Genomic DNA, 57,003 nt, shown 5'->3' with positions numbered 1-57,003 from the left:
GGAGAGCACTTGCGGCATGGCCGCCGGCAGCCGTACCAGCCGGACGGTCTCGCCGGGCGTGAACCCATACACCCGGGCCGTGTCGCGAAGCTCCGTCCCGGCCGCCCCGGCCCCGGCCAAGGCGGCCACATAGGCCGGCCAGGCGCAGGCAAAGGCGGCGATGGCCAGGCACAGCCCGAAACCGATGCCCAGCAACAGAATGCCGACGGGAATGAGCGCCACCGACGGTATGGGGCGCAGGAATTCCGCCGTGACCCTGACCGCCCGGCCAAGGCCCGGAAACACGCCGCAGCAAAAGCCCAAGGCCGCCCCCAGGGCGCCGCCCACGGCGAATCCGGCCAGCACCCGGCCAAGGGTCGCCCCGCCCTGGCGCCACAATTCGCCCGAAACGGCCAGCCGCCACAACTCCCCGCCAACGGCCGAGGCCGGCGGCAACAGATCCGGCCCGATCCAGCCCGAGCGCGCCGCCGCTTCCCAGACAAGGAGGAGAAGCGCGAGCAGGAAGTAGCCGAGGAATGCCTCCGGCGGCCAAAAGGGGCTTTGCCCCTTCTGGACTTCCCCACCGGGGGGGATCATCCCCCCCGGACCCCCTGGATGGGGGGGGAGGGGGCAGGGCGATGGGGTGGACGGCGTCATTACTCTCTGCATTGCCTGCATGTCGGCGGATCGGTTGCTCGGTTTCCCCCCTTCAGGGGGTCCGGGGGGATTATCCCCCCGGGTCCAGGGCGGCGCCCTGGTCGGGAGGGCACGGGAGGGGCAAAGCTCCTCCTGTCCCTATCGGCGCAGCAACGCATGGATGGCTTTGCGGGCGTCGAGGAAGCGCCGGTCCTCGCGCGTGGCGACCTGGTCGCGGGGGCGGGGCAGGTCGATGGCGAGGGTGGCGGCCACCCGGGCCGGGGGCGCGGTCAGCACCACCACGGTGTCGGAGAGGTAGACGGCCTCGTCGATGTCGTGGGTGACGAACAGCACCGTTTTCCCCTGCTCGGCGGCCACACGGGCGAGCAAGTCCTCCAGGTCCTCGCGGGTCTGGGCGTCCACGGAGGCGAAGGGCTCGTCGAGGAGCAGCACGTCGGCGCCGTAGGCCAGGCCCCGGGCCAGGGCGGCGCGCTGCTGCATGCCGCCGGAGAGCTGCCAGGGGTAATGGTCGGCGAAGGCGGACAGGCCGACCTCGGCCAGGGCCTTGGCGGCCACGGCCTCCTTGTCCGTTTTGCTGCCGGGCTTGCGGCGCAAAACGAACCGGATGTTGCCGGCCACGGTCAGCCAGGGGAACAGCGAGGCAGCGGCGTTTTGGAAAATCAGCGCCATTTCCGGCGGCGGCCCGGTGACGGCCCGGCCGTTTAGGGCCACCCGGCCGGCGGTCGGGGCGAGCAGGCCGCTGGCGCACAGCAGCAGCGTGGACTTGCCGCAGCCCGACGGTCCCAGCAGCGAGACGAAACCGCCGCGCGGCACGGCAAAACTCACCTCGGCCAGGGCGCAGGCCGGGGCGTGGCCGTTGGCAGCGTAGGTTTTCGACAGGCCTTCGATGGTCAGCACGCGACGTCTCCGCCGGCTTCAGGTTGCATGCCCTTCCCCTACCACACCTTTTCGCCCAGGATAAAGCCTTTCGCCGCCCCCTTCCCCCCTTTGGGGAGGTCCAGGAGGGGATCATCCCCTCCTGGCCGCCGGAGGCATCTTCCCTGCCGTCTCCCGCACGTGTTATCGTTTAAGGGCTAGGCCCACTCCACGGGCAGGCGCACGGTCTTGCCGGCCTTGTTGGCAAAAAGCAGATAGCCGTTGTCGCGGCCGAAGAGGTAGAGGTCGCGGGTGACTTCCACGTCTTTCTTGCAATACGTGATAATCTCGTCCAGGCGCCCTTCCTTCCACCAGGCCAGGGCGTCGAGGCCCGTGGCCGATTTGGGCGTGCCGAGCGTGGCCTTGGCCAGGCCGTCCAGGGACAGGCGGTAGCCCAGGCGGGCGTGGACCTTTTCCAGGATGTCCAGGGTGGGCAGGGCGCGGTGGTCGAAGGGCGCGGCTCCGGCCAGGACCTTGTAGTCGAAGCGGTTGATGTTGAAGCCGACGACGAGGTCGAGGCGGACGAGCGCCTCGTACAGGGCCGGCAGCTCCTCCTGGCGGTAGACGACGTAGTCGTCCAGGCTGGAATCGTAGAGCACGGCCACGGACACGCCCATCTTGTGGGCGTTGCCCCAGCCGCCGACCTCGGCCGCCGCCCGGCGGGTCTCCACGTCCAGCACGCCGAAGCGGGCCGGCGGCGCGGGTTTGGCGGTCCCGAGGCCGGGAAGCAGGTCGCCTTGGGCTGGTTGCGGCGCGGCGCACTCGGGGCGGCAGTCGCCTTGCTCGGGAAATTTTGCGGACACGAGGGTCTCCAGGAGGAAGCGGGCGGCGACCTTGTCGATGGGCCGGTTGCCGGAGCCGCATTTGGGGGAGTGGACGCAGGACGGGCAGCCCGTTTCGCAGGGGCAGCCGGCCACGGCGGCCAGCGTTCGTTCCAGGGCTTCGGCGGCCCGGGAAAAGGCCAGGCGCGTAAGGCCAACGCCGCCCGGCGCGCCGTCGTAGACGAACACGCAAGCCCGGCCGACCTGCGGGTGCAGGGGCGTGGAGATGCCGCCCAGGTCGTTGCGGTCGGTCAGCACCAGCAGCGGCAGGATGCCGATCATGGCGTGCTCCATGGCGTGGATGGCGCCCATGAAGTGAAAAAGCCGCCGGTCGAGCTCGTTTTGCACGTCCTGGGGAATGACCCACCACAGCCCCTCGGTCTCGAAGACCATGGGCGGCAGGTCGAGCGGGACGATGGACAGGAGCTGGCCGCCCCGGTTGGCCCGGCGCTCGTAGCCGGTGACGGTCTCGGTGACCTTGAGGCGCCCCAGGAAGACCGGCACGCCGCGAACCGAGGATTCGCCGAGGACTTCGAGGATTTCCGTGGTCTTCTGGCCCCGGGCCCGGGTGTGGTAGTCGGCCTTGGCCGGGACGACCCGGGCGCGGCGCTCGGGGATGTCCAGGCTTTCGACCAGGTAGGACACGCCCCGGTGGATGTAGACCGCGCCGGGGTGGGTTTCGCGGCAGGCGCGCATCTCGTCGATCTGGCCGATGACGCCGCCGTCGGCCGTTTCGATGGAAAACTGGCCGCCCGAGCCGCGCAGGTTGACGTCGCGCTGCGGCCGCTTGCGGGCGGCGAAGACGCGCCGGCCGTCCTTGTCGCGCAAAAGCAGGCCTTTTTCTTCGAGCCTGGCGATCTCCCGGGCCATGACCGGGGAGACGAAAAGGGGCTCGGCGTCGGCAAGGGGCAGTTCGGCGGCGGCGCACTCCAGGTGCCTGGCGGCGATGGCCGGGTTGTCCGGGTTGATCACGGCCGATTCGGGCGGCCGGTCGAAGAAGTCGGCCGGATGGCGCATGAAGTACTGGTCCAGGGCGTCCTCGCCGGCGATGAGGATCACGGCCGATTCGCGAAGGGCCCGCCCGACCCGGCCGCCGCGCTGCCAGGCCGACATGACCGAGCCGGGATAGCCGCACAGAAGGCACAGGTCCAGGCCCCCGATGTCGATGCCCAGTTCCAGGGCCGAGGTGGAGACCACGGCGAGCAGTTTCCCCGAGGCCATGTCCGCCTCGATGGCCCGGCGCTCCTCGGGCAGAAAGCCGGAGCGGTAGGCCGAGACCCGCGAGGCGTACGGCCCGGCCCGTTCGGCGATCCAGAGGCTTATCAGCTCGGTCATCTTGCGGGACTGGGTGTAGACGATGGTGCGAAGCCCGCGCTTGAGGGCGGCGGCCAGGAGCATGACGGCCGTGGTCGAAGCCGACTGCTCGGGGTTGACGAACAGGAAATGGCGCGGGGCGGTGGGCGCGCCGGAGGCCGTGACCGTGGTCACCGGCAGGCCGGTCAGGCTCTGGGCCAGCTCGCCGGGGTTGCCGATGGTGGCCGAGCAGAAGATGAAGGCCGGGCGCGCCCCGTAGCGGCCGCACACCCGCGACAGCCGCCGGAAGACGTGGGCCATGTGCGAGCCCATCACCCCCCGGTAGGTGTGCATCTCGTCCACCACCACGTGGGACAGGCCGGCGAAGACCGTGCTCCAGGACTCGTGGCCGGGCAGCAGGGCCAGGTGGAGCATCTCGGGGTTGGTAATCAGGATGTGGGGCGGGTTTTCGCGGATCTTGCGCCGAAAGTGCGGGCTGGTGTCGCCGTCGTAGATGGCCGCCGTGGGCCGGCTCGAGGCCGGCAGGTTGGCCGTGAGCTCCTCGATGGCCTTTTTCTGGTCCTGGGCCAGGGCCTTGAGGGGATACAGGAAAATGGCCCGGGAGTCGGGGTTTCTGGCGATCTCCTCCAGCACCGGCAGCAGGTAGGTCAGGGTCTTGCCGCTGGCCGTGGGCGTGGCCACGGCCACGTGGCGGCCGGCGCGGCTTACGTCCGTGGCCGCGGCCTGGTGGGCGTAGAGCTTGTCGATGCCGCGCCCGGCCAGCAGCCCGGCCAGGTGGCGGGGAAAGGGCCGAGCCGGGTCGGCGTAAACGGCCGGGGCGGCCGGCAGCAGGCGGTGGTGGACGACTTGCGGCCCCAGGCGGGCCGAGGCCAGCAGGGCGGAGACGTACTCGGCCACGTCGCCGGGTTCGGGCGTGTCGTGGCCGGCCAGCTCGGGGGACGGCGGTGTCCCGGGGCGATTGTTTTCGGGGGCGGGCATGGTCGTGTATGGCGTGTGGTCGCCACCGTCATCGGTCAAAACGCCGGTTTGCGCAAGAAGGCCGATGCGCCGCGCTGCCGCCGTCGGGCCCTTGGGCGGTCCTGGTCTTCCTGGCGCCTGCTTGGTGGCGTTTCCCGCGCGGTTCGCAGGCGCGCCTGGGTAGGACCGTGAAGAGGGCCGGATCGATTTGACGCGAAAAATGCATTGTAAAATTGGTCGTTTCTCGTTAAGGCCTGATGTATTGCCTCCGCAGGCATCCGCTTCGCGACTGGTCGGCTTACGGATGCGCCCTTTTTGCCCCGGGCTCCCGCATGCGATGGAAACGGTTTCTCGGCCTTGAAACGTTACGTGGAACACTCCGGTTTTACAGCCTGCTCCTGGTGGCGTCTCCCGTCGTGCTCGGCATCTTTTTTTTTCTGCTGTTCGAACGCGAGCAAGTGCTCGGCGTTGCCCTGAACCATTTGACCGCGACGCTTCAGGCCGAACGCAAGGCGGCTTCCGCTTGGATGGAGTCGCGGCTTGGCGACGTTGTGTTCCTTGCCTCCCTTGATGCGGCCCGCGACGGGGATTTGGCGGCCCTGACGCGCATTTTCGAATCCTACAGGCGGACGCACCAATTCGTGACGACCGTGGTCTACGCCACGGCCGAGGGCTACACGGCCGCCGACCCCCTGCGCGGTGGCGGAATCTACGTCGGGGACAGGGACTATTTTTCCAAGGCCCGGGAGGGCCTGACCGACATTACCGCCGTGGAGGCCAGCCGGGGGTCCGGGGGGCCCATTTGCATCGTCTCGGCGCCGGTTGCGGACCGGCAAGGGCGGTTCGTCGGGGTTATCTTCATGCCCGTGGAGATGGACTCCCTGAGCCAACTCCTGGGCATGTCGGACGACCTGGAGGCGGGGGGGCGGGTGTTTCTGGCCACCGCCGAGGGCCGCGTCCTGTCCGGGGCGGGACCGGAGGCCGGGCAGGGGGCGGCGCGCATCTCCCCGGACGTGCTTCGGGAAAACGGGGAGGGCAGCGTGTATGCCGGGCCAAGGGGCCAGGAGATGATCGGCGCGACCGTTCCCTTGGGCGTGCGCGACTGGATGCTGGTGCGTCAGGCCCCCACGGCCGAGGTCCTGGCCGGATACCGGCGGCAGATGGTCTGGGTGGGGGCCGGCGCCCTGGCGACGATATTGGTGCTGACGCCTTTTTTGCTGCGGTTTTTGCGCCGGGTGGAGCGGCCGCTTTTGTTTCTGGCCCGGTATGCCCGGCAGTTGCGGGCCACGGATTACAAGATGGACTGCCCACCGCCCGTCCAGGGAACCATGCCCCGGGAACTGGCGGAGCTTTCCGAGGCGTTTTGCACCATGGCCGACGAGGTTCGAAGCCATGTGGCGGAAGCGCAGCGGCAAAGCGTGGAGGATGCGCTGACGGGCCTTTTCAACCGCAGGTTCCTGTTTTCCGGGGGCGCGAAACTGCTGGATGCCGCCGCCCGGGCTGGCCGGCCGTGCGCCTGCCTCATGCTCGACTTGGACTATTTCAAGAATATCAACGATACCCACGGTCATCGCGCCGGGGATCGGGTGCTGGCGCACCTGGGCCGGGTGCTTTCGGCCAGCGTGCGCAAGTCGGACCTGGTGGCGCGCTATGGCGGCGAGGAGTTCGCCGTGCTGCTCACCGGCGCCGACGCGGCCCAGGGGGCGGAGCTGGCCGAGCGCATCCGGGTCGCCCTGGTCCGCGAGCCCTGCCGCGTCGACGACGTGTTCTTGCCGGTGACGGCGAGCTTCGGCGTGGCCGAGGTCCGCCAACTGGTGGAATTCGGCGAAAATCCCCTGGAAGACCTGCTCGCCCGGGCGGACAAGGCGCTGTATGCCGCCAAGGCCGCCGGCCGCGACCGGGTGGTGGTGGATAAAGAGCCCGGCTCGAGGGCGACCCGGCCGGACGGCGGGTAGGAAAAGGGGAAGCGCATGGCGGCGGTACTTGGCCTGGACGTGGCCTGGACCCCGGGCGGATCGAGCGGCGCGGCCCTGGCGGCCCGGCTGGGCCACGGATGGCAATGCCTGGCCGTGGCGCCGGGCTACGGCCTTTTTTGCGACCTGGCCCACGGGCGGCTGGCCGCAGGCGACCAGTGGCCGGACCAGGCCGGGCGCGGGCCGGCCGGAAGCGGGGTGAGGCATGTCCGGCCACAGGGCGGCGAGGCCGACGTACCGGCCTTGCTGGCCGCCTGCCGGGCGCTGCTGGCCGGGGCCGGCCGTGCCGGCGAGGTGACCGTCGTGGCCGTGGACATGCCCCTTTCGCCCACGCCGCTTCCGGGGCGACGGGTTGCGGACAACGAGGCTTCGCGGGCCTTGGGCCGCTACGGCTGCGCCGTCCACAGCCCGACCGAAGGGCGGCCCGGCGCTCTCGGCGCGGCCCTCACCAACGGGTTTCTCGCTCAGGGCTTTCCGTTGGCCGTTGGCGGCGGCGATCATCCCAAGCCGGCGCTCCTCGAAGTCTATCCCCACGCGGAGCTTGTCGGCCTGCAACGCGAGGTCGGGGGCGTTGCCCGCAACGCCCTTTGGCGCTGCGCCTACAAGGCCTCGCGCTCCTTGCGCTATTGGCCGGATGTGCCCAAGGACGGGCGCATCGCGTTTTTGCTGCACAATTTCGAGGTGATCCGCGACATGCTCGGGCAGGTGCTGGGGCTGCCGGCCCTTCCCCTGCCGCCGGGGACGACCCTGGCCGGGCTCAAGCCCTACGAGGACTGTCTGGACGCCCTGGCCTGCTGCGCCACGGGCATCCGCTACCTGGAAGGCCGGGCCAGGGCGCTCGGCGACGCGGACGGCGCGATCTGGGTTCCCGACGGGATTTGAGGCCGGACCGGCCTAATGCCCGGTCAGCTTGTACTTCTTGAGCTTGTATTGCAGCAGGCTCTTGGAAATGCCGAGCATCTCCGCCGCCTTGACCTGGACGAGGTTGGTGCGGGCCAGCGCCCGGCGAATGAGCGCCGCCTCGATCTTCTCCAGGGTTTCGTTGAGGTTGATGGTGACCGGCAGCAGGTCCACGGCGGATTTGTACTGGCTCTCCTCGTCGCGGATTTCGCTGGGCAGGTCCTCCACCACCACCACGTCGCTGCTGGCCAGCACCACGCAACGCTCCACCACGTTTTGCAACTGGCGCACGTTGCCCGGCCATTCGTAGGCCGTGAGGTACTCCATGGCCTCGGGGGAAAAGCCCTTGAAGGCCTTGTTGTTTTCTCCGGAATAGCGCTCCAGGAAATGGGCGGCCAGGATCGGGATGTCCTCGCGGCGTTCGCGCAGCGGCGGCGTTTCGATGTGGACCACGTTGAGGCGGTAGTAGAGGTCCTCGCGAAACGTGCCGGCGGAGACGGCCTCGGTCAGGTTGCGGTTGGTGGCGGCCAGGATGCGGATGTCCACGTCGATGGGGTCGGCCCCGCCCACGCGCTCGAACTTGCGCTCCTGGAGCACGCGCAGGAGCTTCACCTGGATCTCGGGGGACAGCTCGCCGATTTCGTCGAGGAAGATGGTGCCGCCGTGGGCCATTTCGAAGCGGCCGCGCTTGCGGGCCACCGCGCCGGTAAAAGACCCCTTCTCGTGGCCGAACAGTTCCGATTCGAGCACCCCCGAGGCCAGGGCCATGCAGTTGACGGAGATAAAGGGCGCGTCCTTGCGCGGCGAGGCGTAGTGGATGGCCTTGGCCAGCAGTTCCTTGCCCGTGCCGGACTCGCCGGTAATGAGCACCGTGGACTTGGTGGGCGCGGCCTTGCCCACCATTTCCAGCACCCGCTGCATGGCCTTGCCCCGGCCGATGATGTTGTCCGAAGAGAAGCGGTCCTCCAGGGACTGGCGCAACAGCATGTTTTCGCGCTGGGCGGCGGCGAAGCGGGCGGCTTTTTCGACCGTCAGCAGCAGCTCGTCATTGGCGAACGGCTTGGCGATGTAGTCGAAGGCCCCGATGCGCATGGCCTCGACCGCGCCCTCGATGCTGCCGAAGGCGGTCATGATGATGACCGGGATGTAGGGGTAGTTGCGCTTGACGTGCTCGAGCACCTGCTGGCCCGTGACCTTGGGCATCTTCATGTCCGTGATGACCACGTCCACTTCGGACTCGTCGAGGAAGGCCAGGCCCGTTTCCGGGTCGTCCAGGGCGGTGATGGCGTAGCCGGCGTCCCCGAGCATGGCTTCGAGGATGAGCAGGTAGTTTTTTTCGTCGTCGAGTATGAGGATCTGGCTTGGCATGGCGTCGTCCGGGAAAGGGATTTAGAGGCTAGGCCGGCTGAAAGGTCATGACCACCCGGGCGCCGCCCTCGGGGACGTTCTCCAGGGCCAGGGTCGCGCCGTGGCTTTCCAGGATGTTGCGCACGATGGCCAGGCCCAGGCCCGTGCCGGCGTCTTTCGTGGTGAAAAAGGGGTCCAGCAGCCGGTCCTTGTTTTCCGGGCAAAAACCCGGGCCGGTGTCGGTGACGGTGAGGACCACCGCCTCCGGCCCGGCCGTGGCCGCCACGGCGATGGCCGGCGGCCGGGCCTTGGCCTTGTCCTCGGCCAGGGCGTCCAGGGCGTTGGAGACGATGTTGTACACGGCCCGGTAGAGCAGGTCCTTGTCGCCGCGCACCGCAAGCCCCGGGCCGTAGCCCCGGGTTATGGCCACGCCCTGGTCCTCGCATTTCTGCTCGAGGAACGTCAGGGCCTGGTCGCACACGAGGCTTAAGTCCACTTCGTCCTGGCGCGGGGCCTTGGGCCGGGCGTAGTCCAGAAAATCGCCCACGACCTTGGACAGGCGCTTGGATTCGTCGAAAATGGCCCCGAGCAGCCTGGCGTTGACGCCGTCGGTGTCCTTGTTGCGCTTTAAAAGCAGCTCGGCCGTGGAGCGGATGATGCCCAGGGGATTGCGGATCTCGTGGGCGATGCCGGCCACCATGCGGCCCATGCCGGCCAGCTTTTCCTGCTGCTGGAGCTCGCGTTCGAGCTGTTCGCGCTCGGCGATGCGCTGGGCGTTGATGCGCCCGGCGCGGCTTATGATCACGCGCAGGATCAAAAAGAGCACCAGCGAGGAACTGAGGGTGGTGGCGATGATGATGCGCTGGAAATCCACGACCTTCTGGTAGTCGTCGGTGATGTCCTGGGTGAATTCCAGCACGCCCATGATGAACCCTTGCGGGTTGCCCGGCACCAGCGAGCGTTCGGTGCGCAGGGGGTAGATGGTGCGCAGCGTCACTGCCCCGGGTTTGGGGCTGAAGTCGAAGATGCCGCCGAACATGCCCGTGCGGCTGACGACCTGGAAGCTCGAGGTGCCCTGCTCCAGGGCCTCCAGGATGGCCGTGCCGGCGTAGCCCGTCTGGCCCACCAGCTCCTTGTCCGTGGAAAACGACACCCGCTTGTCGAAGTCGTAGATGCGCACTTCGCTGACGTGGAAGCTGTGGATGGTGGAGAGCACCGTCTTTTCCAGCCGGTCGTACTGGGCCGGCTGGGACAGCTCCACCCGGCCGAAGCCGATGACCGTGGGCAGGGTGAAGCGCTGGTAGATCTGGTGGTTGAGGTTCTCGGCCAGAAGCAGGGCGAATTCCTTCTGCTTGGTCAGCACGTCCTGCCGGGCGTAGTTGGACAGGAAAATCGACAGGAACAGGTTGACCAGAAGGATCAGGGCCAGGGAACTCCAGGACAGGAACTTGACCAGCCCCAGGTATTGCGCTCCGTCCGAGCGGTCGGACCTTTTCACGCGTCGTTCCCCGGCCCTCGATCGGGCCTTACAGCCTGCCCAGGAAATCGCCGACGGCGGTGAGGGCCTTTTCCAGGGTGGCGTCGTCGGTGGCGTAGGAAAAGCGCAGGCAGCGGTCCTCGCCGAAGGCCACGCCCGGCACGGCGGCCACGCCGGCCTCGGTCAGAAGCGCCTCGGACAGGGCCGTGGAATTGGGCACGGCCTCGGTGTAGTAGCCCGACAGGCAGGGGAAGAGGTAGAAGGCGCCGTCGGGCGTGGGGCACACGGCCCGCTTCCAGGTGGCGATGATGGAAAGGGCCAGGTCGCGGCGGCGCTTGAAGGCCTGGCGCATGTCCTCCACGCAATCCAGCGGCCCGGTCAGGGCGGCGATGGCCGCTTTCTGGGCGATGGAGCAGATATTGGAGGTGGACTGGCTTTGCAGGGTGGACATGGCCCGGATGAGGCTCGGGTGGGCCAGGGCGTAGCCCACGCGCCAGCCGGTCATGGCGAAGCTCTTGGACAGGCCGCCGACCACGGCCACATGGTCGGGATGGAGCGTGAAGCAGCCGGCCATGGAGGCGGGCTTGGCCGGCTCGTAGACCAGGCGGTCGTAGATTTCGTCGGAGACGATGACGATGTCGCGGGAAACGGCCCAGTCCATGATGGCGTCCAGGGCGGCGGCGGTGTAGTGGGCGCCGGTGGGGTTGGAGGGCGAATTGAGGATGAGCGCCTTGGTGGCCGGGGTGGCCGCCCGCTCCAAATCCTCGACGCCGACCAGGAAGCCGGACTCCGGCGAGCTCGGCACGGGCACGGGCGTGGCCCCGGCCAGGCGCACCATGTCCGGGTAGCTCACCCAGTAGGGCGCCGGCACCAGGACTTCCTCGCCGGGGTTGAGCAGGGCCATGAACAGGGTGTAGAGGGCCTGCTTGCCGCCGTTGGTGGCGATGACCGCCTCCTTGGGCGCGGGCACGCCGTAGAGGTTTTTATAGTAGCCGGTCACGGCCTCGCGCAGGGTATGGATGCCCGGCACCGGGGTGTAGCGGGTGAAGTTGTCGTCGATGGCCTTTTTGGCGGCGTCCTTGATGTGTTGGGGCGTGTTGAAGTCGGGTTCGCCGGCCGAGAGGTCGAGGATGGCCTTGCCCTGGCGGCGCAGGTCGGCGGCCTTGGCGGCCATGCCGAGGGTAGCCGACGGGGCGACGAGACGCATACGAAGGGCGGTGCGCATGGCCCGGAATCCTTGCGTTGGGGTTTGACGGACGGCCGTGGGCACACGGCCGTCTAGTACGATAGCGCGGATTGCGCCAAAGGTAAATCATGGTTCACCGGTCGGCTGTTTCCGTCACGCTGCCCCTGGCCGGGCCGCTCGTCACGGCCCGTTTCCTGCGCCGCCGGCAACGCTTTCTCATCGACGTGGACGGCGAGGGCGGGCCGTTTACCGCCCACGCCAACAACACCGGCTCCATGCTCGGGCTCCTGCGCCCGGGGCGCCTGGTCGGGCTGTCCGTTTCCGACAACCCCGCCCGCAAGCTGGCCCACACCCTGGAGATGGTCCGGCTGCCGGACTACCGGGGCGATTTCTGGGTCGGGGTCAACACGCTCACCCCCAACCGGCTCTTTCGCCGGGCCTTTGGGGCCGGGGCCTTCGCCGACCTGGCCGGCTACGACGCCATCCGGCCCGAACCGGCCTTTGCCGGCGGCCGGCTGGATTTCGCCCTGTCCGGCCCGGCCGGGGCCTGCTTCGTCGAGTGCAAGAATGTCACCATGGTCGAGGACGGCGCGGCCGCCTTTCCCGACGCGGCCACGGTGCGCGGCTGCAAGCATCTGGTGGAGCTGACGCGGCTGGCCAGGGAGGGGGTTTCCCGGGCGGCGCTCTTTTTTTGCGTCCAGCGGCCGGACGGCGGCTGCTTCGCCCCGGCGGCGGTCGTCGATCCGGACTATGCCGCCCTTTTCGAAGCCGCCGTGGCCGCCGGGGTGCTGGTGCTGGCCTACCGGGCCGAAGCCTCGCCCCAGGGCATCACCCTTGGCGAACGCCTGCCCCTGGCCAAACGGTACTAGGCCGCCGCCCCGTCAGGAAGCCGGGCGTATTTGCCCGGAAAATTACTGCTTCGGGCGTGTGCCGCGCCACGCGGCCGGCGCGTTTCCGGGCGTGCGGCCCGAGGCCCCGGGCCTGCCCCAGGCCAGGATGCGCCGGGCGGCCGGCCCTTCCACCAGGTGCGACAGAGCCAACCCAGCCGCCGTGGTCGCGGCCAGCCCGGCCGCAACGGCCAGGGGCCACAGGCCGGGGAAAGCCTTGGCCAGGGCCGTCCAGGGCTCCAGGGTGAAGGGCTGGAGCAGGTAGATTGACAGGCTGGCTCCGGCGATGGCCTTGCACGTGCGCCGATTCGCGAAGGCCGGCGGCCGGGCGGCCAGGGCCAGGCAGGCGGCGGCCAGAAACGGCGCGTAAAGGGCGTTGTTGGCCGCAACCGACAGGAAAAACCAGGCCCCGGGAAAGGGCGCCGCCACAAGCCCGGCCAGCCCGGCCACGGCCGCCACGCCAAGCCAGGCCGGCCCCCGCGCCCCGGTGAGGAACAACCGGGCCGTGGCCATGCCGCAGACGAACTCGAACACCCGCAGATACGGGTTGGTGTAGGTCAGCCACTGGAAAAAAAGCCCGGCCAGGTCGGCCGTGGCCGCGGCGTAGCCCGGGTGGCGCCCCAGGACCCAGGCGAAAAGGGCCGGCCAGGACCGGGCGATCCAGGCGACGGCCGCCAGGGGCACGGCCACGGCGGCAAGCCCGGCCCACAGCGCGGCCCACCGGCTCGGCAAGGCGCCGATGGGCCGGCGCAACAGCGGAAAAACCAGGTAGAAGAACACTTCCGTGCTGACGGCCCAGCCGATGGGAAAAAGCGCCGGCACGTCCGGGGCGAAAAACCAGGTCTGGGTCAGGCTCAGGCAGGCGGCCAAGCTCCCCGGATGGGCGGAGACGATCGCGGGCTCGCGCACCAGGAGCACGGCCAGGCTGGCCAGGGCGAGCAGGCCGTAGACCGGGTAGACCCGGGCCAGCCGGGCCAGGGCGAACCGGCCCGGGCCAAAGGGCGGCCGGCCCGGCCCCGGGGCGTGGCTGTAGAAGAGCACGAAGCCCGACAGCACGAAGAAAGCGGACAGCCCCAGCTGCGTCAGTCGGGCGAGACTCGCGCAAAGCGCGGCGGGAAAGGTGGCCAGGGGGGCGATCCAGGACAGGGCGTGGCCGGTCAGTACGATCAGGGCGGCCAGGGCGCGAAATCCCCCCAGCCCGGTCAGAAAGGCCGGCTTGCCGCGCTGCGCTTCCATCGGGCACCCCCTATCAGGATGCGGCCCGGCTGAAAAGGCGCCGCGCGGCACAGATGACAAAGCGGCCATTCGTTCGTATCTTGACGGACGCGGCCGGGAGCGCCCGGCCACCATCCCCAACGCCCTTCCCCAGACGGAATCCATGACGAACACCCTTCGCCCCCAAGACCTGCGCGCCGCCTGCGACCCCGCTTCCCTGCCCTACGCCGACAGCCGGGACATTCCCGACGACCCCGGCGCCCTAGCCAGGACCCAGCCCCGGGCCCACGCCGCCCTGAGCCTGGCGTTGTCCATCGGCGGCCGCGAGCACCACGTGTACCTGGCCGGCGAGCCCTCCATGGGCCGCACCCATTTCGCCCGGCGCTTCCTCGACCCGGCCGCGGCCAAGGGCCAGGTCCCGCCGGACTGGCTCTACGTCCACAATTTCGACGACCCCGACCGGCCCCGGGCCGTGTCGCTGCCGGCCGGGCAGGGCAAGGGCTTCAAGGCCGCCCTGGCCAAGGCCGTGACCGACATGCGCGAGGAGATCCCGGCCCGGTTCGAGCGCGAGGCCTACCAGACCGAGAAGCAGTCGCTTTTGCGCGGCTACAACGCCGACCGGGAAACCGTGCTCGACGAGATGGAGGAAAAGGCCCGGGGCGAGGGCTACAGCCTGTTCGTCGACGACCAGGGCGGCTTCACCCTTTATCCGCTGCTCGAGGGCAAGGTCGTTTCCGACGAGGAGTTCGAGCGCCTGGACCCGGAACTCAAAAAATCCCTCAAGGCCAAGGGCGACCGGCTGCTGGAGGAGATGGGCACGGCCCTGCGGCGCCTGTCCAAGGAGGAGCGCGGCTACCGCGATCGGGAAAAGGACCTGGAGAGGGCCACGGCCGGCGAGGTCGTGGACGCCCACCTGGCCGCCCTGGCCGATTTCCGCGCCGGCAGCCCGGCCATCGACCGCTACCTTTCGGCCATGCGGGCCGACATCCTGGACAACCTCGACGCCTTCCTGCCCCAGCCGGCCCAGGCCGCGCCGCCCCCGGCCCCCCACGGCGAGGGCGCCTATCCCGAGGACACCTTCTACCGCTACGAAGCCAACCTGTTCGTGGACAACGGCCAGCTCACCGGCGCGCCCGTGGTCATCGAGGACCACCCGACCTACTTCAACCTCATGGGCTGCATCGAGCGCGAGTCCGAGATGGGCGCGCTGTATACCGACTTCACCCTCATCAAGGCCGGCTCGCTGCACCGGGCCAACGGCGGCTTCCTCATCATCCGCGTGGACGACATCTCGGCCAACCTGGGTGCCTGGGAAAGCCTGCTGCGGGCCTTGCGCTCGGGGTTCGGCCGCGTGGAGGACCCGGCCGAGGGCGGCGAGCACGTGCGCACCCGCACCATCGAGCCCGAGCCGCTGCCCCTGGACCTCAAGGTGGTGCTGGTCGGGCCGGACGAGGCCTACGAACTGCTGCTGTATAACGACGAGCGCTTCGGCAAGCTTTTCAAGCTCAAGGCCCACCTGCAGGAAACCATGCCGCGCACGGCCGAAAACGTGCTGGTCTACCTGACCCTGGTGGCCACGGTCATCCGCGAGGCCGCCCTGCCGCCCTTCGACCGGGCCGCCCTGGCAGGCCTGGTGGAGTACGCCTCGCTGCTGGCCGAGGACCAGGCCAGGCTGTCGCTCAAGCTCCCCCTGGCCCGGGAGCTCATGATCGAGGCCGCCGCCCTGGCCCGGGGAGAGGGCGCGGAAACGGTCGGCGCGGCCCACCTGGAGCAGGCCCGCCGGGCCCGCGATTTCCGGGTCAACCTCTACGAGGAGGAATACCTCGAGGAGTACGACCGGGAGATGATCAAGGTGCCCACCACCGGCCAGGCCGTGGGCCGGGCCAACGGGCTGTCCGTGCGCATGTTCGGCGACTACGCCTTCGGGCTGCCCCACCAGATCGCCTGCACGGTGGGCGTGGGCCACGGCGGCATCCTGGACCTCGAGCGCGAGGCAGAGCTTGGCGGGCCCATCCACACCAAGGGCATGATGATCCTCAAAAGCTATCTCCTCGGCCGGTTCGCCCAGGACAAGGCCCTGGTCATGACCGGGTCGCTGTGCTTCGAGCAGAGCTACGCCGAGGTGGAGGGCGATTCGGCCTCGGGCGCGGAGCTGGCCGCGCTGCTCTCGGCCCTGGCCGAGCGGCCCATCCGGCTGTGCTACGCCATGACCGGGGCCGTGTCCCAATCCGGGGCCATCCTGGCGGTGGGGGGCTTAAACGAGAAGATTCGCGGCTTTTTCACGGTCTGCCGCCGCCGGGGCCTGACCGGCGAGCAGGGGGTGCTGCTGCCCGCCGACAACGTGGTCAACCTCATGCTCGACGACGACATCGTGGCCGCCGTGGCCGAGGGGCGCTTCCACATCTTTCCGGTCACCACCATCGAGGAGGCCATGGAGATCCTCACCGGCATCCCGGCCGGGGCTCCCGGCCCGGACGGCTCCTTCCCGGCCGGGACGCTCTATTCCCTGGTCGACGAACGGCTGGCCCGCCTGGCCCGTTTCGCGCCGGGGCTGCCCGGCGGCCAGCCGGGAAGGGGCTAGGCCGTGGCCAGCAACTGGTTCGACGAAAAGCGCGCCGAGTTCATGCGCGACCTGCTGCGCGACTACTGCCTGGCCGTGCAGGTGCTGGAAAAGCTCTTTCGCGAATTCGACCGCACCGGCACCATGGCCTTCGAGGACTTGAAGGACCTGCTCGGCGAGGAGATGAACAAGGGCCTGCTGTGGCGCTTAAAGGACACGGCCCACCACCTCTTCCGCGAGGGCGGCGGCTCGAGCCTGGTCGGCCAGTTCCTGGACTGGTGCATCGGCTACATCTTCCACGAGTCCATGAAGCTCAAGGAAGACGCCTACCAGCAGCAGAACTACGCGCCGTGGTTTCGCTCCATGCAGGAGCGCGAGCTGCCCGAGCCCGACCTCATCATCAGCCGCGAGCTCTTTCAGCTCCTCATGCAGACCGCCGAGAGCATGCAGCGCGAGATCCGCCGCATCCGGTTCCTTTTCGGCGAGTGCCGCAAGCTGTTTCCGCTGTTTTTCGCCGACCAGCAGGAAAACCACTGGCTGGCCCGGTTCCTGTTCAAGCGCAACGACCTGGTGCGCGAGGTCTTCATCCAGGGCTACCGGGAGCTGATCCGGGGCATTTACGGCAACACGCCGGAGATGCTCTACATCATGGCCTCGCGCAGCCTGCGCGAGGGCGGCTGGATGAAGCAGGCCGCCGAGGCGGCCGAGGAAGCCTGCCGCATCTGCCCCCAAAGCGAACCCGCCCGCCGCGAAAAGGAAATCGTCGACACCTGGCGCGCCCATCTGCGGGCGTAAGGCCAAAGTAAAACATAACGTCAGTTATGTTTTATAATTAACGCATTTTTTCAGTACCCTTCTGCTCTTGCCAGGCGAGGGTGACGAGGCCTCCGGCGGCCGGGGGGCATGATGCCCCCGGACCCCCTCGACGGGAGGAGGGACGCGCCTTATTGCAGCAACAGGCTGCCCCAGGGCAGCCCCGTCGAAGGGGGGGCCATGGTCGCCGGCTGGATGAGCAGCGATTTGGCGTTGCCCAGATCGGGCTCCCCGTTGCGCAGCCCCAGCAGGTACTTCCCGCTTGCCGCGTCGCCCAGGGAGAGGCCGATGGTCTTGTCCCGGTACTGCGTGCGCGAGGTGTTCCGGTTGCCCGTTCCGTAATAGAACCGGATGGCCCCGTTGGGGAAAAGCCTTGCCGCCACGTTGACCGGCCGGTCGTCCACCCAGGTGTGCACCCGCCAGATGACGGTCAGGTCCGCCGCGCCCGAGTCCACGGAAATGCCGTCGCCCGAGGACGGCGTGGCCAGCGCGTCCCAGTATGGGGCCACGGCCACGGCCGCCTTGAGGTCGTCCACGGTGTTGAGGCCGCTGGTTGTGGCCGTGCCGAAAGACAGGATGCCGTTGCTGCCGACGTTGACCGTTGTGTAGGTCGTGCCGTTAAACGGAAAGGCGAAGGGCAGGTCCAGCGTCCAGGACGTGTCTGTTCCCTTCCAGCCCGTGGACTGGCCGTCGCTGGGGAAGGTATCGTTGACCTCGTATTGCGAATAGCCGCCGTAGGTCGGCGCCTTGGCTTGCGGATAGGCGCCGGTCAGGGCCAGCTTGCGGCCGAGGTCCCAGGGGTTGCTGTAGTAGCTGGGGTGCTCGCCGTCGTTGTCGGTGTCGGTGACGGTTTCCGACTGGTAGGAGTCCTTGGCCAGGGCGTAGGCATAGGCCTCCTCCAGGGTGACGATGCCGTCGCCGTTGGAATCGCCCTTGGTCGGGTCGGCCAGGGCCTGGGTCGCGTAGTAGGAGAATTCGTCGTAGTCCAGGTCCTCCGCCGCGGCGGCGTAGGACAGCTCCCACCAGCGCGAGGCGGACAACAGCACCCGGTTGGCCCCCTTGAGCCCCTCCACGAACCCTCCGGAAAAACACTGCTCGAAAATGCCCACCACGGCCTTGGCCCTGACCTTGTTCACCTCGGCCGCGAATTCGGTGTTGGTGATGAACGTATCGTTCCACAGCCACAGGACCACGTCGCTGTTGGCGTAGGGCGCGGGGTTGGTGTCGGTGTTGTTGCCGCCGTGGTCGGTGGTGAAGATGTAGAGGATGTCCTCGCTGGTCATCTTGCCGGCCAGCTCGTCGAACACGGCCGTGATGTTCGCCTTGGTCGCGCTGTAGCGGGTGTCGTCGATGCCGTCGTCGTTGAGGTCCCACAGGGAGCTCGTGCCATCGGACTGATCCACGGCCGGGTTCTTGCCGTCGCTTATGAGCACGTAGATGTTGTCCTGCAGGAAGCCGTTGGCCTTGAGCGTCGTGAAAAAAAACGAACAGTCGTTCCAGTAGCGGGGATAGTTGCTGTAGCGGTTGGCCCCGCCGGAGATGATGACGGCGTAACGGTGGCTGGCGTCGGTGGCCGCCTTGGCCGTTGGCGGGGAGACGGTCGGGGCCGCCGCGCCGTTGGCCGCCTTGCTCGCCGGCGCGGCCCGGCTGGTGACTTCCGTGAAGGCCGACAGGTCCTTGGGCGGCATGGTGGCCCGGGCCACCGTGATGGCGCCGGTCCGGGCCACGAGCACGTAGCGGCAGGGGTGTTCCCAGTTGGCCCCGGGCTTGTCGTCCACGAAGAACAGCCAGCCCGGCCCGCCGGAAAGCGCCACTTTGCCGCGCCACAGGGCGACGGTCGCCGTGTCGGTCACGGCCTCGTTGGCCGCGTACACCCGCCGGCCCTGCAGGCTGTGGCCGAGCAGCCGGTCGGTGAGCGCGGCCAGGGCCGCTTCGGGGCTGGCCACGGCGGCCACGGCCGGGGCTTGCCGGCTGGCCGCAACCGGTGTCAGGCCGGGCGGCAGGGCGTCTACGGCGGCGAAGGTGGTCTGGCCGTCCGGGCGCACCAGGGCGACGCGGGAGAGTGTCTTGCCTTCGCCGAGGGGCACGGCCAGGCCGAACAGCCAGCCCGGCCCCTGGCCGAGGTGCACGGTCCGTCCTCCCGAGGACAGGGAAACGGTTCCCTGGCGCGGGGTTGCGTCGCCCCAGACGCTGGTGCCGTCGGCGCCGGCCCGGGCGTCCTGGGCGAGGAGCCGGTCATAGGCCTTGGCGTAGCTGTCGATGTCCGCCGCCGGGGCGAGGCCCGGCCAAAGCACGGAGAAGGCCGCGAGGGCCGTCAGCAGGAGAATGCGTCCGAACCACATGGGCGCTCCTGGGGTAGGGGAATACGGGGCGATCGACGAAAAACCATTTTGACCCTACAAGAGCTTCCATGCGCGTTCAAGGCTTTCGCGGCCGGCGGCCGCGACAGGATTACCGGGGACGGCCCCGCCCGGCGCGAAGGCGCGGATGAACGGGCCGGCGCGCCTGTGGCGCGGGCTTCTGGGCTCGACCCTGGCCACTTCCCTGGCCCTGGTGGTGGTCATTTTGCTCGCGGCCTCGGCCGCTTTCGATGTTTTCGAGTTCCAATCCTCTCCCGACAAGAATTTTTTCGACGCCCTGTGGTGGGCCATGGTCACGCTCTCCACGGTGGGCTACGGCGACGTCGTGCCCACCACTGTGGGCGGGCGGCTGGTGGCCATGGCCATCATGGCCGCTGGCGTTGGTGTCATGGCCACCTTGACCGGCAACCTCGCCTCGGTGCTCATCGAACGTAAAAACCGCAAACGGCAGGGGCTTATGCCAGTGAAAACCTCGGGGCACTGCCTTGTGCTCGGCTACAACGCCCAGGCGCCGCAACTGCTGCGCGCCCTGGCCGCGTCCGCGCCGGACGGGCGCAAGCCCGCCGTTGTCCTGGTCGCGCCGCTCGATCCCGAAACGTTCGCCGGGCTTGCGGCCGACCTGGCCCTCGACGACGTCCTGGCCTTTTGCCGGGGCAATCCCGCCCACGAGCCGACGCTTGGCCGGGCCTCGCCGGCCACGGCCCGGGCCGCCTACATCCTGTCCCAGGACGGCCTGGCCCCGGAGGAGGCCGACCAGCAGACCCTGCTTTCCGCCCTGACCTTCCGGGGGCTGGCCCCGAAAGTGCCGCTCTACGCCGAGGCCCTGCTCGAAACCAACCGCAAGCATTTGAGCCGGGCGGGCGTGGACGTGACGGTGGTGCGCGGCGAACTGGCCGGCCGGGCGATGGAGACCTTGGGCGCGCATCCGGCCTTGTGGCATTTCGTGGAGGGCCTGCTTGGCGGTCCGGGCCGCCGGGGCATGGCCGTGCGGGCCTTTTCCGGCGAGGAGCGGGGATTGCGCTGGTCGCAGTTGGTGGCCAGGTGCCTGTCCGGCGGCGGCGAGCTGCCCGTGGCCGTGTTCCGCCTGCGCCGGGATATCGCCATAAAAGACCTCCTGGACGCGGATTCGGCCCTGGACAGTTTCATTCTGGAGCTTTTCGCCGCCTACGGCCAGGAGGGGCGCATCGGCAGCCAGGGGCCGCGCGTGGTGGCCAATCCCGGCGACGGCCTGGACCTGTCCGGCTACGACGGGATGATCGTGCTGCGCCTGGGCGCCGCGCCCGAGGACGCGGCCGCGCCGGCCGGGGCGGGAGGCGCGGCATGAGCGACGATACCTGGAAGAAAGCCGCGCTGTTCGAGGGCCTCACCGATGTGGAGATCGAGGCCGTGCGGCCGTCTTTCGACGAAGTGGGGCTGCCGGCCGGCCGCGACGTCATTGTCGAGGGCGAACCCGGCGACGACATGTTCCTGCTGGTTTCGGGCAAGGTGCGGGTGCGCAAGTCCATGGTGCTCAAGGGCGTGGCCGTGCCGGCGCTGGCGGCCGAGGCCGGGGGCAAGACCCTGGCCGAACTGTCCGACGCCCAGAGCCCTTTTTTCGGCGAGATGGCGCTCCTCGACCGCGACATCCGTTCGGCCAGCGTGACCTGCCTCACGGACTGCCGGTTTCTGCGCATCGACCGCGACCGGTTTTTCGCCTTTCTGGCCGCCCGGCCGGAGATCGGCGTGCGGCTGGTGACGGTGCTGGCCCGGCGCCTGGCCCGGATGGTGCGCAATAACAACACCGAGATCGTCAAGCTGACCACGGCCTTGGCCCTGGTCCTCAGCCGCCGGGCGCAGGGCCGGGGGTAGGTTATTTGCGCAGGGCCGGATGCTCCATGAGGATCTCGCCGTCGGCGTAGCGGAAGACCACGTCCCGGGTGCCTTCGGGCACGGCCAGGATGGCCTCGCCGATGCCGATCTCGACGTTGGCCCCGATGCTGCCCGGCACGATCACCCGGCAGGTCGAAAAACGCCGCAAGGCCGCCGGGCTCGACCACAGCCGGGCCAGCTGCGCCTTGCACGACTCCAGCGTCCTTTCCAGGCGCGGCAACTCCTCCCCGCAGGCCTCGGCCCGGGCGTCGCCCCGGCCCATGTCCACCTTGCAGGCCTCGAGCTCCAGCAGCACCTCGCGCACCCGGGCCTTGAGATGCTGGTCCTGGTGGATGCGCTCGGGATCGTAGCCCAGAAGCAGCCGCGTCTGGCTCTGGCCGCCGCCGCCGAGCTGCTCGCCCACGTAGACCGCCTCGCCGCAATAGGCTTCCCCGCCCACCAGCCGGCCCTTGACCGCGAGCTTCTCCGTGGCGAACAGCCGGCAATGCATGCTGGCGCCGTCGATAAGGATGTTCTGCCCGGCGTGGAGCACCGCGTTTTCGCAGTATTTGGCCCGGATGCTCTTGCCGGCCCGCAGCGTCGACCGGCCGCCGCCCTGAATGCCGGCCTGGCAGGAAATAGTGGCCATGGCCCGGACCTTGGCCCCCTCCACCGAGCCCCGGATGGTCACGTTGCGGCCCATGACCAGGAAGCCCGACCGGACGTTGCCGCCCACGAGCACGTCGCCCACGGCCACGATGTTGCCGGTGTGGAAATCGATGTCGCGCCCCACCGACAGTGTCTCGCGCACGCAGATGATGCCGTCCACGCTGGCCACGTGGCCGTTGACCGAGGCGAGCAGCCGCTTGGGGTCGGACGGGTCGACCCGGCAGCCTTCGCCGTGGGGAAAGGCCAGGTCATCGGAAACGACGGCGCCGTCGTCCGGGGGCTCGTCCGGGGGGAGCTCCTCCCACTCGGCGATGAGCTGGCCGGCCACCACGTTCTGGGCATACCCCAGGTCGTACTGGTCCACGGACCCGTCCTCGCGGCTTTTGGGCCGCAGCCGGCGCCGTTCGTAATCCGGATCGAAATGGTATTTGAGAAGGTACGACATGCGGTTTCGCCGGTTGACCGGGCTGCCTGCTGGTTAATACCCCATACTGAGACTCGTAACGAACCCCCCGGGTTTGCACAAGTCCCGGCCGCGCCTGACTCCCGGGGCCTGCCCCGGGCCGGGCGCACCTGCCGCCTGCCGTCGGCCGGGCCAATTGACGCCCGGGAACGAATAATTTACCTATTCATACTTTTTGATGTCATCTCATCATGCGCCTCGGCGCGTCCAAACCTCGAATGAGGCGAAATCTATGGAAACGCTTCGCACACTCCCGGGCGACGACGTCCGGCAAATCATGTGGCGCTTCGCCGACCGCTTCGACCTGCAAATGGCCGTCCAGTCCGCCCGCGCCGTGGCCCGCGGATTGGTGGCCCGGCTGGTGGCCGAAGGCGCGCGCCATTCCCACGAATGGACCGAACAGAAAAAACAGCTCCTGACCGCCTTCGACGAGGCCGGCATCACCGCCGTGTTCCTCGACCCCCACCAGGGCGGCTTCATCGAGGGCCCCAAGAACATGGCCCTGGCCCTGGTCGCTTTCGAGCTCTCCTGGGTCGACGCCGGCGCCGCCACCTGCTCCCTGGCCAGCAACCTGGCCCTGTCGCCCATCCACGAGCGCGGCACCACCGAACAGCGCGACCACTACATGAGCCTGTGCGCCCCGGCCCCGGGCAAGGAGCCCTGGCGCGGCGCCTTCGCCCTGACCGAACCGTTGCCCTACGTCGGCGTGGACACCGGCGTGCTCGTCGGCAAGGTGCGCATCGACTCCTGGGAGGACGGCCAGGAGCCCATGCTGCAGGTCGACAAGCGCGGCCGCTTCATCACCGGCATGGACTTCGCCAATTTCGCCACCGCCGCCGTGGACACCGCCGACCCGCGCATCAAGACCTCCTGCATGGTCATCCTCGAAGAGGCCGACCCCGGCCTGTTCGACCGCGGCGCGCCGACCCTCAAGATGGTCCACCAGCTTTCCTCCACCCGCGACCCGGTCTTCAGCCTCAAGGTGCCGGCCAGCCGCATCATCGGCGGCTACACGGTCAAGGACGGCTGCATCGTCCCCAACTACAGCCACTCCGAGATCATCGCCGCCGTGTTCCACCGTACCCGCGTGCCCGTGGCCCTTATGACCACGGCCAAGCTGCTCTCCGCCGTGGAGCCGGTCATCCGCTACCAGCGCGGCCGTTTCCGGGGCGGCGACGCCTGCGCCGAGGGCACGCCCAAGTTCGAGCTGGGCCTGCAACAGAAGCAGGATGCGCCCATCCGTTTGGCCGAGGTCTGGGCGGCCGGCGAGGCCGGGGCGTCGCTGGGGTTCGCCACGGCGCGCCTGTTCGACCACCTCGACCCCACCGAGAAGCTCAAGGAAAAAGCCCTGGCCGCAGCCGGCGTCTCGGGCATGCGCGCCCAGCTCATGGCCCTTCGCAAGGTCGAGCCCCAGGCCATCGAATACGTCAACCTGCTTTTCACCCCCGAAGCCGGCCGCGACGCCGCCCGCTTCGACGCCCTGGGCGCCGACCCCGTGGTCGTCTACCAGGCCCTGGAAGCCGAGGCTGGCGTGCTGTGCCCGGCCTGCAAGCTCTGGAACACCGGCCACGGCGCCACGGTCATGCGCGAGGCCGTGGCCATGATGGGCGGCTACGGCATCACCGAGGACTGCCCCGGGTTCCTGTTCCACAAGTGGAACGACAGCCAACTCGAAGCCACCTACGAAGGCCCCGAGTGCGTGCAGCGCCGCCAACTGTCCATCACCATGGCCAGCGACATCTTTGCCGCCTACCTTGATAATTATATTACGGAAATGGAGCGCGTGGCCGGGAGCGCCCCCGAGACCGGCGCCGCTTCCGTGGCCGCCGGCCTGAAACTGTGGCAGGCCAGCCTGCGCTTCCTGGAAGCCGGCAAGGACGCCGACGGCAAGAAGCTCTACCACGGCAACCGCCAGGCCGTGACCTTCCCCCTGGCCGACGCCCTGTGTCCGCTCCTGGCCAGCCGGCTTTTTATCCTCGACGTGCTGGAGCTTTCGGCCAAGGGCCCGGAAAACCCGGTCGTGGCCGAGGGCCTTGACGGCTATGTGTCCTTTTTCAGCGACCTGGCCAAGGTCCAGGCGGCCAAGGCCGCCGGCGAGGCGGCCCGCGCCTGCGCCACCCTGGCCTACGGCTACGCCCCCGAGGGCGCGGACCTGTCGGCCATCGCGAGCCTGCGCGCCGCCGTGGACGCCTCGCTCGCCGGTGCCGGCGCCGCCCGCGAACGGGCCGGACAGGCACTGACCCAGGTGATGATCCCGGAAGCGCTCGATTACCCGATGTAGTGCGAAGAAACTGGGGCGCTGCCCCAGGCCCCGCCGGGGGGGATAATCCCCCCCGGACCCCCTTGGCGGGGGGTGAAGCCGGGTCGTCGACAGTCCGCCTTGCGGTCAGCCGCCGCCCTGGTTTCACCCCCGGTAAGGGAGTGTTAATTCGCCTGAAACCCTTGGGAGTTTTTTGGGAAGGTGGGGGTCCGGGGGAGGAAACCTTTTTTTGCAAAAAAAGGTTTCCTCCCCCGGTTCCCTCTTCTCACCCCAGCCACGGAGGATACATGGAAGAGCGGCAGGTCATGGAAACGGACATCGTCTGCGTCGGATTCGGTCCGGCCATGGGCGGCTTTCTGACCACCCTGGCCAGAGGCATCGTCAACGACGACGGCTCGCCGGTCATGGAGAGCCCGTTGGCCCCGGGCATGCCGCCCCAGGTCATCTGCTACGAACGCGCCGACGACCTGGGCGTCGGCGTCTCGGGCGTGGTCTCCAAGGCGCGCGGCATACGGGCCAGCCTGCCCGGGTTCAAGCCCGCCGACGTGCCCATGTGCGCCCCCGTCACCGACGAGAAGGTCGTCTACCTCCTCGACCCGGTCGGGGCCAGCCGCCGGCCGCTGCTCATGAAGCTCAAGGACAAGGCCATAAAAGCCCTGGGTGAACGGCTGCCCGGCTACAAGGACATGGCCGTGGAGCTGCCCTACATCCCGCCCTTCCTGCAAAAACATGGCGGCCTGACCTTTTCGCTGGGCCAGTTCAACCAGTGGGTGGCCGGCAACGTCATGGCCACCGGCGCGGCGCAAATCTGGCCCGGCTCGCCCGTGGCCGGGCCGCTGGTCGAAAACCGCCAGGTCGTGGGCGTGCGCCTGGCCGACCAGGGCGTGGACAAGGCCGGCAAGCCCGAGGCCGCCTACATGCCCGGCATGGACGTGCGCGCCAAGCTCACCGTCATCGGCGACGGCCCCGTCGGCCCGGTCGGCCGGGCCATCGACAACCTGCGGGGACTTCCCGCCGGCCACCACCAGCGCGACTATGCCGTCGGCATGAAGCTCGTCATCGACCTGCCCGGCCAGTGTCCCTGGAAGGAAGGCACGGTCATCCACACCATCGGCTTCCCCGAGCCGGAAATCTTCGGCTTCCTCTACGTGCTGCCCGACCGCACGGCATCGCTCGGCATCTTCGTGCCCTCCTGGTTCGACAACCCCGTGCGCACCGCCTACCGCTACCTCCAGCACTGGATGCAGCACCCCTACATCTGGAAGAACATCAAGGGCGGCAGCCTGCGTTCCTTCGGCGCCAAAACCCTCCAGGAAGCCGGCCGCAACGGCGAGCCCTACCTCGTCGGCGACGGCTACGCCCGCATCGGCGAAGGCTCCGGCACCACCAACGTGCTGACCGGCTCCGGCGTGGACGAGGCCTGGACCTCGGGCGTGCTTCTCGGCGAAGCCGTGGTGAAGCTCCTGGAGCAGGGCCTGCCCTTTACCGCCGAGAACCTCGAAAGGACCTACGTCGCCAACCGCCGGGCCTCCTGGCTCGACGCCGAGGCCAAGATCGCCGCCCGCTCCCGCGAAGGCTTCGCCGCCGGTTTCCTGCCGGGGCTGATCGGCATGGGGCTGTGCGGCCTGACCAAGGGCGCTCTGTGCTGGCCGGCCGAATCGAAACCCACCTGGAAGCGCATCCCGCGCCTCGAGGACTACTACTGCGGCCGCATCCCGGCGGCGGAGATCGAGCGCATCCGCCGCGAGGCCACGGCCAAGGGCCTGGCCCTGCACGACGCCCTCATGGACAGGGCCGGTTGGCCGGCCATCGCCTACGACGGCGAGCTGCTCGTCTCCCACCAGGACGCGCTGCTTCTGGGCGGCAAGGTGCAGGCCGCGCCGGGCTTCGCCGACCACGTCGTCTTCGACGACCCGGAGGTCTGCCGGGCCTGCCGCGAAAAAACCTGCATCGAGGCCTGCTCCGGCCAGGCCATCACCACCAACCCCGACGACGGCGTGCCGCTTTTCGACCGGGAAAAATGCGTCCACTGCGGGGCCTGCCTGTGGAACTGCTCCAAGCCGTCCCTGGCCGATCCCGAACGCACCAACATCCTTTTCAAAGCCGCCGCCGGCGGCCTGCACTCGGCCGAGAACTGATGAAGACCAGGAGGGGCGTTGCCCCTCCTGGACCTCCCCATCGGGGGGATAATCCCCCCCGAACCCCCTTGAAGGGGGGGAGGGATTGGGGCGAAGCGACGTAAGGCGGCCCTGTTTTTTCCCTTGGCGGGGGTGAAGCCGGGAATGTAACTTTCCCGGTTTCACCCCCGAAACGGGATAGCGGCTACAACGAACCCCTTGGGAGTTTTTTGGGAGGGTAGGGGGTCCGGGGGAAGGGAACCTTTTTTTGCCTTTGCTGCGGGCCGCGTGGCCCGGGTTCCCTTCCCCCGGTTCCTCTTCCCTTCAAAAGGAGTGCCTATGTTTCATATCGTCGTATGCGGCGGCATTGTGCCCGATCCGCTGCAGACGCTGGAGCCGGTCAAGGGCCCGACCGGCTGGGGCCTGAAAAACGAGCTGATGCTGCCGTCCATCCTCGATCCCTGGGCGTCGCACGCCCTGTACGAGGCGGCCCATCTGGCCAAATCCGCCGCCGGCAGCAAGGTCTGGCTGGTGTCGCTCGGCCCCAAGGCCAAGTTGCAGCAGGTCATGATGACCGTGGCCCAGAAGGCGCCCTTCGAGCTGGTGGTGGCCGACGGCCCGGCCGGCGGCTTCGTGGATTCGGCCGAAGTGGCCACGGCGCTGCATAACGCCATCTCCGGCATCGCCGGCCTGGATACCGCCAAGTTGCTGGTTTTCGGAGGCTGGCAGTCGGCCTCGCGCGGCTCGGGCTCCACGCTGCAGATGCTGGGCGAGAAGCTCGGCATCAGCGACCAGTTCCAGGGCGTGGACAAGCTGACCGTGGGCGCCGACGGCACGCTTGAGATCATGGAGCGCATCGAGGGCGGGGCCTACCTGGTCTCGACCTGTGCCGGCGCGCCGGCCGTGCTTGGCTGGGCCACCGGGGAGCTGCCCGAACCGCCCAACAACCCGCAAGTTGGCATGGCCAACATGCGCCTGGTCATGCCGGCCCTGCAAAAGGCCAAGCCCGCCGCCCTGGACCTGGCCGCCATCGACTACCAGTCCGTGGCCGTGCCGGCGCAGAAGCGGGAGACCCGCCTGGTCAAGGACATGCCGGTGGACGAGATCGCCCGCGACATCATCGCCTGGATTCAAGGCTGAGGCGGAGGCAGCACAACATGGATACCGTATTCTTTCTCGCCCATACCGAGGCTGACGGCAGCCTCTCGAAAGCTTCCCTGGAGGCGCTGACCGCCGCCAAGGCCCTGGCCGCCGGCCTGGGCGCGCCCCTTGGCCTTGGCCTGTTCGGCGCGGACGTCACCGCCGCGGCCGCCGCCGTGGCCGGTTGCGGCGCCGCCGCCGTCTTCGGCGTGTCCGGCGAGGCCTTCGGCCTGCCCCGCTATGCCACCGACGCCGCCGCCATGGAGGCCTTGTGCCAGGCCGGCGGCGCGACCATCGTCATTGCCGCCGATGATTCCCGGGCCTCCCGGGCGCTGCCCGGCGTGGCCGCCCGGCTTGGCGGGCGCATCGACGCCCACGTGACCGGGCTTGCCGTCAAGGACGGCAAGCCCGTGGCCACGCGCGGCTTCTACCGCCAGCGCATGCAGGCCGAACTCACCCGGGCCGGCCGGCCCTGGTGCCTGACCGTTTCGGCCGGCTGCTTCGCCGCCTATGACGGCGTGCCGGGCGAAGCCAGTGTGACGGCCGTGGACGTGCCGGTCACCCCGGCGCTGACGCGCACCAGCGTCAAGGCCGTCATCGCCCCCTCGGCCGACGAGCAGACCATCCGCCCCGACGCCACGCTGCTGTTCGTGACCGGCGCGGGCTGGACGAAAAAGCAGGCCGACGGCGCGCCGCATGTGGCCGAGGCCGGCGAGCTGATCCTCGGGTTCCTCGGCAAGTCCAAGGCGTCGCTGGGCAGCAGCAAGTCGCTGGTCGACATGGGTGGCGAAGGCGAGGCCGTGCTGCCGTTCCTCACCCACCTGCACCAGGTCGGCCAGACCGGCGCCACGCCGCGTCACCCCAAGGGCCTGGCCACCTGCTGCCACGGCGAGGAGCCCCATGTCGTGGGCTGGCGGTTCATCGCCGAGCGCCGGGCCGTCAACCTCGACGCCTCCTGCGGCTGGGCGCAAGGCAAGGCCGACGTGCTCTACGTGGCCGATGCCTTCGCGGTCATGAAGAAGATCAATGAATTGCTCGGGTAGACGGGGATAGGGCAGGAAGACTGGGGCGCTGCCCCAGACCCCGGCAGGAGGGGCGTCGCCCCTCCTGCACCTCCCCCCTGGGGGGCGTGACGCCCCCCAGGCCCCCCCGTCGGCTTTGTGGCGCGGGGGAGGCGTCGGGCACCGCAAGGGCGGACGCGAGTGGCCCGAAGACGCGCGGCCGGGATTTCGCCTTTCGATGCCGTCGCTGCGCTCCTGGCTCGAAAGGCGAAATCCCGGCCGCGCCCAGCCGTCGGCCCTTCGGGCCGAGTTCTTGGATTTTTTGCTTTTGGAAGCCTTTTAACGGAAGTTGTCTTTCCGAAAATGCGGCGCTTCGCCGCTGGCGCCCGTGGTCGCGGAAATGGGGGCAACGTGCTGGCCGGCTTTGCGGCCTGCGGGTTGCCCCCATTTCCGCGACCACAACGACCGACGCCTCGCCGCTTGCCATTCCCGACCACCGTTCCACCCGCCCCGTCGAGGGGGTCCGGGGGGCATCATGCCCCCCGGCGGGGTTCGGGGCAGAGCCCCGATTCTCCGTTCCCTTCCGTTCCCTTCCCTTCTCTTTCCTTCCTCGCCTCCCCGCCGCCTATTCTCCCAAGGGCTCGATGTGCCAGATGTTGCGGGCGTATTCCAGCACGGCCCGGTCGCTGGAGAAGTAGCCCATGTTGGCCGTGTTGAGGATGGATTTGCGGCTCCAGGCCTCGGGGTCCAGGTAGAGGGCGTTCACCCGGTCCTGGGCTTCCAGGTAGGCCCGGTAGTCGGCGGTGACGCAGTAGTAGTCGCCGTGGTTGAGGAGGTTGTCCAGGACGGGCGCGAAGAGGTCGTGTTCGCCTGGGACGAAATAGCCGCGGCCGATCATGTCCAGGGCCTCGGCCAGTTCGGCGTCGTCGCGCAGGCGCCGGCGCGGGTCGACGCCGCTTTCCCGGGCGGCGTCCACTTCGCGGGCCGTGAGCCCGAAGATGAAGATGTTGTCCGCGCCCACTTCCTGCATGATCTCGATGTTGGCCCCGTCGAGGGTGCCGATGGTCAGGGCGCCGTTGACGGCGAACTTCATGTTGCCCGTGCCCGAGGCTTCCATGCCGGCGGTGGAGATCTGCTGGGACAGGTCGGCGGCCGGGATGACCTTTTCGGCCTGGGACACGCAGTAGTTGGGGAGAAAGAGCATGCGCAGCCGGCCCTTGACGGCCGGGTCGGCGTTGACCTTCTCGGCGACGGCCGTGATCAGCCGGATGATGCGCTTGGCCATGAAGTAGCCGGGTGCGGCCTTGCCGCCGATGAGCACGGTGCGCGGCGGCACGGCCAGGCCGGGGTCGCGGCGCAGGCGGTTGTAGAGGGTGACGGCGTGCAGGACGTTGAGGAATTGGCGCTTGTATTCGTGCATGCGCTTGAACTGCGCGTCGAAGAGGGTGTCCGGGTTGATGCCGAGCCCGGTCTTGCGCAGGACGTAGCGGGCCAGGCGCTTCTTGTTCTCGCGTTTGGCCGCCCGCCAGGACTCCCGGAAGGCGGCGTCCTCGGCCAGGGGGACGAGTTTTTTCAGTTCGTTGAGGTCCCGGGTCCAGCCCTCGCCGATGGCCTCGGTAACAAGCCGCGACAGGGCCGGGTTGGCCTGGAGCAGCCAGCGCCGGGGCGTCACGCCGTTGGTGACGTTGGTGAACTTGCCCGGGTAGAAGGCGTCGAAATCCTTGAACACGCTCTCGCGCAGGATGTCGGAATGGAGCCTGGCCACGCCGTTGACGGCATGGCTGCCGACGATGGCCAGGTTGGCCATGCGCACCCGGGAGCTGCCCCGGTCGATGATGGCCATGCGGGCGAGCTTGCCGCCGTCGCCGGGGTGGCGGGCCGCCACCTCGGCCAGGAAGCGCCGGTCGATCTCGGCGATGATCTGCAAGTGCCGGGGCAGCACCCGGCCGAGGAGGTCCATGGGCCAGGTTTCCAGGGCCTCGGGCAGGACGGTGTGGTTGGTGTAGGCGAAGGTCCGGCGGCAGATGTCCCAGGCCGCGTCCCAGCCGAGGAACTCCTCGTCCACGAGCACGCGCATCAGTTCGGCCACGGCGATGGTCGGGTGGGTGTCATTGAGCTGGATGGCCACCTGGTCGGCGAAGCCTTCGAAGGACGGGCCGGATTTCTTGTGGCGGCGCACGATGTCGCGCAGGGTGGCCGCCACCAGGAAATACTGCTGCTTGAGGCGCAGTTCCTTGCCGGCCACGGGTTCGTCGTTGGGGTAGAGGACCTTGGAGATGTTTTCGGACAGGATTTTCGCCTGCATGGCCCCGACGAAATCGCCCTGGTTGAAGTCGCGCAGCGAAAATTCCTGGGAGGACGTGGCGGCCCACAGCCGCATATTGGTGACATGGCCGCCGCCGTAGCCGGGGATGAGGATGTCGCAGGGCATGGCCATGACGGAGTCGGTGTCGACCCAGCGGTAGCGCAGGTTGCCCTTGTCGTCGCGGTAGGGTTCGCTTCTGCCGTGGAAGCGCACCTCGTAGAGGTGCTCGACCCGGTCGATGACCCAGGGGCTGCCGTGGCGGCGCCAGTTGTCGGCCTGCTCCTCCTGCCAGCCGCCGGCGATGGTCTGGTGGAAGAGGCCATAGTCGTAGAGGATGCCGTAGCCGTAGCCGGGAATGCCGAGCGTGGCGATGGAATCCATGTAGCAGGAGGCCAGCCGGCCGAGGCCCCCGTTGCCGAGGCCAGCGTCGCGTTCCTCCTCGGCCAGGTCGTCCAGGGCGTAGCCCAGGTCCGTGGCGACCTGGCGGCAGCCGGCCTCCATGTCCATGTTGGTGATGTAGTTCATGAGGAACCGGCCGGGCAGGAACTCCATGGACAGGTAGTAGAGCCGCTTGCTCATGGAGTCGTAATACGAGGTCTGGGTGGCCAGCCACATGCGGATGAGGCGGTCGCGGATGGCATAGGCCAGGCCGCTGAAATAGCGGAAGGGGTCGGGCGGGTAGAGGTCGTTGCCGAGGTTGGACAGGATGTGGCGGCGGATGTCCTCGCCCAGGGTGCCGAGGTCGTGGAAATCGGACGGGCTGGCCGGCGGCATGGCTGTTCTCCCGGTGAAGGTGGCGGAAAACGGCAGGGATGGCTTACGATCTACGGAAGGGCCGGGGGAATGTCAAAAGCGGCCGGACGGCCGGCGGGGGCGCGGGCGTAAAAAAGCCAGGGGACGGTAGCGGCGGCCGTCCCCTGGCTTGCCCCGGCCGTCCGCGTGGGTCGAACGGACGGCCGGGATACGGGCGGCGCGGTGTGCCTAGGCCGCGGCCCGGAGGCGGTAGTTGCGCAGGGCGATGCGCAGGGCGGCGACGCACCAGTTGTCGCAACCGAGCTTCTCGATGACGCGGGTCATGAGCGGCTGGAAATCTTCGCTGGACACGGTCTGGGCGTCGTAGGCGTTCATGCCGATGACGGTGGCAATCAGCGCGGCCATGCATTCGCGGCTGTAGCCGCAGCTTTCGACCGTACCGCCGGCATCGACGATGACATCGTTTTCGATACGCAGCTGCATCTTGACGGAGCGGCCGCAGGCGGAACATTCGCTCACACCTTCGACGGTATAGTTGTCCAGGGGCATCACAACGGGGCGGACCTTGGTGGTGTTCGGGGTGGCGTCCATGGTGCTCTCCTTTATGTCTCCAGTGGTTGTTTTTCCGGATGGCGCTTCGCGCTCTTGCCTTCCTATAGCAACGGCTGTGCCATTTTTCATATCACACTGATATAGCGGAAGAATTGTTGAATCATCAGATGAAACCGCTACGAAATCCATGCCATGTTGCAAATACGCAGCCGCTTTTTGGGGTGCCTCAGGCGGAAAATGAGGAAAAACAGCGGATTGGCATTTTTGCAACATGTTGCAAGGTTGCCTCATGTTGCGCTATTGCAGGGGCGCGACCGGGTATGCTTGGGAAATTTGTGACGAATGGGCGGCGAAAAAGGGGGCCTCATGAGAAAAAAAGTGCAAAACCACCGCGATCCCGTGGCCGGCCACCTCGACGCCATCCTCGACAGCATCGAGGACGGCGTGTTCATCGCCGACCGCGACGGCTACGCCCTCAAGGTCAACGCCGCCTACGAACAGCTCACCGGCATGACCAAGGCGGAGCTCATCGGCAAAAACGTCGAGGAGCTCAAAAAAGAGGGCCTGTTCAACATCGCCCCCATCACCCCCGAGATCGTGGCCACCGGCCGCCCGGCCTCCTCCATCCAGGTCACCCGCGACAACCGTTCCATGACCATCGACGGCAAGCCCGTGCGCGACCCCGACGGCACGGTGAGCCTGGTCGTGCTCTACGCCCGCGACATTACGCTCATGGCCCGCATGCGCGAGCGCATCTCGCGCCAGCAGGAGCTCATCGAGACCTACCAGCACCAGATGGATTTCTTCATCCGCGAGGGCGGCGGGGTCACGGGCTTTATCGCGGAAAATTCGGCCATGAAGCGGCTGATGGACCTGCTGCGCCGCGTCGCCGCAACCGACGCCGTGGCCTTGGTCCTGGGCGAAACCGGTGTCGGCAAGGAGCTTTTCGCCCGCATGATCCACGAGGCCAGCCCCAGGCGCGAGAAACCCTTCGTCAAGGTGGATTGCGCCTCGATCCCGGAGAACCTCATCGAGTCGGAGCTTTTCGGCTATGCCCCGGGCGCGTTTACCGGCGCCCATCCCAAGGGCCGGGTGGGCTTTTTCGAGATGGCCGGGGGCGGCACCATCTTTCTCGACGAGATCGGCGAGATGCCGCTGGCGCTCCAATCGAAGCTCTTGCGCGTGCTCCAGGACCGCGAACTCACGCCCGTGGGGTCGAGCAAGGCCCGCAAGACCGACGTGCGGGTCATCGCCGCCACCAACCGCAACCTGGAAAACGAGGCGAAGCTCGGCACGTTTCGCAGCGACCTCTTTTTCCGCCTGCGCGTGGCCGTGCTGGAGATCCCGCCGCTGCGCGACCGGCCCGACGACATCCTGCCCCTGGCCCGGCTGTTCCTGCAGCGTTTCGGCTCGCGCTACCGCAAGCGGGTGGCCTTTTCCCTGGAGGCCGAGCGGATTTTCGCCCACTACAACTGGCCGGGCAATGTCCGGGAACTCGAAAACCTCATCGAAGGCCTGGTGATCACCTGCGACGGCGAGATCGCGGCCGACGACCTGCCCACGGCCATGCGGGTCAAGGAGTGCCCCCTGCCGGCGGCCGGGCCGCAGGAGCCGGCCGCGCCCGGCGCCGCCCCGGCCGGGCCGGGCCTGCCCGCGGATTACGAGCGGCCCTACAAGGAAGTCCTGTCGGCCTTCGAGCGCGACTACCTGGAGCGGGCCATCGCCCATTTCGGCTCGGTGGGCGAGGCGGCCAGGCGGCTGGGCCTCGACCGCACCACCATCTTCCGCAAGATGAAGCGGGCGGCCGGCGAGTAGCGGCGCCTCGCCGGGCGATTCCAGTTCGGCTTGAAGCGGAGGGGATTGCCGGTAGCGCCCGTGGCCGCAACGTCGTTCTGTGGCCCGTGGACCGGGTCCCCACGGCCCGCCACGCCGCGTATTCGAGGGCTCCCCGCCCTACGGAATTCTGACGCCAGGCAAGCCGCCGCGTGGAACCGGTTGGTGCCACGTTGACGGACTGGCCAAAGGCCGGGCCGCCCCGTGTACGAACCCGGAGTCGTGATACTCAGGAATCGTTGACGTTTTATACTCCGCTGCGGGAGGCGTCGGCGTGTTTGTCGTTGGCATGGTGTATGCAAATTATTTGCAAATTGCCAGCAGGAGCGCCGCCATGCCGCAGGTCGAGGCAGGTAACACCGCACATCTCGTCAAACATGCGATAACACTACTGATGCACGGTACGGTTTCAGACTGGAACAAGCACTTTAGCGTTCGGGATTTCAATGCGACAATCCCGGAAAAGTCCAAGGATGCGATGTTCATGGACTTTGAATACCGGGAGCGGTGGAAGTTCTACCACTGTGTCAATCAGCGGTTTATCGGGAACAAGCCTATCGATTACCTGGAATTTGGTGTGGCCGGTGGCGACAGTCTCCGTTCGTGGTTGCGCCTCAACACCCATGCCACGTCCAGGTTCTACGGTTTTGATTCCTTCCGGGGACTGCCGGAAGATTGGCTTACGGACAGCCCCAAGGGGGCCTTCGACCAGCAGGGGCGGCTGCCCCAATTCGAGGATGACCGGGTCAGCATCATAGACGGGTTGTTCCAGGAAACCGTGGACGCTTTTTCCCGTGCCTTCACACCGCGCAACAGGCTGGTCATCCACATGGACGCCGACCTGTATTCCTCGACCCTGTACTGCCTCATGCACCTGGACCGGCATATCCGGCCCGGCACCATCATTTTCTTCGACGAGTTCACGGCCCGGGATTGCACCGATGAATATGCGGCCCTGCGGGATTATTGCACCGCGTGTTACAGGGATTACACGGTGATCGCCTCCCGTCCGGATTTCGTCAAGCTGGCCCTGGAAATCGTCCGTTAAGGCGCAGGCTTTTCCGCGGTCGGCGGCGCCAGGTTCAGGGGCGTCAGTTCCCCAGGCTTCGGCTGCTTGTCCAAAAGCGCCGTTAAAGCCGCATCGGGCTTGGCCGGCGCGCCGCAGCAGCAGCCCTCCCCGACCTGGAAGCCCGGGTTGGCGATGGCGCCGGCCTCGTCCAGGACAAAAAGCGCCTCCCCGGCCAGGTCCTCTTCCCATAGTTCGATTTCCCGCACTTCCCCGGCCCGCAGCAACGCGCCCGAGGCCGTGACCACGGCCGGGTGCGGGCCGCGGTAGAAGACCTTGCGGCGCTGGGGCGTGGGCCTGGGCCGGCGGGCCTCCACGGTCACGGAGTAAAACGGGTGGTCACGCACGACTCTGTAGGGGAACCGCCGCAGGATGTGCACGCCGACAAAGCCGGCCTCCTCGAGGATGGCCACCAGGTCGCTTTGGGTCAGCGTCCCGGAGATGCATTCGCCGCGCAGGGTGGGGTCGTTGCAGATGGAGGCCGAGGCCGGTGTCTCGGTGGCCACGTCGGAAAAGACCAGCCGCCCGCCGGGTTTGAGGATCCGGAGGATCTCGGCGTAGAGCTGGCGCTTGCGCGTGGAGAGGTTGAGCACGCAGTTGGAGGTCACGCAATCGGCCGTGGCCGTGGCTAGGGGCATGGCTTCCAGGTAGCCCTGGAAAAAGGCGGTGTTGGCATAGCCCAGGGACCGGGCCGTGGCGGCGGCGGCGGCGCTGGCCCGGGCCAGCATGGCCGGCAGCATGTCCAGGCCGATCACCCGGCCGGCCGGCCCCACCTGCCTGGCCGCGATCAGGCATTCCACCCCGGCCCCGCAGCCCAGGTCCACCAGGGTCTCGCCGGGGCGCGGGGCCGCGTCGGCGATGGGCGAGCCGCAGCCGTAGCCGCGCACGCGAAAATGCGGCGGAATGTGCTCCACCATCTCCGGCGGGTAGTGGACCGGGTTGACGATGTCGCCTTTTTCCACGGCCGCCGCCTCGGTGTAGAAGGCCTTGATCTGGCCGAGGCTGCCTTCGCCGGCCAGGGACAGCAGGCAGTTGGTGTGGGCCAGGGCGACTTCGCCGTGGGCGTGGCAGCTCACGTGGGTCTCGCCCATCTTGAGCCGCAGGGCCGGCCGGCCGTTGTGGGCGGGTGCGGCCACGGCCCGGGCCTCGCGGGCGATGAGGCGCGCGGCCAGCCGTTCCAGCAGCGGCTGGTAGGGGTCGTCGCCGGTGAAGGTGCCGGCCTGGCGGTAGGAATGGTCGGGGTCGCCGCCGCCAAGGAGGTATTTCCAGGGCGAGGGGTTTTCCCGGCAACTGGCCGCCCGCAGCCGGCCGAGGACCGGGCTGTCGCGCCAGGCCGCGGCCAGGCCGCCGCCGGCGGGGATCGGCGTGGCCAGCTCCTCCACGCCGATGAGCGCCGGGCTGGGGTAGAGCCGGTCGTCGGGGCCCAGGGCCACGGATTCGTAGCCGGCGGTGGTGCCGTCGTGGCGCGTGCCCACGGGCGCGAAGACCTGGGCCCGCAGGGCCTCGATGTTGTCCACGGCCAGGCCAAGCCCCTCGGCCCAGTCCCAGGCCGCGACCACGGCCGCGTAGAGCGCCTCCAGGTCGGGGCGGTCGTCGTCCCGGCCGCGGCCCACGGCGAAATGCCACATGAGGTGCAGCCCGGCCGCGCCGGCCGCGGCCGCCGCCGCCACCACGCCCGGCAGGTCGGCCAGGTTGTCGCGGGTCGGGCAGAAGGACACGGTCAGGGGGAAGCCGAGACGCCGGGCCGCCTGCAAGTCGGCCATGAGGCGCACGAAGGCCCCCTCGCCCCGAAGCGCGTCGTGGCGCGCCGCCAGGCCGTCGCAGCTGACCTGGAAATGCAGCCGCTCCCGGGGCCAGCGGCCCAGCCGGTCGGCCATGGCGCCAAAGCCCGTGCCGTTGGTCAAAACCACGACATGGGCGGCGGGATCGGCCAGGGCCTCCTCGATAATGGCCGTGAACCCGGGGTGCAGGAAGGGTTCGCCGCCGGTGAGGGCAAAGACCCGGCAACCGAGCGCGCGGGCCTCGCCCAGGCGGGCCAAGGCCAGGTCGGTCGGCAGCTCGCGGCCGGCGGCCGGCCCGGAACAGAACAGGCAGTGGCGGCAGGCCAGGTTGCAGCGGTCGGTCACGTGCAGCCACAATTCCTTGAGCCGGCCGGCCGGCAGGGCGGCCTGGCGGCCGTCGTAGGGCAGGGGCGGGGTATCGGGCAGGCGGCCGAGGAACAGCCGGGCCGCGCAGTCCGGCTGCTGGCCGGCGCGGGCGGCCTGGATGACGGCGTCGCCGGCGGCATTGGGCACGAACCAGTCCGGCGCGTCGGGGCGCAGGTAGATGGCCGTGTCGTCGGAGGCAATCCTGGTCCAGGCAGTGGCGGAAAACGGCATGGGGCATCCTTGGGCAGGCGGTCATGTGGCGCCGCGACAACTGCGGCGCGTCAGGCCGGTGGCCGGCCCGACTTTGCCTCAATAGCCCAGGCCGCGACGTGTGACAAGGCGAGGCGGCGTTTTGCCGGTAGCGGCCACGTGCGCGAAAAAAAACGGCGCCCTTGCGGACGCCGTTTGCGCAAAGACAGGGGAAGGCGATGGCGGCCTAGTCCAGCTCGTACTCGTTGCGCCAGTCGCCGGCATCGGCGTAGGCGGGCTGGGCCGTCTTGTCGAACAGGCAGTCGCCGATGACGAGGTAGTCCATTTCCGTGCGCATGAAGCAGCGGTAGGCGTCGGCCGGGTCGCAGACAATGGGCTCGCCGCGCACGTTGAAGCTCGTGTTGACGATGACCGGGCAGCCGTGGCGGGCGTAGAACGTCTCGATGAGCCGGTGGTAGCGCGGGTTGGTCGCCTTGTGCACGGTCTGGATGCGGGCCGAGAAGTCCACGTGGGTGATGGCCGGAAGCTCGGAGCGCGACACGTAGAGCCGTTCGAACATGGGCATTTGCCAGTAGCCCTCGGGCAGTCCGTGGCGCAGCTTTTCCACCACCGGCGCCACGAGCAGCATGTAGGGCGAGGCCCGGTCGAGCTCGAAGCACTCGGAGGCCGCCTCGGCCAGCACCGACGGGGCAAAGGGCCGAAAGCCCTCGCGGTACTTGATCTTGAGGTTGAGCTTTTTTTGCATCTCCGGGTTGCGCGGATCGCCGAGGATGCTGCGCCCGCCGAGAGCCCGGGGGCCGTACTCCATGCGGCCCTGGAACCAGCCCACCACCTTGCCGCCGGCGATGAGGTCGGCCACGTCGGTGCACAGGGCGTCGAAGTCGTCGTAGACCGCGCAGGGCGCGTCGTTTCGCGAGGCCACGCGCAAGGCGTCGCGGCGCGTGAATTCCGGGCCGAGGTAGGCGCCGGCCATGCGGTCGGCCGCGCCTTCGGGCAAGGGCGCGCGCTCGTGGCCGCCCCGGACGTGCCAGGCGGCCAGGGCCGCGCCGAGTGCCCCGCCGGCGTCGCCGGCCGCCGGCTGGATCCAGATGTCGTCGAACACCCCGGCGCGCAGCAGCTTGCCGTTGGCCACGCAGTTGAGCGCCACGCCGCCGGCCATGACCAGGTATTTTTCGCCCGAAAGCTCCCTGGCCGTGCGGGCCAACCGCATGACCACCTCTTCGGTCACCTGCTGGATGGCCAGGGCCATGTCCATGTGCTCCTGGGCGAGCCCGGATTCGGCGGCCCGTTTGGGCAGGCCGAAAAGCGCCTCCCACTTGGCGTCGCGGCACATGGTCAGGCCTGTTGCGTAGTCGAAGTAGGCCATATTCAGCAGCATGGAGCCGTCGGGGCGCAGGTCGATGAGCTGGTCGAGGATCTTGGCCTTGTACTCCTCCACGCGCGCCGAACCGTCGATGCCGTAGGGGGCCAGGCCCATGAGCTTGTATTCGCCGGAATTGACCTTGAAGCCGCAGTAGTAGGTGAAGGCGGAATAGAGCAGGCCCAGGGAATGGGGGAAGTCGAGCTCGCGCAGAAAGGTGATGTCCTTGCCGCGCCCGACGCCGATGGTGGTGGTGGACCACTCGCCCACGCCGTCGATGGTCAGGATGGCGGCGGAGGCAAACGGCGAGGGGTAGAAGGCCGAGGCGGCGTGGGACAGGTGGTGCTCGGGGAAAAGGATGCGCGGCTTGCCCTGGCCGAGCTTGGCCAGTTCCTCGCGCAGCATCTTTTTCATGAAGAGCTTTTCCTTGATCCACACCGGCATGGCCGACAGGAAACTGACCAGGCCGCGCGGGGCGAAGCCGTGGTAGGTCTCCATGAGCCGCTCGAACTTGAGGTAGGGCTTGTCGTAAAAGGCGATGGCCGCCAGCTCGGACAGGCCGATGCCGGCTTCCTCCAGGACGTAGCGGGCGGCCTGCTCGGGGAAGGAGGCATCGTGCTTTTTACGGGTGAAGCGTTCCTCGTGGGCGGCGGCCACGACCACGCCGTCACGCAGCAGTGCCGCGGCGCTGTCGTGGTAGTAGGCGGAAAGGCCCAGGATGTATTCGGCCATGGCGCGCCCGCTTTAAAACAGCGTGTAGATGAACGGGGCCACGGCCGTGCCGCTGGTCAGCACCACGAGCACGCCGAAAAGCAGCAGCACCAGGATGATGGGCAGCAGCCAGAATTTTTTCCTGACCCGCAGAAAGCCCCAGAGTTCGCGTAAAAATTCCATGGTTCCTCCGTAACGGATATCGGCCGGCCGCAAGGCGGCGCATCGGCGATGGTTGGGCGGCGTCATGGCCGCCGGGCGGGCTCGGGCGTCCGGGCCTTGGGAAGGCGTGGCGCGCCTGGCGCGCTCAAGAGGCGCCGCGCAGGCTGTTCCGTGCCCTGCGAAGCGGCCGCGGGCCTGCCCTAGAAGGGCTGTTCGATGTCGGGCGCCACGAATTGGTGATCGCGCACCCGGAAGGCCGAGCCCTCGCCTTTCTTGAACTGGCGCACACGCATGGGGTCCTTGCCGAGCATGGCCCGCAACAGGCCCATGGGCGTGAGCACCAGGTAGAAAATGAGTGTGAGGATGACCTTGGACATGACCGTGCCCAGCACGTGGGACAGGCCGAACCACAGCTTGGCCGCCGGCTTGTAGAGGGCCGGGCAGATCATGTCCAGCAGCAGCAGGCCCGTGGCGATGGTCACGTAGCGGATCTCCCGGGTCACGAAAAAGACGATGAGGCTTACAAGGACCAGGGCCATGCCCGTGTCCTTGGCCTGTTCCCGCGTGGCGGACAGCCAGAACGATTTCTTCTGGCGCTTTTGTTCCAGTGAGGACATGCGATGTGTGCTCCGGATGGGGCGTCGGCGTTGCCGCCGCGAAGGCTCAAGGGACAGGCTTCCCTAGCCCGTGGCGGCGGCGGGCGTCAAGGCCGGGCTATTCGTCGGTGTCGGGCCTGGCGGCGCGCTGGCGCTTGACGGCGCCGTGGCGGCTTTTCGTTTCCAGGCGGCGCAGCTTCGAGGCCAGGCTGGCCCGGGTCTTGCGCCGGGGGGGCCTCGGGCTCAGGGCCTCGCGCACAAGGGCCACGAAGCGTTCCACGGCCAGTTCCTTGTTGGCCGACTGGCTGCGCGTGGTCTGGGAAACGAGGCGCAGGACGCCGTCCTTGGCGATGCGGCCGGCAAGCGTAGCGCCCAGCCGCGCCTTTTGGGCCTCGGTCAGGCTCGGCGAGCCGGCCAGGTCAAAAAGCAGCGTCACCCGGGTGCTGACCTTGTTGACGTGCTGCCCGCCCGGGCCGCTCGACGGCGAGGCCGTGAAACGCAACTCGTCCACGGGGATGACCACGCCGGGCAGGATGACCAGCAGGGAGGCGTCCACGGGGGCCGTCATGACCGGGTGGTGATGGTCAGGCGCGGGGCGGCGGCCTGGAGCCGGGTGACGAGGTCGGGCGGAAAAACCGTCTGGCCGGCGGCGGCCAGGGCCTCGTCGGCGCAGCCGTCCGGGCGGAAGGCCTGGATGACCCAGCGGTCGGCCCCGGCGGCGGCCAGTTCGCCGGCCAGGGCCACGAGTTCCGCCTCGTCGAGCAGCCCCGGGTGCCAGGTGGTACGGGCCTCGAAGGGAACGGCGCCTTTGAGCAGCAGGGCCAGGCTGGCAAAGGCCGCCCGGCCGCCGCCGTCGCGGCCGGTGATGCGGTCGTAGGCGGCGCGCGGGGCTTTCACGTCGAGCCCCACCCAGTCGCAAAGCGGCAGGACATCGGCCAGGGCCTCCGGGAACATGCCCGTGGTATGGAGCCCCGTCTTGAAGCCGAGCTCCCGCACGGCGGCAAGCGTCGCGGCCAGGCCCTCCTGGAGGGTGGGTTCGCCGCCGGAAAAGACCACGGCGTCGAGAAGCCCCCGCCGGCTCTCCAGCCAGGACAGCACCGAGGCGGCGTCGCGCTCGCCCTCGCCGCCGATTTTGCGCAGCGGTTCGTTGTGGCAGTAGGGGCAGCCCCAGGGGCAGCCCTGGCAGTAGATGACCGCCGCCAGGGCGTCGGGGAAATCCAGGGTCGAAAGGGGCGTCACGCCGCCGATGGTCAGTCCGTCCATCCGGGCTCCCTTACCGTTCCCGCTGGCCGGGGGCAAGGGGCGGCCGGCCGGGTGGCGCCGGCCGCCCCGATAGGCCTCGTGTGGCGTTCTGAAAAAAACAGGGAACTGTTTTTTTCAGAAAGAATAATTATTCAAATTATTATTCTCGAAATTCGTATGCACGAATTTCGAGAACGCGACACTAGGACGCGGTTGTCGGCTCCGCAAAGCAGACCCGCTCCTCGTACTCGCCCTGTTTGCCGGTGTTGAATGCCGACTTGGGCCGGTAATAGCCCATGACCCGGGTCCAGATCTCGCAGGCTTGCGTGCGGCCTTCGGCGGCGCAGCGGGGGCAGGTCTCCTGCTCGCCGGGAAGATACCCGTGGACGTCGCAGATGGAGAAGGTGGGCGTCACGGTCACGTAGGGCAGGGCGAAGCGCGACAGCGACCGGCGCACGAGGTTCTTGCAGGCCTGGGCGCTGGAAAGCCGCTCGCCCATGTAGAGGTGGAGCACCGTGCCGCCGGTGTATTTGCGCTGGAGCTCCTCCTGGCGCGAAAGGGCCTCGAAGGGGTCGTCGGTGAACCCGACGGGCAGCTGGGAGGAATTGGTGTAATAGGGCTTGTCGTCGGTGCCGGCTTGCAGGATGCCGGGGAAGCGTTTGCGGTCCTCGCGGGCGAAGCGGTAGGTGGTGCCCTCGGCCGGGGTGGCTTCCAGGTTGTAGAGGTGGCCGGTGCGCTCCTGGAACTCGGTCATGCGGGCGCGCACGTGGTCGAGGAGCTTGACTGCCAGGGCGTGGCCGGCCGGCGTCGCGATATTGTCCGCGTCGCCCGTGAAGTTGCGCACCATTTCATTGATGCCGTTGACGCCGATGGTGGAGAAGTGGTTGCGCAGCGTCCCCAGGTAGCGCTTGGTGTAGGGGAACAGCCCGGCGTCCATGCGGCGGCCGATCTCCTTGCGCTTGATCTCCAGGCTCGTGCGGGCGGTCTCCAGCAGCCCGTCCAGGCGCGCCACCAGGCCTGCCCAGTCGCCGCGATGCAGATGGCCCAGGCGGGCGCAGTTGATGGTGACCACGCCCACGGACCCGGTCTGTTCGGCGCTGCCGAAGAGGCCGTTGCCGCGTTTGAGCAGTTCGCGCAAATCGAGCTGCAACCGGCAGCACATGGAGCGCACCATGCCGGGCTCCAGGTCGGAATTGAGGAAGTTCTGGAAGTAGGGGAGCCCGTACTTGGCCGTCATCTCGAACAGGATGTCGACATTGGGCGAGTCCCAGGGGAAATCCTTGGTGATGTTGTAGGTCGGGATGGGGAAGGTAAAAACGCGCCCTTTGGCGTCGCCGGCGGTCATGACCTCGATGTAGGCCCGGTTGATGGTATCCATCTCGGCTTGCAGGTCGCCGTAGGTAAAGGGCATCTCCTCGCCGCCGATGACCGGGTGCTGGCCGCGCAGGTCCTCGGGGCAGGTCCAGTCGAAGGTCAGGTTGGTAAACGGCGTCTGGGTGCCCCAGCGCGAGGGGACATTCAAGTTGTAGATCAGCTCCTGGATGGACTGGCGCACCTGGGCATAGGAAAGCTTGTCCTTGCGGAGAAACGGGGCCATGTAGGTGTCGAAGCTGGAAAAGGCCTGGGCGCCGGCCCATTCGTTTTGCAGCGTGCCCAGGAAGTTGACGATCTGGCCCACGGCGCTGGAAAGGTGCCTGGGCGGGTCGGCCTCCACCTTGTCGGGGACGCCGTTTAAGCCCTCCTGCAAGAGCATTTTGAGCGACCAGCCGGCGCAGTAGCCGGCCAGCATGTCCAAATCGTGGATGTGGAGGTCGCCTTCTCGGTGGGCGGCGCCGACTTCCGGCGGGTAGACGTGGTTGAGCCAATAGTTGGCCACCACCTTGCCCGAAACGTTGAGGATGAGCCCGCCGAGCGAATAGCCCTGGTTGGCGTTGGCGGCCACGCGCCAGTCCTGGCGGTCGAGGTATTCGTTGACCGAAGCGGCCACGTCCACCACGGTTTTCCTGTCCTGGCGCAGGCGGGCGCGCTGCTCGCGGTAGACGGAGTAGGCGCGCATGGTGCGGAAGTGGTTGGCGGAAATCAGCGCCTGTTCGACCACGTCCTGGATGCGCTCGATGTCGGGGACCCCGCCGGAGAAGCGGTGGGACAGGACCTTGACCACCTGCGCCGTGAGCAGGCCCGCCTCGTCGTCGCCGAAGTCGCCGGTGGCCGCGCCGGCGCGGCGGATGGCCGAGCGGATCTTGTCGGCGTCGAAGGGCACGACCTGGCCGTCGCGCTTGCGGATGCGGGCCGGGACGGCGGCCACGGCCGGCGGGCGGGCTTCGGGTTTTTCGGGGACATTTTCGGAACGGACGACATCGACGGCAAGGTTGCCGTGCTCGGTCGGCGAAAGCATGGGTGGTCTCCCTGGTCTGGGCTGGCGCGGTGGCGCCGGTTCGTGAAAGCGGTTCGGACAGGCGGCGCGGGGGCCAAGGCCCTCGCGCCTGCCGGGTCGCCCTCCCGCGAGGCTCCCTCGACGCCGCCGGCCGTTGGCCGACGGGCGTTGGCAGGTCTTCGGACTCGCGAACGGGCCGGCGGATGGCCGGGGTGCCTAGTGCCCGCCGCTTCCCGGAGGGGTGCTCCAGTGCTTGGTGGCGGGGGTCGTTTTCGCTTACCGCTGCGGGGCAGTTCCGGAATTGCGCCGGATTCCCTCTTTCGGCCCGTACCGCTCCCTCCCCCGGGGCGGACGGACACCAACGCAGCCCCACTGTATGGGAAAAGCGTTGGGCCGTGTCAACGCCGTCCGTCCCTTCCCCCTTGGCAAGGTTTTTCTGTCTCGGGAGGGGGATGGACCCTTTTCGAACAGCCTGACGACAGCGGGCGATTAAGGAAGGCGGCGAAAAAACTAGAGAACTATTTTTCTCTTATTTGTCCGCTAAATTGGCCAATCCGCCGGATCGCGCCCACCCGGCTCCCCCATTGGGGAGGTCCAGGAGGGGCACTGCCCCTCCTGGCCGCCGGAGGCATCTTCCCTTCTTCCGCCTACTTGTAATCCTTATCCGCGGCCTTGACCGTCTGCACGAGCCGCATGAAGTCCACGCCGGCCTGGTGCATGTGGGTGTAGTGCTCGGCGTAGTCGATGTCGATGCCGGACATGGACTGGGCGACGCGGATGTCGTCGAGGAAGCGGGTGACGGCGGCGGGGTCGGGGCTGTCGCCGAACTGGCGGGCAATGGCGTCAAGGACGAGGGCGCGGACGGCCTCGGCCTTATCCGGGCGCAGCCTGGCCAGGATGGCGGCGAGGGCGGGGTTATTGTCCAAGGTAGGCCTTCTTGATGTCCACGTTTTCGCGCAGGTTTTCGGCCGTGTCCTCCATGACCACGGTGCCGGTTTCCAGCACGTAGGCCCGGTCGGCCAGTTTCAGCGCGATGTTGGCGTTTTGCTCGACGAGCAGGATGGTCATGCCCCGCTCCTCGTTGACGTTGCGTATGATGCGGAAGATGTGCTGGGAGATCATGGGCGAAAGCCCCAGCGACGGTTCGTCGAGGAGCAGCATTTTCGGGCGGCTCATCAGCGCCCGGGCGATGGCCAGCATCTGCTGCTCGCCGCCGGACAGGGTGCCGCCGTGCTGCTTGCGCCGCTCGAACAGCACCGGAAACAGGCGAAAGACCAGGCCCAGGTCGGCCTCGATGCCGTCGGCGTCGCGGCGGAAAAAGGCGCCCATGTCCAGGTTCTCCCGCACGGTCAGGCGCGGGAAGATGCGCCGGCCCTCGGGCACCTGGCACAGGCCCATCTCGGGCAGCCTGTCGGCGCGCAGGTCGCGGATGGATTTGCCCTGGTAGCGCACGTCGCCGGCGCTGGCCCGCACGATGCCGCAGATGGTCATGAGCGTGGTGGACTTGCCGGCGCCGTTGGCCCCGATGATGGTGACGATCTCGCCCTCGTTGACGGTCAGCGTCACGTCGCGCAGGGCCTGGATGCGGCCGTAGTGGGCGCATACGCCCGTAAGTTCCAGGATGGCGGCCACGGCTACTCCGAATCGTCCGAACGTTTGCCCATCCGCGCCGCCGGCCAGAGTCCGGCCGGGCGCACCAGCATCATCACGGCCATGGCCCCGCCGAAGGCCAGCATGCGGTAGAGCTCGAAGCCCCGGAAGACCTCCGGCAGGGCGACCAGGGCCAGGGCGCCGAGGATGACGCCGGGAATGGAGCCCATGCCGCCCAGGACCACCATGGCCAGCACCATGGCCGACTCGATGAAGGTGAAGCTCTCGGGGCTGACAAAGCGCATGCGCGCGGCGAAAAAGGCCCCGGCCAGGCCGCCGAAGACCGCGCCCAGGGCGTAGGCCAGAAGCTTGAAGCGGAAGGTGTCCACGCCCATGAGCTCGGCCGCGGTCTCGTCCTCGCGGATGGCCTCGAAGGCCCGGCCGATGCGCGAGAAATTGATGCGGTAGACGGCGATGACCGTGAAGACCGCCAGGGCCAGAATGATGTAGTAGAGGTATTCGAGCTTGCGCAGCAGCAGGTACTCGAAGGAAAAGGAGCCGTCGGCAAAGGTCGGGATGTAGATGCCCGGGGCCTTGATGCCGAGGATGCCGTTGGGGCCGCCGGTCAGGGCCATCCAGTTGTTGAGCACGATGCGCACGATCTCGCCGAACCCGAGCGTCACGATGGCCAGGTAGTCGCCGCGCATGCGCAGGGTCGGGTAGCCGATGATGCAGCCGGCCGTGGCGGCGAAGACGGCGCAGATGGGCAGGCAGACCCAGAACGGCAGGGCGTAGTGCACCGAGAGCAGGGCGTAGGTGTAGGCGCCGACGCCGTAGAAGGCGATGTAGCCGAGGTCGAGCAGGCCGCACAGCCCGACCACCACGTTGAGCCCGAGTCCCAGGCAGATGTAGACCAGGACATTTATGGCCACGTCCTGGGCGTAGCGGTTGGTGATGAGCGGGTAGGCCAGGGCGAAGGCGGCCAGGGGGACGTAGAGCATCCAGCGCGGGGCGCGCGACAGGGTGCCGGTCACGCCGTCGCGGGCCCGGGCCAGGGGCGTGAGCACGGGGTCGAGGGCGCCGCGCTTGCCCAGGCGGAAAAGGACGAAGCAGACGGTCGCGGCCACGGCCACGCGCAGCCAGACCAGGAAGGAATCGGCGAAATGGAGCCTGCCGTCGCGGATGCCCAGAAGCGGCCACAGCAGCAAATAGAACCAGGCCAGGCCCAGCCCGAAATACAGCCAGGATTTCCTAGACCCGCGTGTCATCGACGTTTTCTCCCATGATGCCGGTGGGCATGAAATAGAGCACGAGGATGAGGATGACGAAGGCGAAGACGTCCTTGTACTCGCCGCCGTGGGGGATGTAGGCGGCGGCCAGGATCTCCACCATGCCGATGACGAAACCGCCGATCATGGCGCCGGTGATGTTGCCGATGCCGCCGAGCACGGCCGCGGCAAAGGCCTTGATGCCGGGGACGAAGCCCATGTCGTAGCGCACGGAGCCGTAGTAGAGCCCGACCATGATGCCGGCGGCGGCGGCCAGGGCCGCGCCGATGGCGAAGGTGGTGCTGATGACCTTGTCGGAGTGGATGCCGACCAGGGCGGACATGACCTTGTCCTGGGCCGTGGCCCGCATGGCCTTGCCGATGCGGGTCTTGTAGACCAGGGCGTTGAGCAGGAAAAGCAGCAGGGCGGTCACGGCGATGATGCCGATCTGCATGTAGCTTACGCGCACGCCCAGGGTCTCGAAGCCGCCGTGGGTGAATTCCGTGGGGTAGGCCTTGTCGTAGACACCCTGGGTCAGCATGAGGCCGTTTTGCAGGAAGATGGACATGCCGAGCGCCGAAAGGAGCACGGACAGGCGCGAGGACTGGCGCAGGGGCTTGTAGGCCACCTTCTCCACGGCCATGGCCAGCATGGCGCAGTAGCCCATGGCCAGGATCAGGGCGAAGGTCAGCCCGAACCAGGGATGGGCCTCCATGAGGCCCTGGGAGGCCATGTAGCTTAAAAGGATCACGCCCATGTAGCCGCCGGCGGCGAAGATCTCGCCGTGGGCGAAGTTAATGAGCGAAATGATGCCGTAGACCATGGTGTAGCCGAGCGCCACCAGGGCGTAGACGCCACCAAGGGTCAGGCCGTTGACCAGCTGTTGGATGAGGTATTCCATGCCGCCCGCGCTTTTCCGGGGGGAAGGCGCGCGGCCTTCCCCCCGGGTTCCATGCCGTTAGTACTTTTTGCCCGTCTGCGGGTCCCAGAAGTTGGCGAACTTGCCGTCCTTGACTACACGGATGATGTAGTTGGAGCCGGATTCGCCGTTCTTGGCGAACTTGATCTTCTTGGAGGCGCCGTCCATGTCCATCTTGAGCAGCTCTTCCTTGATCTTTTTCGGGTCGGTGGACTTGGCGGCCTTGATGGCGGAGAGCAGCGAGTAGGCGGCGTCGTAGGCGTAGGCCGAATAGGCGCCGGGCTTGCCGAACTTCTCGTAGGCGGCCATGAACTTCTTGTAGGCCGGGGTGGTTTCGTCGATGTAGCCGAAGGTCAGGTAGGCGCCCTCGGCGGCGTCCTTGGCGATTTCCATCAGCTGGGGATGGTAGACGGCGTCCTGGCCGATGATGGCGGCCTTGATGCCGGCGCGCTTGGCCTGGATGAGCATGAGCGCCCCGGAGGCGGAGTTTTGCAGGCTCATGTAGAAGACGTCGGGGTTGGCTTCCTTGATCTTGGTCAGGACAGCCGAGAAGTCCTTGTCGCCCTGGTTGACGTGGTCGTGCTCGATGACCTTGATGCCTTCGGCCTTGGCCAGCTTCTCGACGTTGTCGGCCAGGCCCTGGGAATAGGTGGTCTTGTCGTCGACGATGAAGATGGTCTTGCCCTTGAGGACGTCCTTGATGAACTTCATGGCGGCGATGGACTGGTCGTCGTCACGGCCGCAGACGCGGAACATGTAGGCCAGGCCGCGCTCGGTGACCTTCTCCGAGGTGGAGGCCGGGGTCAGCATGGGGATGTCGGCCTCGGCCAGGGCCTCGGAGGCCGGGATGGTGGCCGAGGAGCAGTAGGCGCCGATGACGCCGACGACCTTCTCGTTGACCAGCTTGTTGGCGGCGGCCACGGCCTGGCGCGGGTCGCAGGCGCTGTCCTCGGCGAACAGCTCGATCTTGTCGAAGCCGGGGATGCCGCCTTCCTTCTCGATGGCGGCGATGGCCGCCCGGGTGCCGTTGGCGATGTCGTTGCCGTCGGCGGCGTAGGAGCCGGTCAGCGGGCTCAGGCTGCCGATTTTGAGCGTCGCCGCCGTGGCCGTCCCGGCCAAGAGGCAAAGGGCCAGGGCCAAAAGGATGATGCTTCTCGTCTTCATGTTCCGCAAACCTCCTTATTTGGTCTCGCCCCCCTCGCCGCCACCAGGCGGCCGTGCGGGCGTATTCGCGGCAACGGATCGGGCCTGCGCCCTCGTTGCGGGACGGGGAAGGCCCCCGGAAAAACGCCGCGCCGGCAAGCCCGGCCGCAACCGCGCCCTAGGCCTCGATTTCCGAGCCGAGGTAGGCCTCGATGACCTGCGGATTGGCCCGGACCTCGTCCGGCGAGCCCTGGCAGATGCAGACCCCGTGGTCGAGCACCACCACCCGGTGGCTGACGTTCATGACCACGCTCATGTCGTGTTCGACCAGAAGCACGTTTATGCCCGTGGCGGCGATGCGGGCGATGGTTTCCATGAGTTCGCGGCTTTCGGACGGGTTGAGCCCGGCGGCCGGTTCGTCGAGGAGGATGGTTTTCGGGTCCGAGCCCAGGGCCCGGGCGATCTCCAGGCGGCGTTGCAGGCCGTAGGGCAGGTTCTTGGCCACGGTGTCGGCCTGTCCGGCCAGCCCGGCGAAACGCAGGGCTTCCATGGCCCGTTCGCGCACGGCCCGTTCCTCGCGGCGCTGGCCGGGCAAGCGCAGCACCGAGCCCAGAACGCCGGCCCGGGTGCGGCAATGCCGCGCCACCATGACGTTTTCCAGCGCCGTCATGGCCGTGAACAGCCGGATGTTCTGGAAGGTCCGGGCGATGCCCCTGGCCAGGATGTGGTGGGGGCGCAACCCCGAGATGGGGGCGCCGTCGTAGGTCACCTGGCCGCCGGAAATCTTGTAGACGCCGGTGATGACGTTGAAGACCGTGGTCTTGCCCGCGCCGTTGGGCCCAATGAGGCTTAAGATCTCGCCCGGGCGCAGATCGAAGGACACTTCCGTGAGGGCTTGCAGGCCCCCGAAGTGGACGCTGACATCGGAGAGACACAGGTGCGCCATGAACCAGGGTTCATACAAAAAAACAGAGAAAAAACAAAGGGGAAATTGCCGGCGGCATGGGCGTCGCCGGGGCCTAGGCCGGCGGTGGGAAGGCCGGGGACGGGGCGTGGAACTTGGTGAATTTGTTACCATTCGGGAACGGGTGCCGCGGCCTGGCGTCCGAGGCAGCCGCCGGCCGGGGTGGGCGAAATGTTCGACGGGTATTCCCGAAAATGAAAAAACAGTCTTCGTTTTGGCCCGCGCTTGACCGAATCGGGGCGGGCCGCCAGGGCGGCGGCCCGCCTTTCGGCCGGGGGTCGGGGACAGCCCGCGTTTGTTGCCGGCCGCGGCTGTCCGGCGGGCATGCCGGTTGCAGGGACCGCACGGGAGGTGTGGCCCATGCGGGCGATCATACGCTGCATTCTCTTGGCCGGACTCGGCCTGGCCCTTGGCGGCTGCGCCCTGACCGGCGGCTGGCGGGAACCCGACCTGCCGCCTCCGGGCAAGGGCACGGTGGTGGAGACGGCCCGGGCGCTGATCGGCGTGCCCTACCACACGGCCGGCGAGTCGCCGCGCACGGGCTTCGACTGCTCGGGCTTCGTGCAGTGGGTCTACGCCCGCCACGGCATACGCCTGCCCCGGCGCACCGACGACCAGGTGCGGTCGGGCCGGCCCGTGGCCAAGGCCGACCTGCGCCCCGGCGACCTGGTCTTTTTCATGCCCTCGCCCAAATCCGGCGACCTGCACGTGGGCATTTTCGACGGCCGGGGCGGCTTCATCCACAGCCCGTCCCCCGGCGGCCGGGTGCGGGAGGAGAGCCTTTTCGCCCCCTACTGGCGGGCCTCCTACTACGGGGCCAACCGGGTCCTGTCGCCCTGAGCCTTCCGGCAGGTCGCTTTTGACAGCGGCGCCCTTTTTTTTAACAATGCAAAAAACTGAAACGGCCTGGCCGCGACTGCCGCGTCGCGAGGCGGGCGCGACATTGCACGCCCGTGCGAGGCGAAGTAGTGGACATGCCCATGCGCGCGACCTCCCTGCGGGTCAAAATCAATATCGCCATTTTGGTGGCCTTTTTGGCCGCGGCTGTGGCCTTTGGCGCCATCCTGTCCTTTTACATGGACAGCCGCCAGGCCGCCGCCCAGAACCGGACCCGCGCCCTGCTCGGCGCCCTGGCCGCCCACCGGCTCGATACCCTGGGGCCGCTGCTGGACAGGCCCCAGGAACAGGCCCGGGTCCAGGACACCCTCCACCGCCTGGTCCGGGTGGACGGCGTGACCGAGGCCAGCCTGTTCGGGGCCGACGGCCGGCTCCTGGCCCAGGCCGGCCCTGGCCGGGCCGCGCCCCTGGCCGGCGAGGACAGCCAGCCGGGGATGCCCGAACGGCGGGTGTTCACCGTGTCCGCCGGGGAGGACGGCAAGCTTTCCGCCTCCCTGGTCGAACCCGTCTCCGATGACGGCGGCATCCGCGGCTATCTGCGGCTGCGCTACTCCCTGCGGGACATAAGCGCTCTCAACCAGCAGATATGGCTGGTTTTCGGCCTGGCCGTGGCCGGGGCCTACCTGCTGCTGGCGGCCTCGCTCAACGTCATGCTCCACCGCTTCGTGCTTTCCCCGGTGGAAACCCTGCGCCAGGGGCTTGCGGCCGTGGAGGCGGGCCGGCTCGGCCATGCCCTGCCGGTCACCTCCCGTGACGCCCTGGGCCGCCTGGCCATGGCCTTCAACGCCATGTCGGCCAGGCTCAAGGAGACGAGCGACGACCTGGCCCGCAGCCGGGCCGAGATCGAGGACAACGGGCGGCTGCTCGCCCGCCGGGTGGAGGAGCGCACCGAGGAACTGGCCCGGGCCAACGAGCGCCTCACGGCCGAGGTCGAGGCCCGCCGGGCGGCCGAGGCCCGCCTGGAACATTCCCTGGCCCTGTACCGGGCCATCCTCGAATCCAAGACCGAGGGCGTGTTGTGCCTAACCAGCGCCCAGCCCAGGGATATCTTGGCCGTCAACAACCGGTTTCTCGAGCTGTGGGAGCTGCCCGGGGACTGGATCCGCGAGGAGCGGGAGCGGCGGCTGGACATGGTGCTGGCCAAGGTGACCGATGCCGTGGCCGTCCGGGCGGCCTACGACGCGCTCATGGACGATCCGTGGCGCCAGGACGTGGCCGTGCTGGCGCTGCGCGACGGCCGGTTCCTGGAGCGCCGCAGCGCCCCCATCGTCGAGGCCGGGGCGGCCATCGGCCGGGCCTTTTCCTACGTGGACGTCACCGAGGAGCGCAGACGCCAGGCCTGTGCCGAGCGCGACCGGGACCGGGCCGAGGACGCAAGCAAGGCCAAGGGCGCCTTCCTGGCCGTCATGAGCCACGAGATCCGCACACCGCTTAACGTGGTCCTCGGGCTGACCGAGGAACTGCTGGCCGGGCCGGCCTCGCCCCGGCAGCGCGACCATTTGCGCACGATCCAGGAATCCGCCGCCCACCTGCTGGGCCTGCTCAACGACGTGCTCGATTTTTCCAAGATCGAGGCCGGCAAGCTCATCCTCGAACGCGGCGACGTGGACTTGCGCCGCCTGCTCGACGGCGTGGCTGCGGTCTTCGCTCACCAGGCCCAGGGCAAGGGCCTGGCCTTCGCCGCCACGGTCGACCCGGCCGTGCCGCAACATCTGCGCGGGGACGCCGGCCGACTGCGCCAGGTGCTGGTCAACCTGGTGGCCAATGCCGTCAAGTTCACCGAGGTCGGGGGCGTGCGCGTCTCCGTCGGCCTGGCCGAGCCGCTGGCCGGCCCGGACGGCGAGGCGGAACTGGCCATCCGGGTCAGCGATACCGGCATCGGCATGGACGAGGAGCGCCAGGCCCGGCTTTTCGAGGTCTTCGAGCAGGGGCCGGGGCATGTCGCCCGGCGCTATGGCGGCACGGGGCTGGGGCTGGCCATCGTCAAGGGCATCGTCGCCCGCATGGGCGGGCACATCGCGGTGCAAAGCCGCCCGGGCGAGGGCAGCGTGTTCACGGTCCTGCTGCGCCTGCCCCAGGCGGCCGGCGGGGAGCCCGACGTGTCGGCCGCCTCGGCCGAAGCCCCTTCGCGCCGCCTGCGCATCCTGCTCGTGGAGGACAACGCCCTCAATGCCGCCGTGACCCGGTTGCACATGGAGCGCATGGGCCACGAACTGACCGTGGCCGGCTCGGCCCGGGAAGCCTACGACATCCTGTCCCGGGAACGCTTCGACGCAGTGCTCATGGACATCGAGATGCCCGAGATCGACGGGCTGACCGCCACCCGGGTCATCCGGGCCGGGGGGGAGGCCGAAAGCCCCGTCCTGGACCGTCACGTGCCCATCATCGCGGTCACGGCCCACGCCTTGGAGGACCTGCGCCAGGAATGCCTGGAGGCCGGCATGACCGGGTTTGTGGCCAAGCCGGTCAACTTCGCCACGCTGCGACGGATTCTGGAGCAGACCGGCGGGCGGCCCGAACCCGAGGCCGGCCCGGACGGGGCGGCGCGGCCGGCGCCGGCCGCGGATGCCAGCCTGTTCGACCCGGAGGCGGCCAGGCAGGCCATGGGCATCAGCCGGGAACAGTACCTGGAACTGGCCCGGGTGAGCTTTGCCGAGGCGGGCCGTCGCCTGACCGAGGCCGAGACGGCCATGGACGCCGGGGATACGCCAAGGGCCGCCATCGCCGCCCACACGGTCAAGGGGGCGGCGGCGACGCTCGGCGCTTATTCCTGTCGGGACCTGGCCGGCGAACTGGACAAGGCCCTGCGCGCGGGCGACCTGGCGGCGGCCGGCCGGACCCGGGCGGCCCTGCGGGCCCAATGGGAGAAGGTCGCGGCGGTCTTTGGCCAATGGTACCCGCCCCAAACGACCGAGAGCCGTATTCCCTGAGAATGGCCTGATTTTTCAAGCTAAAGAGGGATGCTGCGGGGGCGTCTTCGAAAACGCCGCCCGTGGCTTCGCGGACGCCGCCCTAGCCTCCGGTCAGCCAGCGCCCGGCGGCGACCAGGGCCATGCCCAGGGCCACGGGGCCGAAAAAGCCCCGGCTGCGCAGGGCCAGGCCAAAAGCGGCCAGCCCGGCCCACAACACGAGGTTGCCCGGGCCCAGGGACCACGCCCCGTCGGGGCAAAACAAAGCCGGCGCCACCAGGGCGGCCAGCACCGCCGCCGGCACGTGGGCCAGAAAACGCCTGGCCCCCTCGGGCAGGCTGCGGCCGGCCAGAAACAGCAGCGGCCCCGAACGCGTGGCGTAGGTGACCGCGGCCATGGCGCAGATGGTCAGAAACGTTTCCGGGCCGTCCATGTTTCCACTCCCATGCCGCAGGCGGCGCCGCCAAGCCCGGCGGCCAGGGTGCCCAGGCCCGAGGCCCCGGCACTTTTGGCCAGCAGCGAAAAGGCCGCCCCGGCCACGGCCGCCGCGACCTGGGACCGGGACTTGAGTTGGCCGGCCAGAAGGGCCAGAAACATCCCCGGCAGGGCGAAATCCAGGGCCAGGGTCCGGCCGTCGCCCAGGGCGTCGCCGGCCAGGATCCCCAGGGCCGTGCCCGCCAGCCACGAGGCCTGGGCCAGGACGTTGATGGACAGGGTCAGGGCCTTGTCGCGGTCGCCCTTGCCGAAGCGGGCGGCGTGCAGGGCGAAGGACTCGTCGGTCAGCTCGGCGGCGAAGGCGGCCAGCTCCCCCTTGCGCCAGCCGGAAAGAAACGGGGCCATGGCCGCCGAGAACAGCACATGGCGCAGGTTGACGACAAAGGTCGTGGCCACGATGGACACGGCCGAGGCCTCGGCCGCGAAAAAGCCCACGGCCACGAGCTGGGCCGAGCCGGCGTAGACCAGCAGCGACATGGCCAGGACGTTGAGCGCGCCGAGTCCGGCCTTGCCGGCCAGTACGCCGTAGGCCATGCCCACGGGGACATAGCCCATGGCGATGGGCGCCACCCGGGCCAGGGCCTCGCGCCAGACGGCGCGCCCGGCCGCAACCATCACCGGAGCGGATGACATAGCCGCCTCGCAACCATGAACAGAACACTCCTCATGAAAATTGTCGTCATCCTCGGCCTGGCCTTGGGCCTGGCCTACTGCGGCTACCTGGCCATGCTCTACCTGGGCCAGGACTCCATGGTCTTCCCGGGGCGGGCCGTGGACCCGGCCCGGCAGGCGGAGATCCGCCGCTACTACCCGCACCTGGAGGATTTCACCGTCACCGCCGCCGACGGCGTGACGCTTCGGGGCTACTACCTGCCCCGAACCCTGGACGGCAAGCCCGCGCCGGCGGTGCTGTACTTTTGCGGCAACGCCGAGGAACAGACCGGGTTTTTCCTGTGGTCGCCCAACGAACTGCGGCCCTACGGCGTGGCCGGCCTGGATTACCGGGGCTACGGCCAGTCCGGGGGCAAGGCCTCGGAAGCGGCGCTGCGGGCCGACGCCCTGGCCGCCTACGACGCCCTGGCCGCGAAACTCGGCCCCGGCGGGCGCATCCTGGTCATGGGCCGCAGCCTCGGCACGGCCCTGGCCGCCTACGTCGCGGCCCGGCGCCCCGTGGCCGGCATCATCCTGGTGACCCCCTTCGAATCCCTGGCCGGGGTGGGCCAGGACAGCCACCCGTTCGTGCCGGTGCGCCTGCTGCTCAAAGCCCCCTTCGACGTGGTGCCGGACGCGGGCCGGGTCACGGCGCCGGCGCTGTTCCTCGTCGCCGGGGCCGACACCTACGTGCCGCCCCGCCACGCCGAGCGCCTGGCCGCGGCCTGGACCGGCCCCAAGGAGGTGCGGGTCATCGACGGCACCGGCCACAACAACATCGTGGACGCGCCGGAATACTGGAACTATGTCAAGGAGTTCGTCAAGGCCCGCTTGGCGGGGCCATAGCCGGGTCGCCGTCGTCGCCGGCGGTTTCGGCCGCCTCGGGTTTCGTGGCCGCCTCGGGTTCCTCGGGCTCCTTGAGTGCCTCGGGCACCTCGGATTCCTCGGGGACACCGGCCAGGGCCGGGCCATGGTCCACCACGCCCGGCCCCGGGCGCACCCGGTCGAGGATGGCCGCGGCCAGGGCGTCCAGGCCTTCCCGGGTGCGGGCCGACAGGGGGATGGCCTCGGGGAAGGCGTTGCGCAGGGGGCCGCGTTCCGTCTCGGGCACGGCGTCCCACTTGTTGAGCACGAACAGCCGGGGGATGTCGCCCAGGCCCATCTCGCGCAAAATGTCGGCCACGGCCGCCGCCTGGCCCTCGACCTCGGGGTGGGAGGCGTCGGCCACGGCCACCAGCAGGTCGGCCGCCTCCAGCTCCTCCAGGGTGGCCCGGAAGGCCTCCTTGAGTTCCTTGGGCAGTTCGCGGATGAACCCCACGGTGTCCGTGAGGATGATCTCCCGGTCGCTGGGGAAGCGCAGCCGGCGGCTGGTCGGGTCCAGGGTGGCGAACAGCCGGTTCTCGGCCAGCACGGCGCTGCCGGTCAGGGTGTTTAACAGCGTGGATTTGCCGGCGTTGGTGTAGCCGACCAGCGACACCACCGGCAGCCCGGCCCGGGCCCGGCCGGCCCGGGCGGCGGCCCGGCGCTTGCGCAGTTCCTTGAGCTCGTCCTTGATGCGGCCGATGCGTTCGCGGATGCGCCGGCGGTCCACCTCGAGCTTGGTTTCGCCCGGCCCCCGGCCGCCGATGCCGCCCATAAGGCGCGACATGGCCCGGTCCTGGCGCACCAGGCGCGGCTGGAGGTATTTGAGCTGCGCCATCTCCACCTGCAGCTTGCCGCCGCGCGAAGCGGCGTGCTGGGCGAAGATGTCGAGGATGAGCTGGGTGCGGTCGATGACCCGCAACTGGGTGACCTCGGTCAGGTTGCGGATCTGCGACGGCGAGAGCTCGCCGTCGAAAACCAGCAGCGAAGCCCCGGCCCGCAACGCCGCCACCTCGATTTCGGCCAGCTTGCCCTTGCCCAGGATGAATTTCGCATTGACCGTGGCCACCCGCTGGACCACGGATGCGGCCACGTCCAGGCCGGCCGTGTCGGCCAGGGCGGCCAGCTCGGCCAGG

Annotated in this window: 43 protein-coding genes and 1 riboswitch (2 of these 44 cut by a window edge); of the genes, 16 read left to right on the top strand and 27 right to left on the bottom strand. The window is 68.6% G+C overall.

The features are described 5' to 3' along the window. The 3 genes from ACP59X_RS23470 to ACP59X_RS23460 all read right to left on the bottom strand — a co-directional run. A protein-coding gene (locus ACP59X_RS23470) for an ABC transporter permease (protein WP_428563233.1) crosses the window boundary here: on the bottom strand, positions 1–576 show its 5' portion. 228 nt of this gene lie to the left of the window's left edge; only the first 576 of its 804 coding nucleotides appear in the window; it begins with the start codon at positions 574–576; its stop codon lies beyond the left edge, outside the window. 198 nt (positions 577–774) lie between these two features. Next, positions 775–1,533: an ABC transporter ATP-binding protein gene (locus tag ACP59X_RS23465; protein WP_428563231.1), complete on the bottom strand. Its 759-nt coding sequence runs from the start codon at positions 1,531–1,533 to the stop codon at positions 775–777. Between the two features lie 176 nt (positions 1,534–1,709). Further along, complete coding sequence (locus tag ACP59X_RS23460) at positions 1,710–4,664, bottom strand: DEAD/DEAH box helicase (protein WP_428563229.1); 2,955 nt, start codon at positions 4,662–4,664, stop codon at positions 1,710–1,712. A gap of 311 nt (positions 4,665–4,975) precedes the next feature. On the opposite strand from ACP59X_RS23460, the gene ACP59X_RS23455 reads away from it, so the two are divergent. Both ACP59X_RS23455 and ACP59X_RS23450 read left to right on the top strand, forming a co-directional pair. Further along, a complete protein-coding gene (locus tag ACP59X_RS23455; protein ID WP_428563227.1) occupies positions 4,976–6,598 on the top strand; it encodes a diguanylate cyclase in 1,623 nt (540 codons plus the stop codon). Between the two features lie 15 nt (positions 6,599–6,613). Further along, positions 6,614–7,498 carry a DUF429 domain-containing protein gene (locus ACP59X_RS23450; RefSeq protein ID WP_428563225.1) on the top strand — a complete coding sequence of 295 codons (885 nt, stop codon included), beginning with the start codon at positions 6,614–6,616 and terminating at the stop codon, positions 7,496–7,498. Positions 7,499–7,510: 12 nt separating this feature from the next. On the opposite strand, the gene ACP59X_RS23445 is transcribed toward ACP59X_RS23450, so the two are convergent. From ACP59X_RS23445 to ACP59X_RS23435, 3 genes are read right to left on the bottom strand one after another with little or no spacing between them, the layout of a single operon-like run. Then, entirely contained in the window at positions 7,511–8,884 is a 1,374-nt protein-coding gene (locus ACP59X_RS23445; protein ID WP_428563223.1) for a sigma-54-dependent transcriptional regulator, read from the bottom strand. 28 nt (positions 8,885–8,912) lie between these two features. Then, positions 8,913–10,361: a sensor histidine kinase gene (locus ACP59X_RS23440; protein WP_428563221.1), complete on the bottom strand. Its 1,449-nt coding sequence runs from the start codon at positions 10,359–10,361 to the stop codon at positions 8,913–8,915. A 28-nt stretch (positions 10,362–10,389) separates the two neighbouring features. Further along, positions 10,390–11,565 (bottom strand): pyridoxal phosphate-dependent aminotransferase, encoded by a 1,176-nt coding sequence (locus ACP59X_RS23435; protein WP_428563219.1) that lies wholly within the window; start codon positions 11,563–11,565, stop codon positions 10,390–10,392. 89 nt (positions 11,566–11,654) lie between these two features. Here ACP59X_RS23435 and sfsA point away from each other — a divergent pair, with 89 nt between their 5' ends. Beyond that, positions 11,655–12,395 (top strand): DNA/RNA nuclease SfsA, encoded by a 741-nt coding sequence (sfsA, locus tag ACP59X_RS23430; RefSeq protein ID WP_428563217.1) that lies wholly within the window; start codon positions 11,655–11,657, stop codon positions 12,393–12,395. 42 nt (positions 12,396–12,437) lie between these two features. Here sfsA and ACP59X_RS23425 read toward each other — a convergent pair whose 3' ends face one another. Then, a complete protein-coding gene (locus tag ACP59X_RS23425; RefSeq protein ID WP_428563215.1) occupies positions 12,438–13,649 on the bottom strand; it encodes an acyltransferase family protein in 1,212 nt (403 codons plus the stop codon). 142 nt (positions 13,650–13,791) lie between these two features. Here ACP59X_RS23425 and ACP59X_RS23420 point away from each other — a divergent pair, with 142 nt between their 5' ends. Both ACP59X_RS23420 and ACP59X_RS23415 read left to right on the top strand, forming a co-directional pair. Beyond that, positions 13,792–16,209: a Lon protease family protein gene (locus tag ACP59X_RS23420; protein WP_428563213.1), complete on the top strand. Its 2,418-nt coding sequence runs from the start codon at positions 13,792–13,794 to the stop codon at positions 16,207–16,209. 3 nt (positions 16,210–16,212) lie between these two features. After that, positions 16,213–16,983 carry a hypothetical protein gene (locus tag ACP59X_RS23415; protein ID WP_428563211.1) on the top strand — a complete coding sequence of 257 codons (771 nt, stop codon included), beginning with the start codon at positions 16,213–16,215 and terminating at the stop codon, positions 16,981–16,983. Positions 16,984–17,132: 149 nt separating this feature from the next. Here the strand turns inward: ACP59X_RS23415 and ACP59X_RS23410 are convergent, their stop codons facing one another. After that, entirely contained in the window at positions 17,133–19,343 is a 2,211-nt protein-coding gene (locus tag ACP59X_RS23410) for a C13 family peptidase (RefSeq protein ID WP_428563209.1), read from the bottom strand. A 145-nt stretch (positions 19,344–19,488) separates the two neighbouring features. Here ACP59X_RS23410 and ACP59X_RS23405 point away from each other — a divergent pair, with 145 nt between their 5' ends. Next, complete coding sequence (locus ACP59X_RS23405) at positions 19,489–20,685, top strand: potassium channel family protein (RefSeq protein WP_428563207.1); 1,197 nt, start codon at positions 19,489–19,491, stop codon at positions 20,683–20,685. Beyond that, positions 20,682–21,209: a cyclic nucleotide-binding domain-containing protein gene (locus tag ACP59X_RS23400; RefSeq protein WP_428563205.1), complete on the top strand. Its 528-nt coding sequence runs from the start codon at positions 20,682–20,684 to the stop codon at positions 21,207–21,209. Before ACP59X_RS23405 ends, ACP59X_RS23400 begins: the two co-directional genes overlap by 4 nt. A 1-nt stretch (position 21,210) precedes the next feature. Here the strand turns inward: ACP59X_RS23400 and ACP59X_RS23395 are convergent, their stop codons facing one another. Then, a complete protein-coding gene (locus tag ACP59X_RS23395; protein WP_428563203.1) occupies positions 21,211–22,323 on the bottom strand; it encodes a DUF342 domain-containing protein in 1,113 nt (370 codons plus the stop codon). 250 nt (positions 22,324–22,573) lie between these two features. On the opposite strand from ACP59X_RS23395, the gene ACP59X_RS23390 reads away from it, so the two are divergent. From ACP59X_RS23390 to ACP59X_RS23375, 4 genes are all read left to right on the top strand, one after another. Then, positions 22,574–24,622, top strand: coding sequence for an acyl-CoA dehydrogenase family protein (locus ACP59X_RS23390; RefSeq protein ID WP_428563201.1), 2,049 nt, complete (start codon positions 22,574–22,576; stop codon positions 24,620–24,622). A 266-nt stretch (positions 24,623–24,888) separates the two neighbouring features. Next, a complete protein-coding gene (locus tag ACP59X_RS23385; RefSeq protein ID WP_428563199.1) occupies positions 24,889–26,739 on the top strand; it encodes a 4Fe-4S ferredoxin in 1,851 nt (616 codons plus the stop codon). A 318-nt stretch (positions 26,740–27,057) separates the two neighbouring features. Further along, positions 27,058–27,858, top strand: coding sequence for an electron transfer flavoprotein subunit beta/FixA family protein (locus ACP59X_RS23380; protein ID WP_428563197.1), 801 nt, complete (start codon positions 27,058–27,060; stop codon positions 27,856–27,858). A gap of 17 nt (positions 27,859–27,875) precedes the next feature. Then, entirely contained in the window at positions 27,876–28,901 is a 1,026-nt protein-coding gene (locus tag ACP59X_RS23375; protein ID WP_428563195.1) for an electron transfer flavoprotein subunit alpha, read from the top strand. Positions 28,902–29,484: 583 nt separating this feature from the next. Here ACP59X_RS23375 and ACP59X_RS23370 read toward each other — a convergent pair. Together ACP59X_RS23370 and ACP59X_RS23365 are read right to left on the bottom strand one after the other, a co-directional pair. Further along, positions 29,485–31,938, bottom strand: coding sequence for a glycogen/starch/alpha-glucan phosphorylase (locus ACP59X_RS23370; RefSeq protein ID WP_428563193.1), 2,454 nt, complete (start codon positions 31,936–31,938; stop codon positions 29,485–29,487). Positions 31,939–32,145: 207 nt separating this feature from the next. After that, complete coding sequence (locus ACP59X_RS23365; protein WP_428563191.1) at positions 32,146–32,508, bottom strand: iron-sulfur cluster assembly scaffold protein; 363 nt, start codon at positions 32,506–32,508, stop codon at positions 32,146–32,148. A gap of 327 nt (positions 32,509–32,835) precedes the next feature. Here ACP59X_RS23365 and ACP59X_RS23360 point away from each other — a divergent pair, with 327 nt between their 5' ends. Both ACP59X_RS23360 and ACP59X_RS23355 read left to right on the top strand, forming a co-directional pair. Beyond that, positions 32,836–34,284, top strand: coding sequence for a sigma-54 interaction domain-containing protein (locus ACP59X_RS23360; protein WP_428563189.1), 1,449 nt, complete (start codon positions 32,836–32,838; stop codon positions 34,282–34,284). Positions 34,285–34,636: 352 nt separating this feature from the next. Further along, positions 34,637–35,350 (top strand): class I SAM-dependent methyltransferase, encoded by a 714-nt coding sequence (locus ACP59X_RS23355; RefSeq protein ID WP_428563187.1) that lies wholly within the window; start codon positions 34,637–34,639, stop codon positions 35,348–35,350. On the opposite strand, the gene ACP59X_RS23350 is transcribed toward ACP59X_RS23355, so the two are convergent. From ACP59X_RS23350 to ACP59X_RS23290, 13 genes are all read right to left on the bottom strand, one after another. Continuing rightward, positions 35,347–37,746: a methyltransferase domain-containing protein gene (locus tag ACP59X_RS23350; RefSeq protein ID WP_428563185.1), complete on the bottom strand. Its 2,400-nt coding sequence runs from the start codon at positions 37,744–37,746 to the stop codon at positions 35,347–35,349. The genes ACP59X_RS23355 and ACP59X_RS23350 overlap by 4 nt on opposite strands. 205 nt (positions 37,747–37,951) lie before the next feature. Next, the gene (locus ACP59X_RS23345) at positions 37,952–39,817 is read right to left on the bottom strand and encodes a carbamoyltransferase family protein (protein WP_428563183.1); all 1,866 of its coding nucleotides are present in this window, start codon (positions 39,815–39,817) and stop codon (positions 37,952–37,954) included. A gap of 12 nt (positions 39,818–39,829) precedes the next feature. Further along, a complete protein-coding gene (locus ACP59X_RS23340) occupies positions 39,830–39,979 on the bottom strand; it encodes a DUF5989 family protein (RefSeq protein ID WP_005995311.1) in 150 nt (49 codons plus the stop codon). Between the two features lie 179 nt (positions 39,980–40,158). Next, entirely contained in the window at positions 40,159–40,575 is a 417-nt protein-coding gene (locus ACP59X_RS23335) for an SxtJ family membrane protein (RefSeq protein WP_428563180.1), read from the bottom strand. Between the two features lie 97 nt (positions 40,576–40,672). Next, entirely contained in the window at positions 40,673–41,122 is a 450-nt protein-coding gene (gene arfB, locus ACP59X_RS23330) for an alternative ribosome rescue aminoacyl-tRNA hydrolase ArfB (protein ID WP_428563178.1), read from the bottom strand. Beyond that, complete coding sequence (locus tag ACP59X_RS23325; RefSeq protein ID WP_428563176.1) at positions 41,119–41,817, bottom strand: anaerobic ribonucleoside-triphosphate reductase activating protein; 699 nt, start codon at positions 41,815–41,817, stop codon at positions 41,119–41,121. Before ACP59X_RS23325 ends, arfB begins: the two co-directional genes overlap by 4 nt. A gap of 181 nt (positions 41,818–41,998) precedes the next feature. Next, a complete protein-coding gene (locus tag ACP59X_RS23320) occupies positions 41,999–44,191 on the bottom strand; it encodes a ribonucleoside triphosphate reductase (protein ID WP_428563174.1) in 2,193 nt (730 codons plus the stop codon). Positions 44,192–44,323: 132 nt separating this feature from the next. Next, positions 44,324–44,548: riboswitch (cobalamin riboswitch) on the bottom strand. Positions 44,549–44,817: 269 nt separating this feature from the next. Further along, the gene (locus ACP59X_RS23315; protein ID WP_428563172.1) at positions 44,818–45,096 is read right to left on the bottom strand and encodes a hypothetical protein; all 279 of its coding nucleotides are present in this window, start codon (positions 45,094–45,096) and stop codon (positions 44,818–44,820) included. Further along, positions 45,086–45,802: an ABC transporter ATP-binding protein gene (locus tag ACP59X_RS23310; protein ID WP_428563170.1), complete on the bottom strand. Its 717-nt coding sequence runs from the start codon at positions 45,800–45,802 to the stop codon at positions 45,086–45,088. The genes ACP59X_RS23315 and ACP59X_RS23310 overlap by 11 nt, the downstream gene beginning before the upstream one ends. A gap of 2 nt (positions 45,803–45,804) precedes the next feature. Beyond that, the gene (gene livM, locus ACP59X_RS23305) at positions 45,805–47,028 is read right to left on the bottom strand and encodes a high-affinity branched-chain amino acid ABC transporter permease LivM (RefSeq protein ID WP_428563168.1); all 1,224 of its coding nucleotides are present in this window, start codon (positions 47,026–47,028) and stop codon (positions 45,805–45,807) included. Continuing rightward, on the bottom strand, positions 47,012–47,929 hold the full coding sequence (locus ACP59X_RS23300) for a branched-chain amino acid ABC transporter permease (RefSeq protein ID WP_428563166.1): 918 nt from the start codon (positions 47,927–47,929) through the stop codon (positions 47,012–47,014). Before ACP59X_RS23300 ends, livM begins: the two co-directional genes overlap by 17 nt. Positions 47,930–47,986: 57 nt before the next feature. After that, on the bottom strand, positions 47,987–49,111 hold the full coding sequence (locus ACP59X_RS23295; RefSeq protein ID WP_428563164.1) for a branched-chain amino acid ABC transporter substrate-binding protein: 1,125 nt from the start codon (positions 49,109–49,111) through the stop codon (positions 47,987–47,989). A 157-nt stretch (positions 49,112–49,268) separates the two neighbouring features. Then, positions 49,269–50,036: an ABC transporter ATP-binding protein gene (locus tag ACP59X_RS23290; protein ID WP_428563162.1), complete on the bottom strand. Its 768-nt coding sequence runs from the start codon at positions 50,034–50,036 to the stop codon at positions 49,269–49,271. Between the two features lie 378 nt (positions 50,037–50,414). Here ACP59X_RS23290 and ACP59X_RS23285 point away from each other — a divergent pair, with 378 nt between their 5' ends. Together ACP59X_RS23285 and ACP59X_RS23280 are read left to right on the top strand one after the other, a co-directional pair. After that, positions 50,415–50,894: a C40 family peptidase gene (locus ACP59X_RS23285; protein WP_428563160.1), complete on the top strand. Its 480-nt coding sequence runs from the start codon at positions 50,415–50,417 to the stop codon at positions 50,892–50,894. Between the two features lie 134 nt (positions 50,895–51,028). Next, positions 51,029–53,881: an ATP-binding protein gene (locus ACP59X_RS23280; protein ID WP_428563158.1), complete on the top strand. Its 2,853-nt coding sequence runs from the start codon at positions 51,029–51,031 to the stop codon at positions 53,879–53,881. A gap of 82 nt (positions 53,882–53,963) precedes the next feature. Here the strand turns inward: ACP59X_RS23280 and ACP59X_RS23275 are convergent, their stop codons facing one another. Together ACP59X_RS23275 and ACP59X_RS23270 are read right to left on the bottom strand one after the other, a co-directional pair. Next, entirely contained in the window at positions 53,964–54,293 is a 330-nt protein-coding gene (locus tag ACP59X_RS23275) for an AzlD domain-containing protein (protein WP_428563156.1), read from the bottom strand. After that, the gene (locus ACP59X_RS23270) at positions 54,269–54,988 is read right to left on the bottom strand and encodes an AzlC family ABC transporter permease (protein ID WP_428563154.1); all 720 of its coding nucleotides are present in this window, start codon (positions 54,986–54,988) and stop codon (positions 54,269–54,271) included. The genes ACP59X_RS23275 and ACP59X_RS23270 overlap by 25 nt, the downstream gene beginning before the upstream one ends. Positions 54,989–55,021: 33 nt before the next feature. On the opposite strand from ACP59X_RS23270, the gene ACP59X_RS23265 reads away from it, so the two are divergent. After that, a complete protein-coding gene (locus ACP59X_RS23265; protein WP_428563152.1) occupies positions 55,022–55,852 on the top strand; it encodes an alpha/beta hydrolase in 831 nt (276 codons plus the stop codon). Here the strand turns inward: ACP59X_RS23265 and hflX are convergent. After that, a protein-coding gene (gene hflX, locus ACP59X_RS23260) for a GTPase HflX (protein WP_428563150.1) crosses the window boundary here: on the bottom strand, positions 55,827–57,003 show its 3' portion. It continues 533 nt past the right edge of the window; 1,177 of the gene's 1,710 nt are visible here — the last part of the coding sequence; the start codon falls outside the window, past its right edge; the stop codon is at positions 55,827–55,829. The two genes, ACP59X_RS23265 and hflX, sit on opposite strands and share 26 nt — an antisense overlap.

Origin of the sequence: Solidesulfovibrio sp. DCME (assembly GCF_049995385.1) — a bacterium.
In the GTDB taxonomy this organism is placed as follows: domain Bacteria; phylum Desulfobacterota; class Desulfovibrionia; order Desulfovibrionales; family Desulfovibrionaceae; genus Solidesulfovibrio.
The sequence above is the reverse complement of the archived record's forward strand: the minus strand, read 5'-3'. Positions and strand labels throughout refer to the sequence as shown.

What these genes read in the sequence shown, in the direction of transcription:
- ACP59X_RS23460 (WP_428563229.1), bottom strand. Translation starts at nt 4,664, where the DNA reads ATGCCCGCCCCCGAAAACAATCGCCCCGGGACACCGCCGTCCCCCGAG.
- ACP59X_RS23455 (WP_428563227.1), top strand. Translation starts at nt 4,976, where the DNA reads ATGCGATGGAAACGGTTTCTCGGCCTTGAAACGTTACGTGGAACACTC.
- ACP59X_RS23450 (WP_428563225.1), top strand. Translation starts at nt 6,614, where the DNA reads ATGGCGGCGGTACTTGGCCTGGACGTGGCCTGGACCCCGGGCGGATCG.
- ACP59X_RS23445 (WP_428563223.1), bottom strand. Translation starts at nt 8,884, where the DNA reads ATGCCAAGCCAGATCCTCATACTCGACGACGAAAAAAACTACCTGCTC.
- ACP59X_RS23435 (WP_428563219.1), bottom strand. Translation starts at nt 11,565, where the DNA reads ATGCGCACCGCCCTTCGTATGCGTCTCGTCGCCCCGTCGGCTACCCTC.
- sfsA (WP_428563217.1), top strand. Translation starts at nt 11,655, where the DNA reads ATGGTTCACCGGTCGGCTGTTTCCGTCACGCTGCCCCTGGCCGGGCCG.
- ACP59X_RS23425 (WP_428563215.1), bottom strand. Translation starts at nt 13,649, where the DNA reads ATGGAAGCGCAGCGCGGCAAGCCGGCCTTTCTGACCGGGCTGGGGGGA.
- ACP59X_RS23420 (WP_428563213.1), top strand. Translation starts at nt 13,792, where the DNA reads ATGACGAACACCCTTCGCCCCCAAGACCTGCGCGCCGCCTGCGACCCC.
- ACP59X_RS23410 (WP_428563209.1), bottom strand. Translation starts at nt 19,343, where the DNA reads ATGTGGTTCGGACGCATTCTCCTGCTGACGGCCCTCGCGGCCTTCTCC.
- ACP59X_RS23405 (WP_428563207.1), top strand. Translation starts at nt 19,489, where the DNA reads ATGAACGGGCCGGCGCGCCTGTGGCGCGGGCTTCTGGGCTCGACCCTG.
- ACP59X_RS23400 (WP_428563205.1), top strand. Translation starts at nt 20,682, where the DNA reads ATGAGCGACGATACCTGGAAGAAAGCCGCGCTGTTCGAGGGCCTCACC.
- ACP59X_RS23395 (WP_428563203.1), bottom strand. Translation starts at nt 22,323, where the DNA reads ATGTCGTACCTTCTCAAATACCATTTCGATCCGGATTACGAACGGCGC.
- ACP59X_RS23390 (WP_428563201.1), top strand. Translation starts at nt 22,574, where the DNA reads ATGGAAACGCTTCGCACACTCCCGGGCGACGACGTCCGGCAAATCATG.
- ACP59X_RS23385 (WP_428563199.1), top strand. Translation starts at nt 24,889, where the DNA reads ATGGAAGAGCGGCAGGTCATGGAAACGGACATCGTCTGCGTCGGATTC.
- ACP59X_RS23380 (WP_428563197.1), top strand. Translation starts at nt 27,058, where the DNA reads ATGTTTCATATCGTCGTATGCGGCGGCATTGTGCCCGATCCGCTGCAG.
- ACP59X_RS23375 (WP_428563195.1), top strand. Translation starts at nt 27,876, where the DNA reads ATGGATACCGTATTCTTTCTCGCCCATACCGAGGCTGACGGCAGCCTC.
- ACP59X_RS23370 (WP_428563193.1), bottom strand. Translation starts at nt 31,938, where the DNA reads ATGCCGCCGGCCAGCCCGTCCGATTTCCACGACCTCGGCACCCTGGGC.
- ACP59X_RS23365 (WP_428563191.1), bottom strand. Translation starts at nt 32,508, where the DNA reads ATGGACGCCACCCCGAACACCACCAAGGTCCGCCCCGTTGTGATGCCC.
- ACP59X_RS23360 (WP_428563189.1), top strand. Translation starts at nt 32,836, where the DNA reads ATGAGAAAAAAAGTGCAAAACCACCGCGATCCCGTGGCCGGCCACCTC.
- ACP59X_RS23355 (WP_428563187.1), top strand. Translation starts at nt 34,637, where the DNA reads ATGCCGCAGGTCGAGGCAGGTAACACCGCACATCTCGTCAAACATGCG.
- ACP59X_RS23350 (WP_428563185.1), bottom strand. Translation starts at nt 37,746, where the DNA reads ATGCCGTTTTCCGCCACTGCCTGGACCAGGATTGCCTCCGACGACACG.
- ACP59X_RS23345 (WP_428563183.1), bottom strand. Translation starts at nt 39,817, where the DNA reads ATGGCCGAATACATCCTGGGCCTTTCCGCCTACTACCACGACAGCGCC.
- ACP59X_RS23340 (WP_005995311.1), bottom strand. Translation starts at nt 39,979, where the DNA reads ATGGAATTTTTACGCGAACTCTGGGGCTTTCTGCGGGTCAGGAAAAAA.
- ACP59X_RS23335 (WP_428563180.1), bottom strand. Translation starts at nt 40,575, where the DNA reads ATGTCCTCACTGGAACAAAAGCGCCAGAAGAAATCGTTCTGGCTGTCC.
- arfB (WP_428563178.1), bottom strand. Translation starts at nt 41,122, where the DNA reads ATGACGGCCCCCGTGGACGCCTCCCTGCTGGTCATCCTGCCCGGCGTG.
- ACP59X_RS23325 (WP_428563176.1), bottom strand. Translation starts at nt 41,817, where the DNA reads ATGGACGGACTGACCATCGGCGGCGTGACGCCCCTTTCGACCCTGGAT.
- ACP59X_RS23320 (WP_428563174.1), bottom strand. Translation starts at nt 44,191, where the DNA reads ATGCTTTCGCCGACCGAGCACGGCAACCTTGCCGTCGATGTCGTCCGT.
- livM (WP_428563168.1), bottom strand. Translation starts at nt 47,028, where the DNA reads ATGACACGCGGGTCTAGGAAATCCTGGCTGTATTTCGGGCTGGGCCTG.
- ACP59X_RS23300 (WP_428563166.1), bottom strand. Translation starts at nt 47,929, where the DNA reads ATGGAATACCTCATCCAACAGCTGGTCAACGGCCTGACCCTTGGTGGC.
- ACP59X_RS23295 (WP_428563164.1), bottom strand. Translation starts at nt 49,111, where the DNA reads ATGAAGACGAGAAGCATCATCCTTTTGGCCCTGGCCCTTTGCCTCTTG.
- ACP59X_RS23290 (WP_428563162.1), bottom strand. Translation starts at nt 50,036, where the DNA reads ATGGCGCACCTGTGTCTCTCCGATGTCAGCGTCCACTTCGGGGGCCTG.
- ACP59X_RS23285 (WP_428563160.1), top strand. Translation starts at nt 50,415, where the DNA reads ATGCGGGCGATCATACGCTGCATTCTCTTGGCCGGACTCGGCCTGGCC.
- ACP59X_RS23280 (WP_428563158.1), top strand. Translation starts at nt 51,029, where the DNA reads ATGCCCATGCGCGCGACCTCCCTGCGGGTCAAAATCAATATCGCCATT.
- ACP59X_RS23275 (WP_428563156.1), bottom strand. Translation starts at nt 54,293, where the DNA reads ATGGACGGCCCGGAAACGTTTCTGACCATCTGCGCCATGGCCGCGGTC.
- ACP59X_RS23270 (WP_428563154.1), bottom strand. Translation starts at nt 54,988, where the DNA reads ATGTCATCCGCTCCGGTGATGGTTGCGGCCGGGCGCGCCGTCTGGCGC.
- ACP59X_RS23265 (WP_428563152.1), top strand. Translation starts at nt 55,022, where the DNA reads ATGAAAATTGTCGTCATCCTCGGCCTGGCCTTGGGCCTGGCCTACTGC.